We start from the raw sequence: 45,733 nt of genomic DNA, 5'->3' as shown, positions 1-45,733 counted from the left end.
GCTATGTGATGGACTGTCCCGACTGCTGCAGCGAGGAAGGCTAACACAACCCAACTCCCCGCCTACTGCTGGTGCCTGCTGGCACTGGCACAACTTATTTGCTGAAACCTCTGTAACCCCTCCCCCTACAAATCAATCCACCCGGCAACGGCGTGGCGAGGTATTACTATGGCCATTACAAACGTAGATGTGATGCAGGAATTCGAATCACTTTTGAGTCGCGCAAGGTTTTACAGGCGGGGGGCTATCATTCCTCAGAAAGTGCTTCGCGGACCAAAAAGAAAAAAGCAGCACCAACTTACCTTTGGCTCCGACAGCTGGGTGTTGCCGACAAAAACAGGCTACTTGGTAGTTTCTGCTACAGGTGTTAACACCTCGGCAATCAGGCTGCGCGGCGTCTACGCAGGGCCTTATATAGGTTCACCATACCACCCTGGCGGCGAAACGCACTGGATAGGAGATAAAGAGATTTCCCGTGATCAGTGGGCGAAAAACGTTATCGAAACCCTAAAGAAAAAGAATGGCGAGGCATTCCAATGAACCAACAACACACCGCCCTGGTGGGCAACAAAGAAGTCCTCAAGATGCTGGGTATGCAAAGCGTTTCCGGCCTGAACAAGCTGCGGGTTCGTGACAAGACGTTCCCGGCGCCGATCAAGAGCAGTGACGCACGGGGCGCCCGGTGCCGCTTCGATCCTGCCGAGGTCGAACAGTGGATCGAGGACAAGAAAGCCGCTCGAAACCAACAAGCCAACGCCGACGAATAAGTGTCGGCACACCATCGCTACGGGGCTTGGCAATCCGCTACAGCCCCAAGCGTTCTGTATGGACGCTTGTATGGTGAAACGATAAAACCTTCTGCAAGCCATGTAACTCATGGTCGATCACAAGTCCTCTACCCGCTCCACTCAGATTTGCACTTGCGTCGGGGGTTTCTGGCGGAGGCTGCACAAAAAACCGGTCCTTGGTGACCGGTTTTTTTATGCCTAAAATTTAGTCTCCAGCACTCATCTGCTGCTCGGCTATCTGTTGAATCGCATCGTTGAATACCTGTTGAATCATCCACAGGAAAAAGCTGCTCGGGGTTTCTGGCATTCGCAGCGCGAAAAGTATTACAGCAGGAGCGATAGGTACGCCTAAGCAAAGTCTTACAGGAAGACCGGCAACACCTCACGATAATGTAGGCTCATCGGCCCAGAGTTCGGAAACATGGCAATGCTGGACACCAAAAAAGCCACACCCAAAATCATCCTGTGCCAAGTAGCCGGCTGGGTGTTGGTTTTGCCGCTGCTGGTCTCGTTTGTACGGCTGCCCTTCCCCCTCGGATTATTGCTGGAGTCAGGAGTGATTGCCTCCTCAGCGTATGGCGTGAGGTTTGCCTGGCGTCACGCAACCCCACGCGTGGCTGTGTTCGCTTTGTTTGTCACCCTGCTCAACGTCATTTCTATGGTCATGTTAAGTACAGCGTCCGTACTCAAGGCCCTTTACATTATCGCCTGGCTCTACTGGTACCCCTATTATTCCAACTGGGTTTACTGGAATGTCTAGTTTGGCAAGAATTTGACCGCAAGAAACGTAGTTCCCAGCCCCCTTGGTGGAACTACAGTGGCGTCGTCCCCATCAACGCCCTTCAAGGAAACTGCTCATGGACTACCAATACAAGCTCATGCCTTCCCCTGTCGGTGAACTCACTCTGGTGGCGCGGGATGGCAAACTCAACGCCATCCTCTGGGAAGTAGAACGTGCCAATCGCGTGCGCCTGGGTGAATTGATCGAAGCCGACGACAGCCCAGTGCTCTTGGAAACCGAGCGCCAATTGCAGGAATACTTCACCGGAAAGCGTAACCACTTCGAACTGGAACTGGACTTCACCGGCACTGACTTCCAGAAGCAAGTCTGGCAAGCACTGCTGACCATTCCCTTCGGCGAAACCCGCAGCTATAGCCAGATCGCACAGCAGATCGGCAACCCCAAAGCCGTGCGCGCCGTCGGCGCCGCGAATGGGCGCAACCCCATTTCAATCATTGCGCCATGTCACCGGGTGATCGGCGCCTCCGGCGGACTGACCGGGTTCGCGGGCGGGTTGGCAGCCAAGCAGTATTTACTCGCACTTGAAGGCACAGGCCAGACGGAACTAGCGTTATAGGCGGCATTGACCCATACCCCGTCTGAAACCCGGCATGAAAACGGCGGTGGGAGTCCCCTCCAACCGCCGTTTTTCAGATCGGGCAGCGGCCTCAACCGTCGCCTTGATGGCCCTTACCGTACGTCGACGCCAGGGCCCGGGCTTTTTGCAAGCGCTCTTCAAGCTTGGGTAGCGTCTCATCCACCAGTGCCTTTATCTCTGGCACATCCGACGCCGCGCCTTCTTTCTGGAACAGGGCGATGGCGTCTTCGTTTTCCTTGACCTGCTGCGCGGTATAGGCAGCGTCAAAGGAATCGCCGTCCTTGAGTTCAGGCATCAGGGTTTCGGCTTTATCAACGATCTTCTCCCGTGGGGCCACTGGCAAATCAAGCTTCTTGGCGATCGCCGCCAAGTGCTGGTTGGCCAGCGTGCGCTCGTTGATGACCTCAATGGTGTAGTCCTTGATTTCCTGGGACGAGGTCTTGGCGTGGGCCATGCGACTGGTTTCGATATCGGCCATGCCTTTGGCCGAAGCCTGCTCGATGAATTCTGCAGGCGACTGGGCGAAAGCATTGCTGGCGCCGAGGCCCAGCAGCATCGCGAAACTGGCGGTGCGTAACCGGATAGCCATGCGGCTCATGATGGGTTCCTCCAGGGCAAAAATAGGCGCGGGAGCATACAACCCGCCCTGAATTCGAATTTTCAGGACGGTAAAGGTTTAGAAAAAACTTACCTGGGCGACGAACGGTCGTCGTCGCCTCAGGCCGCTTTGCTGCCGAACAGGCCCGGCAATGCGTGCGCCAGGGCATTGAGGGCGAAGCCGATAAACATCACGCCGCAGAGCTTGGTGATCAGGATTTCATGGCGTTGATACAGCGTGCGCACCCGTTGGGCACCCACCACGCCAATCAGGATCGCGTAGGCCAGCAAGCCACCGATAAAGCTCAACAGAATCAAGGTCGGCAGCATCGACCAAGTCAACAACTCGGCCCGGCTGGACAGCAACGCGGTGAACGTCGCCACGGCGACCGGGTAGGCCTTGGGGTTGGTCAAGCCAAACAGAATACCGTGCCAGAACGGATGGCGCGCCGCGCCCTGAGGGGCATCGCTATTGCGGCGTTGGGTGCGGATCGCACGCCAGCCGAGCCAGAATAAATACACCCCGCTGAGTACGCCGAGCACATCAAACGCACTGCTGCCGACTTCCCGCGCACCAACGATGGCAATCAGCGCCGTGCTGCACCACACCACATCGCCGAGCAAATGACCGCACAAGAATCCTGCCCCGGCACGCCGGCCACGGGCCGCACCGATGCCGAATACGGCCAGGACACCGGGGCCTGGGGTAATGCCGTAGATAAAACCCGACGCCAGCACGGCGAACAGCAAGGATGGGGTCATGGTAGACGCTCCGACAGACGCTTGAGGGTGAACGATTCTGCATGTTTCAGCGCGGTGGGTAAAACTTCATTCCAGCATAGGGCTTGGCACGACAGGCTTGCAGCCGCGAGGCCAGATCGCCGACATGGGCCTCCAGCTTATGGCCGTCGGGATCGAGAAAATAAAACGATGCGCCTTCACTGCGGTTGTCTCGCCACTCCTGTACGCCGGCGGCGCGCAGGCGTTCGACCAAGGCAGTGAAATCAGCAGCATCGACAGTGAAGGCATAGTGGGTGTAATCCATCGCCGGAGCAGCCGAGCGCAACGGGTCCAGCGACAGGCACAGCCAAAGCCCAGGCAATGAGAGATAGGCACCGTTATCCCAGGTTGCGTCGAGCTGCAGGCGCAGCAGGTCGTGATAGAAACTGACGCTGCGCGGCACATCGGTGACGGCCAGGGTCAGGTGGTTGAAACCGCTGAGCATCTAGGTGTTCTCGCGTTATCGTGGGTCTGCGGACAATACACCCACCACCCTGCCAATCAACCACTGCAACCCCACATCCCCACCCCGCCGCGTATGCCAGGCCAGCTCAAAGGCAAACGACGGAATATGAAACGGCGGTGGCACGGCCAGCAATTGCCGAGCGTCGATATTCATTAAACCACGGGACGAGACCGTCAAAATCAGGTCCGTGCCCTGGATCAACTGCGGCGCCACGCTCCAGTGCGGCAGGCTGATCACCACGTGGCGGCGTTCACGAATGGCCGTCAGCGCCCGTTCGATTTCCGGCGTGCCGCTGCCGCGCATCTCCAGCAGCACATGGGGGCGTGACAGGTATGTCGGCAGGTCCAGCACTCCGTTGGGCGCAAGGCTGGTGGGGTCGACCAGGCAGGTGTAATGCTCTTCGAACAGCGGCGTAGTCCGCAGTTCGGCGGGCATGTCGGGGAATACGCCCGCAGCCAGATCGAGATCGCCATTGAGCACACCCTCAACCATGCCTTCGCGGCTGGCCTGGATGATCTGCAAGTCGATACCGGGCGCTTCATGGCGTAGGACGCGAACCAGGCCGGGCAGGAATATCGCCGCGCTGTAGTCCGACATCGCCACGCGAAAGCGGCGCTTGGCCGAGGCGGGATCAAAACGATTCGGCGCCAGTAATGCCTGCACTTGGGCCAGAGCTTCGGTCAATGGCCCCGCCAATTCCAGGGCGCGGGCGGTTGGCACCAGTGTGCCGCCCTGACGCATCAGCAGCGGGTCGCCCAGCATATCGCGCAGCCGCGCCAACGCATGGCTGACCGCCGGCTGGCTCAGGTGCAGGCGCTCGGCGGCGCGGGTGACGTGTTGCTCGCTGAGCAAGGCGTCGAGGATCACCAGCAGGTTCAGGTCGATGCGGCGCAGATCATTCATCAGCTGCATGCCTAGCATAAGAATTTGGAATTTAAATTTGCGCGACGAATACCCTAGAGTCCAGCAAAACCTTTGGGAGCGTCGAGATGACTGTGTTGCATTGGGTAGGTTTGTTAGCGCTGGCGGCGTTCGCCGGCGCGGTGGTGCCGTTTCAGAGTGCGATCAACGCCAACCTCGGGCGCGGGCTCGGCCATCCCTTGTGGGCCACCCTGGCATCGTTGCTGGTGAGCATCATCGTGCTGCTGCCGGTGATTGTGGCGCTACGTTTACCTCTGCCGAACATGGCGTTTATCAGCAAGGCACCGTTGTGGATGTGGGCCGGCGGTGCCTTTGGCGTGTGTTTTATTTCATTGGCGCTGATGCTGCTGCCCAAGCTCGGCGCATCGGGCTTCATCGCGCTGGCCATGGCCGGGCAGATTCTCGCGTCGTTGCTGCTGGACCATTTCGGCCTGTTCGGCCTGGTGGAACGTCAGTTGACAACCTCCCGGGCGTTGGGCGCGTTACTGCTGATCAGCGGCGTTGCGCTAATTCAGTTCAGCGGCGCTCAGCCGCAAGGCGATTGATCTGCGCCTGCTCCACCATGGGCTGCGGCGCGCCTTGGCTGGCCGCCTGCAACATCGCACGGCCGACGGTCTCGGTGCTCACCACCCAATCCGGTTTCAGTCGCCGCACAAACGAAAGCACCGGCCCAAGCACGCTGTAGAAGGATTGGTACAACGGCGTCTTCGAACGCACACCGTGCAACGGCTGGATGATCCCGGGGCGGAACAGATACACCCCCTTGAACGGCAAGCGCAGCAAGGCATTTTCGGTCTTGCCCTTGACCCGCGCCCACATCGACTTGCCGGCTTCGGAACTGTCCGTGCCGGCGCCGGACACATAGATAAAGGTCATCTGCGGATTGAGCCGCGCCAGGGTGCTGGCCGCCACGAGGGTCAGGTCATAGGTGAGGTGGGTATAGCGCGCCTCCTTCATGCCCGCCGACGAAACACCCAGGCAGAAGAAACATGCATCAAAACCCTGCAGCAGGTTTTCCAGGGGGTGGAAATCCAGCATGTCGTTGTGCAACACCTGATGCAGCTTGTCGTGCTCTTGGGTCAAGGGCGTGCGGCCGACGGCCACTACTTCCTGCACATCGGCCGCCAGCAGGCACTCGCGCAGCACACCCTGGCCCACCATGCCGGTGGCGCCGAATAACAGAACTCTCATGAAGGGACCTCAGCGGCACGCCGCACGCTTGATGCTTGAATGCATTGAGCGTGTAGCTTACCGCGTGCTGCCAAAGGCTGCCCCTATCAAAAAGCGCTACGAAAGATCTCCTCAATCTGACGCTGGTCCGCCCGCCGTGGGTTGGTCAGCCCGCAGGCATCTTTCAACGCATTGCTGGCCAGCAACGGAATGTCCTGCAACTTAGCGCCAAGCTCACGCAAGCCCGCAGGGATTTCCACGTCCTGGGACAACCGACGAATCGCCGCGATGGCAGCCTGGGCGCCCTCCTCGGCGGTGATGCCCTTGATATCTGCACCAAGGGCCCGGCCCACGTCGCTCAGGCGTTTGGCGCAGACACTGGCATTGAAGCTTTGTACATGGGGCAATAGCACCGCGTTGCACACGCCATGGGGCAGGTCGTACAAGCCGCCCAATTGGTGGGCCATGGCATGCACGAAACCCAGGGACGCATTGTTGAAGGCCATGCCAGCGAGGAATTGCGCGTAGGCCATGTTTTCCCGTGCGGCCTTGTCAGTGCCGTCGCGCACCGCCAGGCGCAGGTTGGCGCTGATCAATTCGATGGCCTTGATCGCGCAGGCGTCGGTGATCGGTGTCGCAGCGGTGGACACGTAGGCTTCGATGGCGTGGGTCAGCGCATCCATGCCCGTGGCGGCGGTGAGGCCCTGGGGCATGCCGACCATCAGGGCCGGGTCGTTGACCGACAGCAACGGCGTGACATTGCGGTCGACGATGGCCATTTTTACGTGGCGGCTTTCGTCGGTGATGATACAAAAACGCGTCATCTCGCTGGCCGTGCCAGCGGTGGTATTGATGGCTACCAGCGGCAGTTGCGGCTTGCTCGATCGGTCCACGCCTTCATAGTCGCCGATACGCCCACCGTTGGTGGCGCACAGGGCAATGCCCTTGGCGCAGTCATGGGGCGAACCGCCGCCCAGGGACACGACGAAATCACAGGCGCTCTGTTGCAGTAACGCCAGGCCTTTTTCGACGTTTTCCACGCTGGGGTTGGGCTTGGCGCCGTCGTAGATCACCGAGTCGATATCCTGCATCGCCAGCTTCTCGGCGATCATGCCGGCCACACCGGCTTTGGCCAGGCCGACGTCGGTGACGATCAACGCTTTGCCGAAGCCGTAGTTGCGGATGGCGGTCATCGCTTCGTCGAGGCAATCGATGCCCATGATGTTGACGGCGGGGATGAAGAACGTGCTGCTCATGATCAATCCTCAAAGGCTTTATGCCGACAGAATCAACCTGTACCGCGTGGCGCATCTTGATCAGGATCAATGCCGGCTCGTGATAAAGTCACCCCCCAGCCGATTTCGAGTAGACCCGCCGCAATGAAGGATTTCCAGGATATTGACGCCCACCTTGAAGACTGGAGCGCCCTGCGCGCTGCCGTCGACTTCAGCGGGATTCTGATCGGCAACGGCGCCAGCCGCACGATCTGGGAAGACTTTGCCTACGACTCGCTGTTCGAAAACGCCCGTACCGTCGAAGAAAAACCCCTGAGCGCCTCCGAGCTCAGCGTGTTCGACGCCTTGCAAACCCGCAGTTTCGAGCAAGCCCTGGGCGCCTTGAAAACCACCAGCCGGGTCAACAAGGCCCTGGCGGTCAGCTCGGCGGCGCCGCGTAACCGTTACTACGCGATCAAGGAAGCACTGATCAACACCATCCATGCCGTGCACATTCCCTGGCGCCTGGTGCAACCGTCGACGCTGGCGACGATCAACGCGGAGCTGGCCACCTACGCCACCGTATTCACCAGTAACTACGATTTGCTCAACTACTGGGCGACCCTGCACGCACCGGGTATCGACGACCTGTTTCGCAGCGCCGACTCAAGCTTCGACCTGCGCAATACGCGCACCGACATCACCCGCATCCTGTACCTGCACGGAGGCCTGCACCTGGTGCGCAACCTCGACGGCACGGCGCGCAAATTGCCGTCCACCGACAGCACCCTGCTCAGCAGTTTTGCCATCAACAACACGATCAAGACCCTCGACGATGTGCCGCTGTTTGTCAGTGAAGGCAAGGTGGAGGAGAAACTCAAAAGTATCCGCAGTTCGGATTATCTGTCGTTCTGTTATGAACAGCTGTTGAGCCATGAAGGCGCGCTGTGCATCTTCGGGCATGACTTGGGGCCGCAGGATAAACACCTGGTAGAAGCTATCGGCCAGGCCCGCATCAGCACCCTGGCGATCTCGGTGTCGGGGCGCAGTGATGGGTTTGTTCGTCAGCAGAAGCGGCGGTATATGGAGCTGTTCGAGGGCTCTAATGTGGAACTGAGGTTCTTTACCGCGCGTACGCACCCACTGGGCAATCCGGCATTGTCCGTCCCTGTAGAACGCTGAGCAAAATGTGGGAGCTGGCTTGCCTGCGATGGCGGTGGGTCAGCGACAGATTGGGCACCGATAAACCGCTATCGCAGGCAAGCCAGCTCCCACATTGAATGCATTTCAAGTCGGGCTCAGTCTCACTCCTCAGCGCTGTGCACCACCACCAGCAACTGCGCCTGCACCTCTCCCACCGAGCGAATCCGGTGGGGTTTCTGCGCGTTGAAATGCAGCGCATCACCGCGCGCCAACAGCACGCGCTCGTTCATGAAATCCACCTCAACCTGGCCTTCATGCACGAATAAAAACTCCTCCCCCAGGTGCTCCTTGAAGGTCTTGTCGGTGAACTCCGCCGGCGGATAAATGATGAACGGCAGCAGGCTGCGCTCGCTGACTTGGTGGGCCAGCACCGCATAACCCGGCGATGTGTCGGGCCGCTCATGGCTACGCACCAGGCTGTAGCTGTCGAGGCTGACGTTGTCTTCGCTGAACAGTTCTTCGACCTTCACGTTCAACGCCTTGGCAAGTTTCAACGCCGCAGCGATGGATGGCGTATTAAGCCCGCGTTCGACTTTCGACAGGTAACTCTTGGTCATCCCGGATTTTTCGGCCAAGGCCTCCAGGGTCACGCCAAGTTTTTTTCTTAATATTTTCAAGCGGATAGACATGTGCTGCGGTTAATCCCTGCAGAAAGCGATGAGACAGGCTTGCCAATGACACAAAGTGTCATATAGCATCTTTAGTGTCATTTGCATTCACCCAACGACCTTGCGAGCAGCGGGCGACCAGCAAATCCGACGTCCATTGAACCACCCAAAGGACACCGATATGGCCAAGACATTAGCACTCCCAAAAGACCAACTGGTCAAGCAAGCACTGAGCCAGATGCAAAACAGCCTGGCAGATAATACGTGGACCGACCGGCAAAAGCTGGCGCTGACCTGCCGAATCCTGTTCGAGTACGGCCACGACTCTGGCCTGGCCGGGCAGATCACCGCACGTGGGCCGACGCCCGGCACCTACTACACCCAGCAACTGGGCCTGGGTTTTGACGAAATCACGGCCAGCAATCTGTTGCTGGTCAACGAAGACCTCGAAGTACTGGAAGGCCATGGCATTCCCAACCCCGCCAACCGTTTTCACACCTGGGTGTACCGCGGCCGCCCGGATGTAAACTGCATCATCCACACACACCCCACGCACATTGCCGCGCTGTCGATGCTGGAAGTGCCGTTGCAGGTGTCGCACATGGACCTATGCCCGCTGTACGAAGACTGCGCGTTCCTGGAGGCCTGGCCCGGCGTGCCGGTGGGCAATGAAGAAGGGGAAATCATCACCGCGGCCCTGGGCGACAAGCGCGCCATTCTGCTCTCGCACCACGGCCAGTTGTCCACCGGGGCCAGCATCGAAGAAGCCTGCGTGATTGCGCAGTTGATCGAACGGGCTGCCAAGTTGCAGTTGCTGGCGATGTCTGCTGGTACCGTCAAACCGATCCTGCCGGAGCTGGGGCGCGAGGCCCACGACTGGATCTCCAAACCCAAACGCCACGGCGCCGCGTTCAACTATTACGCCCGGCAAAACCTGCGCAAGCACGCCGATTGCCTGAACTGATTGCCCCCCTTTTCGACCGGAGTTTCCCCCATGTCCAACCCAACCATTCACGGCATCATCGGCTACACCATCACGCCCTTCAGCGCCGACGGCCAGCGCGTTGACCTCGACGCCCTCGGGCGCTCCATCGACCGCTTGATCAACAGCGGCGTCCACGCCATTGCGCCCTTGGGCAGCACGGGCGAAGGCGCTTACCTGAGCGATGCCGAGTGGGATGAAGTCAGCGCCTACAGCATCAAGAAAGTCGCCAAGCGCGTGCCGACCATTGTCAGCGTGTCCGACCTGACCACCGCCAAGGCCGTGCGCCGCGCCCGCTACGCCGAAGAGCACGGCGCCGATGTGATCATGGTGCTGCCGGCCTCGTACTGGAAACTCAGTGACGCGGAAATCCTCGCTCACTACGCCGCCATCGGCGACAGCATCGGCGTGCCGATCATGCTTTACAACAACCCGGCCACCAGCGGCACCGACATGTCGGTGGAGCTGATCCTGCGTATCTTCAAGCAGGTCGAGAACGTGACCATGGTCAAGGAGAGCACTGGCGACATCCAGCGCATGCACCAGTTGAAACTGCAGAGTGACGTGCCGTTCTACAACGGTTGCAACCCGCTGGCGCTGGAAGCCTTCGCGGCTGGCGCCAAAGGCTGGTGCACCGCGGCGCCGAACCTGATCCCGCAACTGAACCTGAGCTTGTATCAGGCCGTACTGGCCGATGATTTGAACAAGGCGCGGGAGCTGTTCTACCGACAGTTGCCCTTGCTGCAATTCATCCTCAAAGGCGGGCTGCCGGCGACGATCAAGGCCGGGTTGCGCTTGACCGGGTTGGAGGTGGGTAATCCGCGCTTGCCGGTGTTCCCGTTGGGTGAGGCAGGGATCGGACAGCTCAAAGCGTTGCTGTCATCGGTATAAAAACGCCCGGCTCTCGCGAGCCGGGTGCAGGTCTTCTTGCACAACTGTCAGGTCTTGTCCTTGATAGTGACACTGGGACCATTGGTCTTGACGCTGGCAATGCCATTGTCTCGTGCGGCTGTAGAGGTGTACTGCTCACTGCTGCCGATCACTTGATGATTGGCCGCCTTGAGGTTGAAGAACGGTTGGCCGTTGCTGGCCACTTTTTTCTCATAACGTTCATCATGTGGGCTGTTTGTCTGCACTGAAGCAATGCCGGCTTCAGTAGCACCGCGGGTGGTGTAAAGCTCGCTGGTCAATATGGTTTCTGCGTTCGCCGCCTTAAGCACGAAACGAAACTGCCCGTTACTGCTTTTACTCAACTCATACCATCCAGCCATGACTTTCTCCTTTGAGTGGGATATCGCTCCCAAACTTGTAGGATTAAAGGCCATGCCCCAATTTTTTCCAGCCAAACACGGGAGATCTATTTAGCTGGAGACAAATGACAATAATTCTCGATATCATTCGCGACTTTTCCACGTCGTACTTCGTCAAGAAGGGTATCCATGTCTCGTCCCCAGCCCGACCCGTCGGCGGCCGATGCCTGTCGCGGGTTTTATGCAGACATTCTGTATTTCCTGCGTAAACGCACGGACAACGCCAGCGACGCGGCGGACATGGCCCAGGATGTATTTACCCAATGGCTGGGCTACCGCGACCGTGCCAAGGTCGAGCAGCCACGAGCGTTTCTGTTCCAGATGGCGCGCAACCTGCTGCGCGATCACTGGCGCAAACAGAAGGTACGGCAAACCGTCCACCCTGATCACGCCGAAATGGATGCCGAGCCGGTCACCGACGAGCACAACGACCCCATGGCCGCCGCCCTTCGCCTGCAACGCCTGGAACAGTTGAAAGAAGTCCTTGCCGAACTCTCGCCGCGCCGACGAGAAGCCCTTATGCTGCACCGCTTCGAAGGCTTGAGCCAGGCGCAGATAGCAACGCGCATGGGCATCTCCACCAGCATGGTGGAAAAGCACATCGCCTTTGCCCTGCTGCACTGCAAGCGCCGCCTTCAACCCGCCCCCGGCACGGAGCAGCCAGAATGAACCGCCCGAGCGACACAGACGCGCTGGACAGCCAAGCGAGCGATTGCATCGACGCCCAAGCCGCCAGTTGGTTTGCACGCAACCGCAACGAAGCAAGCCGCGCCGACCGTAAAGCCTTTGCCGACTGGCAGGCGGTGCCCGCGCATGCGCGCGCCTATGCCGAATTCGAACAGCTGTGGGCCGACCTCGCCCAGTTGCAACAACTGAACAAACCGTTGGCACTGCCCAAGCGCAAGCCCAGCCTTTGGCGCCCTGCCCTGGCGATGGCCGCCGCCCTGCTCTGCGCCGTGCTGGCGACCTCTATCGGCGCACCGCGCGAGCTGTATCACAACCAGGTTGCCACCCATGCCAAGGGCGTGCGCACTTTGAATCTGCCAGATGGCAGTACCTTGTATGTGAATGCCAACACCCATATCCGCGTGGACTTCAGCGCCCATCAACGGGTGCTGCATCTGGACAAAGGCCAGCTGTACATCGAAGTGGCCGCCGACAAGGAACGCCCCCTCTACGTGCAGGCCGGCGAGTCGAGCGTACGGGTGGTGGGCACGGCTTTCGATGTGCGCCGTGGGCAGCAGCAATTGGTGGTCAGCGTTGCCCATGGCCAGGTCGCTTTCGCGCCAAATGGCGAAAGCCCCGTCACCCTGCTCGACGCCCAGCAACGGGCCTCATACAACTACGCCAAAGGCACCGTGCAATCGCAAAGCCTCAGCGCCGAAGAGATCGCCGATTGGCGCAGCGGGCATTTGTCGTTTCGCAATCGAGAGCTGGCCAGCCTGATCGACGAACTTAGCCTCTACCGTCCACAAACGCCGTTGCAGGTCAGCAAGGCCGTCGCGCAGCTCAAGGTGTCGGGCAACCTTGATGTGAGCGACCCGGACGCCCTGCTCAACGCCTTGCCCGCGCTGTTGCCAGTGAAAACCGTGCTCTCGGCGGATGGCATCATGAGAATCGAGCCGAGCAAATAAACGGCAGAAACCACACATGAGAATATTTTGCATTCGCATGTGTGGTTTTTTTGCCTGCCCCGTCTTCCTCCTGTCTGTGTTTGATACGCACACCTTTTTGGCTATTTAGCCGCTCCGGGGGATTTCATGTTTCGCGCGCCTTGCCACGCTTCGCACCTGTTTCTTCGACCGACACTCATGGCTACGTGCCTGGCCTTGAGCCTCAGCGCCGAAGCCGAGTCGCTCAAGCTGCACCTGCCGGCCCAGTCGCTGGCCACGTCCCTGAGCCAGGTGGCCCAGCAAGCGAAAATCCAGCTGCTGTTCGATGAAACCCTGCTCAAGAACGTGCAGGCCCCAGCGCTTGACGGTAACTACACCCCGGAAGTGGCCATCCGTTCCCTGCTCAAAAACGGTGAGCTCAACCTGATCAAGGTCGGCAGTACCTATGTGGTGCGCCCCGACGAGGGCAAAACCACCACCGGTGGCGCGATCCAGTTGGACACCCTGAGCGTGATCGGTACTGGCAATGAGGTAAACGCCAGCACCGTCAACCGCTCCACCCTGACCCAGGCCGACATCGACCGTTACCAGTCCAATAACATTCCCAGCCTGTTGCAGACCTTGCCCGGTGTCAGCCAGGGCGGCTCGCTGAAGCCCGGCGGCCAGACCATCAACATCCGTGGTTTCGGCGATGCCGAAGACGTGCCGCTGACCGTTGACGGTGCCACCAAGACAGGCTTTGAGCGTTACCAGCAAGGCACGGTGTTTATCGAGCCCGAGCTGATCAAGCGCATTGAAGTGGAAAAAGGCCCCAACTCGCCGTTCACCGGTAATGGCGGCTTCGGCGGCACGGTCAACATGGTCACCAAGGACGCTCCGGACCTGCTCAAGGACGGCCGCAACAGCGGTGCGATGCTCAAATATGGCTACTCCAGCAACGACCATGAACAGGTCTACAGCAGTGCCGTCTATGGCCGTACCGACGACGGCCGTTTCGATGCGCTGGCCTACCTGACCCAACGCGACGGCGGCGATATGAAGGTGGCCGCCAAATTGCCCAACGACAACAATGAGTACCCGATCAACCCCCAGCGCCTGCCCAACAGCGCCCAGGATGTGGACGGCAAGCTGTTCAAGGTCAACGCGCACTTTACCGATGAGCACAGTGTCGGGCTGTCGTACTCGCGCTCCCACAGCAACCGCTGGACCCCGTTTTCCGCCGCCAGCTACCCCACGCCGCCAACCCAGTTCAACATCGACCGCTACGGCTACGAAGGCGCGTTGAAGCGCTTCCTCGCCCACCGTGACACGGTCGACACCACCTGGTCGGGCAAGTATGAATACCAGCCGCTGGACAACCCGCTGGTGGACTTGACCATCAAGTATTCCCAGTCCAACACCGAACAGACCGATGAGCGTGACGCCACGGCGTTTTTCCAGTTGGCCACCGGCGGGCGCAAGATGGACACCGCCTACACCGACAAGCTCCTGGATATCCGTAACGTCAGCCTGTTTGACACCGGCCCCTTGCAGCATGCTGTGACGGTCGGCGGGCAAATCCGCAAGCACACCCGCGAAACCGAGATGTGGATGCCCGGCGCCACCTACAACACGCCGCGCTACAACTACGGGCACTTCCAGCCGGGCTTCATGCCCCACGGCAAAGTCGATACCAACAGCTTCTTTATCCAGGACGCGGTGACGTTGGGCGACGTGACGATCACGCCGTCGCTGCGCTACGACCATGTGCGCAACCGCGGCGAAGGCAACGATGCGCCCTACTACAACAACCCCAACCCGGCAGTGGGTCACGACTACAGCGACCGCACCTACACCGGCTGGTCGCCACGCCTGGCGCTATTCTGGACCGTGACGCCGAATGTGGGGCTGTTCGCCAACTGGAGCCAGACCTGGCGCGCCCCGGTGATCGACGAACAATACGAAGTGCAGGGCGTGGGCAGTCGCACCGCCACCAGCGTCGACCTGGACCCGGAGCGCATCACCTCGATCACCCTGGGCAACATCACCAGCTTCGATAACCTGCTCGCCCAGGACGACAACTTGCAACTGCGCACCACCCTGTTTCACAACAAAGTCGAAGACGAGATCTTCAAGGCCACCGGCGTGGGTTGCCAGAACCAGGCTGTCAATGGCGGCAGCATCGCTTCAGCTTGCCCGCCTGGGCCGATGTCCAACTACCGCAATATCGGCAGCCTGACCATCAAGGGCGTTGAGCTCGAATCGATCTACAACTCCACCTACCTGTTTGGCTCGGTGTCGTTCGCCTATGCCAAGGGCCAGCACCAAGGCGCCTACACCAATCCCTGGGGCCCGGACGTGGCCGCGCGGGATATTCCGCCGACCAAATGGGTGCTGGTACTGGGCACTCACATCCCGGCCTGGGATGCCCAGGTGGGCTGGATGGGCCAATTCATCGGCGCCACCGACCGCCTGCCCAGCGACAAATACTCTGGCGGCCCGGGCTCCAGCATCGGCGATGTGTTCTACGACCAGTACGGCAACAAGCGCTACAACACCCAGGGCCTGTTCGCCAAATGGACACCGCAGCAGGCATATCTCAAAGGCACCGAGGTGAACTTCACGGTGGACAACCTGTTCAACAAAAACTTCCGCCCGGCCTTGAGCGGCGACCGGGCGTACACCAAGGGGCGTGATGCGAAGATCAGCGTGACGCGGTTCTTCTAAGCACACACGCATTCCAAATGTGTGTGTGGCTTGCCTGCGATAGCCATAGGTATCTACACAACTGTGCAGTTCGCCGCAGCCACCGGTAACCACGATGCGAAGCGAGCCGCTCTTGATCTTGATCTGCTTGTGATCTTGATCTCAGGCGCCCCGTTAAACCACGCTGGCCGGAATTCGCCAGGGATTTGGGGGGTAAACCGGCAGGGATGCCGGTTTAGCCGCCCCGCGCCATGGATGGCGCGTGGCGGCGGCCCCCAAAATCACTGGCGGATTACGGGCACACCGAGCCTAGGCGAGGTGCCGAGTGGTGGGGCAAGAGCGTTTTGCTTACTTTGCCGCTTTTGCAAAGTGAGCCGCCGTCAGGGCGGAACCCTAAGTGGCCGTTACCTAAATAACGGATATGTACTCAGTCTGATCCCACATCCCGGTCGGCTGTCAGGCCGTCTTCGCAGGCAAGCCAGCTCCCACATTTGGATCGCGGGGCGTCAGGTAGATATGCGCTGGCCGCCGGGGCCGTCACGGGAGCAAGCTCCCACAGGGAACCGCGCCCATTTCAGGCCAGGTAGCCATCCCCGCGCAACAGGGTTTCCAGGCAGTGTTCGGTGATGTGATAAAACGCCTTGAGCTCCTGGATTTTTGCCAATAGCTGCGCGTTGTCCACAGGCTCGGCACGTTTGACCGCCAGGATCATCTTGTTCTTGTTGGTGTGTTCCAGCGAGATGAACTCGAACACCTTGGTCTCATAGCCACAGGCTTCAAGGAACAATGCGCGCAGGCTGTCGGTGACCATTTCCGCCTGCTGGCCCAGGTGCAGGCCGTATTGCAGCATCGGCTTGAGCAACGCCGGGCTCTGGATCTGCAGGCGGATCTGTTTGTGGCAGCACGGCGAGCACATGATGATCGACGCACCGGAACGGATGCCGGTGTGGATCGCGTAGTCGGTGGCGATGTCGCAGGCATGCAAGGCAATCATCACGTCCAGCTCACTGGGCGCCACGCTGCGTACATCGCCACATTTGAACACCAGCCCCGGGTGCTCCAGGCGTGCGGCGGCGCTGTTGCAGAGGGTGACCATGTCTTCACGCAACTCGACACCGGTGACCTCGCCCTCGGCCTTGAGGGTATTGCGCAGGTAATCGTGAATGGCGAAGGTCAGGTAACCCTTGCCCGAGCCGAAATCGGCGACACGCACCGGGCGATCGAGCTGCAACGGCGACGACGTCAGTGCATGGCTGAACACTTCGATGAATTTGTTGATCTGCTTCCACTTGCGCGACATCGAGGGGATCAGCGCCTGCTTGGCGTCGGTCACGCCCAGGTCGGAGAGAAACGGCCGGCTCAGGTCGAGGAAGCGATTTTTTTCACGGTTATGCTCGGCTGAAGGCGCTTCGCGCAGTTGCTGCGGTTTGCTTTTGAACAGCGAGCTTTTGTTCTTCTTGCTGTATTCCAACTGGGCTTCGTCGGTCAGCGCCAGCAAGTGCGCGTTCTTGAACGAGCTGGGCAACAGCTCGGCGATCGCCGCCACGCCGTCGGCCAAGGGGAAGTTCTTGGTGATGTCGCGGGTCTTGTAGCGATAGACGAACGACAGGCAAGGCTGCTCCTTGACCACCACCGGCTTGATGATCAGCCGCTGCAACTCGGCTTCCTCACCGACGTACTTGGCCAGCACCAGCTTGATAAAAGCGTTCTGGGCCAAGCTTGCGCTCAACAGTTCGATGAACTGGGCATGATGATCCGGCGCAGGGCGGGCAGGTTGAGCGGTGACGGACATGAACAAAAACGCCTCGGGTAAAGAATGCCGGGCATTTTAGGCGGGATGGGGGTTCAGGGCACGGGGTTATTTGATCAACGGTCAATCAACCCGAATAAGGATGCTGCCTTGTGTAGGAGCGAGCTTGCTCGCGAAAAACGTCAACGATAACGCGGGTGTCCTGAATGAACGCGGCGTCGATGAGTTTTTCGCGAGCAAGCTCGCTCCTACAAAAAAGCAGTTATTCGAGTACAACCAGGCGATTGGGCAGTTCGTTGCGGGTTTGGGTAACGGGCACATGCACCTTGAGCAACTCGCCACAGGCTTCAACGCAGGCGATGAACCCGGCCAGCGTCTGCCCCTGTTTAACTTGCTGGGTAAACGCCTGGACAATGGCGTCCCAATTGCTGTCATCCAGGCGCTTGGAAATCCCCTCATCCACCAGGATCTCCACATAACGCTCAGCCTCACTGACAAAAATCAGCACCCCGGTGCTGCCCACCGTGTGGTGCAGGTTCTGCTCCAGAAACTGCCGCCGCGCCAGGTTGGACGCACGCCAGTGGCGTACCGAACGCGGGATCAGCCGAGTAGTGACCTTGGGCAAGCGGAACACCAGGCACAGCACAATGAACGTCGCCCACTGCGCCACCAGCAAGGTGTACATGGTCAGGTAACCCGACAGGTAATGCACCACGCCCGGCACCACCAACGCGATCAAGCTCGCCCACAGTAACGGAATGTAGGCGTAGTCGTCGGCGCGCGCCGCCAGCACGGTGACCAACTCCGCGTCGGTGGTTTTCTCGACCCGGGCGATCGCTTCGGCGACTTGGCGCTGCTCGTGTTCAGTCAGTAATGCCATGGTTGTAGATGCTCTATTCTCGTTATTGTCATTACCAACTGCCCGAAGCCCCGCCACCGCCAAAACCACCGCCGCCGCGCCCGCTGCTGTTGAGAATCGCCAGCAGGATAGCGCCCACCGGCAAGCCCATGCGATTGCACAGCCACAGCACGCCGATCAGCAGAATAAACAGGCCGATGGAAAAACCGGGATTATCCATGGCGAAGTTCGCATCCGCCACATGGGCCGGCACCGCCAAGGGCTCACCGCCCACCACCTGGATCATCGCGGCCACACCGTCGCTGATGCCCTGGCTGAAATTGCCGGCCTTGAACTTGGGCAGGATCACCTGGTTGATGATCACCCAGGATTGCGCATCCGTCAGCACGCCTTCCAGGCCATACCCGACTTCGATGCGCAATTGGCGGTCATCACGGGAGACGATCAACAGCGCGCCGTTGTCCTTGCCCTTTTGGCCAATGCCCCACTGGCGGCCCAATTGATAACCGTAGTCCTCAATAGGCACGCCTTGCAGGTCGGGCACGGTGACCACCACCAACTGGTCGCCCGAGGTCTGCTCCAGCGCCTGCAGTTGCTGGGTCAGTTGCTCGCGCACCGCCGGGTCGATCATCTGCGCGCTGTCCACCACCCGCCCGGTCAGCGCCGGGAAGGTGAGCGCCGCCTGGGCCACGCCCACGCAGGCCAACAGCCACAGCGCCAGGCCTATCCGTAATAAACGCATCGACACCTCAGTGCAGCCTTATTTGAACTTCACTTGCGGCGCTTTATCGGCATCGGCGCTGGTGGCTTCAAACGTGGCGCGGATCGGCAAGTCGCTGTACATCACGCTGTGCCACAGGCGGCCCGGGAAGGTGCGGATCTCAGTGTTGTAAGCCTGTACGGCCTGTATAAAGTCACGGCGAGACACAGCGATACGGTTCTCGGTGCCTTCAAGTTGCGATTGCAAGGCCAGGAAGTTCTGGTTGGCCTTCAGGTCCGGGTAACGCTCGGACACCACCATCAAACGGCTGAGTGCGCCGCTCAGGCCATCCTGGGCTTGCTGGAACTGCTTGAGTTTTTCGGGGTTGTCCAGGGTGCTGGCATCCACCTGGATCGAGGTGGCCTTGGCCCGCGCTTCAATCACCGCGGTAAGGGTTTCCTGTTCGTGGGCGGCATACGCCTTCACCGTTTCCACCAGGTTGGGGATCAGGTCAGCACGGCGCTGGTACTGGTTCTGCACCTGGCCCCAGGCGGCCTTGGCCAGTTCGTCCAGGGTCGGGATGTTGTTGATGCCGCAACCGCTCAGCACGCTGCTGATCAGTAACAGCGCCGCAGCCTTGAAGCCCCAGCGATAAGTGTGTGCTGCTTGCATAGTGTTTCTCCTGCCCGATCTGATGGAATGTGACGACTAACCCTATAAACCACGCGCTTGGGGCATAATCCGCCACCACTGGAATGCTTCGAGCCAATCAGCTACAAAGATGCCCAGCGCGAAAAAGAGTTCAGAGTGTGCTGCATTTATCTGAACAACACCCGAACAACAATAGACGTTCCCCACATTTTGGCCGACAGCATCTCTCTGAATGCTGCGCAGTCGCCGAAAAAGGATATTCATGAAAAAGCTGTGTTTGCTCGGCCTTGTTGCCACTCTGGCCAGCCACCCCGTATGGGCAGAAACAAAGCCTGCTGCGCTTAACGACAAGGACGCCTTCGTCAGCGACCTGCTCAAGCAAATGACCCTGGATGAGAAGATCGGCCAATTGCGCCTGATCAGCATCGGCCCGGAAATGCCCCGTGAGCTGATCCGCAAGGAAATCGCCGCCGGCCGCATCGGTGGCACGTTCAACTCCATCACCCGCCCGGAAAACCGTCCGATGCAGGACGCGGCCATGCGCAGCCGCTTGAAGATCCCCATGTTCTTCGCCTACGACGTGATCCACGGCCACCGCACCATTTTCCCGATCAGCCTGGCCCTGGCCTCCAGCTGGGACATGGACGCCATTGGCCGCTCCGGGCGCATCGCCGCCCAGGAAGCCGCCGCCGACAGCCTCGATATCACGTTTGCACCAATGGTCGATATCTCCCGCGACCCGCGCTGGGGCCGCACTTCCGAAGGTTTCGGTGAAGACACCTACCTGGTGTCACGCATTGCCGAAGTGATGGTCAAGGCGTTCCAGGGCACCAGCCCCGCGAATGCCGACAGCCTCATGGCCAGCGTCAAGCACTTCGCCCTCTACGGCGCGGTGGAAGGCGGGCGCGACTACAACGTGGTCGACATGAGCCCGGTCAAGATGTACCAGGACTACCTGCCGCCCTACCACGCGGCGATCAAGGCCGGCTCCGGCGGCGTGATGGTCGCGCTCAACTCGATCAACGGCGTGCCTGCCACCGCCAACACCTGGCTGATGAACGACCTGCTGCGCAAAGACTGGGGCTTCAAGGGCCTGACCGTCAGCGACCACGGTGCGATCGTCGAGCTGATCAAGCACGGCGTGGCCAAGGACGGACGTGAAGCCGCCAAGCTGGCGATCAAGGCTGGCATCGACATGAGCATGAATGACTCGCTGTACGGCAAGGAATTGCCGGGGCTGCTCAAGTCCGGCGAGATCCAGCAGAGCGACATCGACAACGCCGTGCGCGAAGTGCTCGGTGCCAAGTACGACATGGGCCTGTTCAAGGACCCGTACCTGCGCATCGGCAAGGCCGAGGATGACCCGGCCGACACCTACGCCGACAGCCGCCTGCACCGTGCCGAGGCCCGCGACATTGCGCGCCGCAGCCTGGTGTTGCTGAAAAACCACAACGACACCCTGCCGCTGAAAAAATCCGCGACCATTGCCCTTGTCGGCCCGCTGGCCAAGGCACCCATCGACATGATGGGCAGTTGGGCTGCTGCTGGCCGGCCTGCGCAATCGGTGACCCTGCTCGACGGCATGAACGCCGTGATCGGTGAAAAAGGCAAAGTCATCTATGCCCGTGGCGCCAACATCACCGGCGACAAAGCGGTGCTCGACTACCTCAACTTCCTCAACTTCGATGCCCCGGAAGTGGTGGATGACCCGCGCCCTGCCCAGGTGCTGATTGATGAAGCGGTGAAGGCGGCGAACAACGCCGACGTTATCGTCGCGGCGGTGGGCGAGTCCCGTGGCATGTCCCACGAATCGTCGAGCCGTACCGATCTGAACATCCCGCAAAGCCAGCGCGACTTGATCAAGGCCCTCAAAGCCACCGGCAAACCGCTGGTGCTGGTGTTGATGAACGGCCGTCCGCTGTCGATTCTCGAAGAGAACCAACAGGCCGACGCGATCCTGGAAACCTGGTTCGCAGGTACCGAAGGCGGCAACGCCATCGCCGACGTGCTGTTCGGTGACTACAACCCATCGGGCAAGCTGCCGATCACCTTCCCTCGTTCGGTGGGGCAGATTCCGACCTACTACAACCACCTGACCATCGGCCGGCCATTCACCCCAGGCAAGCCGGGCAACTACACCTCGCAGTACTTCGATGACACCACCGGCCCCCTGTTTCCGTTTGGCTATGGCCTGAGCTACACCACGTTCAGCCTGTCGGACATGGCACTGTCGTCCACCACGCTGAACAAGACCGGCAAGCTCGATGCCAGCGTCACCGTGAAGAACACTGGCAAGGTCGATGGCGAAACGGTTGTGCAGTTGTATATCCAGGACGTGGCCGGTTCGATGATCCGCCCGATCAAGGAGCTGAAGAACTTCCAGAAGGTCATGCTCAAGGCTGGCGAAGCGCGCACGCTGCACTTCACCATCACCGAGGACGACTTGAAGTTCTACAACGCCCAACTCAAGTTCGCGGCGGAACCGGGTGAGTTCAATGTGCAGATCGGCTTGGATTCCCAGGATGTGCAGCAGCAAACCTTCGAACTGCTCTGATCTGAAGCTGTAAACACGGTCGCTGTGGGAGCTGGCTTTTGTGGGAGCTGGCTTGCCTGCGATACAGGCACCTCGGTTTGTCAGGTGTACCGAGGTGATGCTATCGCAGGCAAGCCAGCTCCCACAGTTGATTGAGGTGGCCCGACTAACCGCGCCGATCCAGCAGGTTCACCACCAACCGATCAATCCAGCCCCACACCCGCTGCTTCACCCGCCGCCACAATGGCCGCGCCTTCCATGCCTCCAGGCTCACCGCCTGGCTTTGGGCAAAGTCCGCTTCGAAACTGCCCACCACCGCTGCCGTCAACTGCGGGTCCAGCGCTTCCAGGTTGGCTTCCAGGTTGAAGCGCAGATTCCAGTGGTCGAAATTGCACGAGCCAATGCTCACCCAATCATCCACCAGTACCATCTTCAGGTGCAGGAAACACGGCTGGTATTCGAAGATCTGCACGCCTGAGCGCAGCAGGCGCGGGTAATAACGGTGCCCGGCGTAACGCACCGACGGGTGATCGGTGCGCGGGCCGGTGAGCAGCAAACGTACGTCCACACCGCGCCCTGCCGCCCGGCGCAAGGCTCGGCGCACGCTCCAGGTTGGCAGGAAGTACGGGGTCGCCAGCCAGATACGCCCCTTGCTGCTGTTCAAAGCACGAATCAACGATTGCAGGATGTCACGGTGCTGACGCGCATCGGCATACGCCACGCGGCCCAGCCCCGGCCCGGTGGCGGGCACCTTGGGCAAGCGAGGCAAACCAAAGTGGGTAGCCGGTTTCCACTCACGGCGCGCGGCGTTAGCGTGCCATTGCCGGTCGAACAGGGCCTGCCAGTCCAGCACCAGCGGGCCGCTGATCTGCACCATCACTTCATGCCAGTCGGCGGTGTCTTGCCCCGGCGTCCAGAACTCGTCGGTGACACCGGTGCCGCCGACCACCGCAATGCGCTGGTCGATCAGCAGTAGCTTTCGATGGTCGCGGTACAGGTTGCGCATCCAGCGCCGCCAATTCAGGCGGTTGTAAAAGCGCAGCGCCACGCCGGCATCGGTCAAGCGCTTGCGCAGCCCCAGGGTAAACGCCAGGCTGCCGTAATCGTCGAACAGGCAACGCACCTGCACGCCGCGTTCGGCGGCCAGTACCAGCGCCTGCACCATGGCCTCGGCGCAGGCCCCGGCTTCGACCAGGTACAACTCAAGGTCAACCTGCTGCTCGGCCCGGGCGATACCTACCAGCATCTGCGGGAAGAAATTCGGCCCGTCGATCAGCAATTCGAACTGATTGGCGCTGCGCCACGGGAACACCGCGCCGCTCATGTCAGCGCGCCGTGAAGATCAGCACCGCACCCACCGGCACCGACAAACTGATCGATTTGAGCCCTGCCGCCTTACGCAAGGTAGCCACACCGGGCGCCAGGTCGAAATCCTCGGCATGCAGCACCACGGGCTCAAGGGTTACCACCTGGAAACGCCGCTCATCCAGGCGCGTGGCCAGCAGTTCGGCGCTGTAGGTCTGGGTCTTGCCGTGCAGCGTGACGCTCAAGGGCAGGCGCAATTCCAACTGCGCGCCGGACGCCAGGTCATTGATGGGCTGCAGATTGATCTGTGCGCTGATCTGCGCTTCGGGGAAGGTCTTGATCTCGAACAGCTCTTTACGCATGCGCTCGTCGCGCAACGGAATACCGCTGTTGATTGAGTCCAGCTCCACTTCCAGCCGAGCCGCGCCTTTGGCGTCGACTTTGCCGTGCAGCACCAGGAAGCGCTGGACTTCGGCAATCTCGGTGTTTTTGGTGGTGACGAAAGACAGGCGCGAGGATTCGTTATCCAGGTACCAATCGGCGTGGGCAGGCACAGCAGCAAAGGCCAGCAGCGCGAAGACCAGAGGTTTGACATTGAACATATAGACTCATGGGGCAAAAAACCTGGGCGAACCTTAAGCGCAATCTCACAACCGGCGCAAATTCAATGTGGGAGCTGGCTTGCTGTGGCGAGGGAGCTTGCTCCCGTTCGACAGCGCAGCTGGAGCCGGCTTTTTGGGGGCGCTACGCACCCCAGCGGGAGCAAGCTCCCTCGCCACAAAAGCCAGCTGCCGCAGGATTTTTGCTGTGTTTTCAAACCAGCGTTCGCTGCACTTCGCAGATCGTTTCTTCAAGGCTGCCCATGTGCAAATTCAACACCCGCTCCACCGGCGCCTGATGCATCGGCCAATGCAGCGCCATGCTCCCCACCAATCGGCCATTGGCGCGCACCGGCAAGGCCACCGCCCGGATCAGGAACGGCAAACGCACCGGGTATTCCCAATAGCCCTCGGTACGCTGTCCGAAGCCCTGGTGCTGGGTTTGCTCGCATGCGCGATAGTGCTCGTCTGCCGCCACATGATTGCGGCCTGCCAGGCGCTGTACTTCGTCAGCCGGCAATTGCGTCAGGCAAGCCTTGCCCATCGCCGAGTGGAACAGGCTGGCGTACTGGCCGACGATCTGGCAGTTGTTCGGGTACAGCTTGCGCAACACGCTGGGGATCGCGCTTTCCATGACCTCCAGGCGCTCGCCATCGAAGCACGACAAGTCCACCACCAGCCCAGTGCGCTCGCTGAGCTCCAGCAACCAAGGGGCGGCGCTCTCCACCACCTGGCGCTTGAAGCGTTGCTGGGTATCGCCAAACAAGCGCCGGGCACGCAGGCGGTAACGCCGATCGCTCAGGCCGCGGTAGACCCACCCCTGTTCCTGCAAGGTCAGCAACATGCGCGACACCGTGGCCTTGGGCAGCTGCGTGAGGTAGTGCAGTTCTTCCAGCCCCAGGGCCTGGTGCTCGCCCAGCAACTCGACGATTGCCAGAGCGCGCTCAACCGAGCGTACGGTGCCTGTCTCCATATTCGATCTCCCTGTTGCTGGTGGATGATCTTTTTTCACAGCAAGATACAGGCCCGGTCAGCGCTCAACGGGTCGTTGCAAGGCACGCCGGTGGCCGGCGTTGTACCCATTGGGTCAGTTGTTCATGGGCATAGGCCAATTGCAGCACGGCCCTGTCGGCCTGGGCCGGGCCAATGATTTGCAGGCCCATGGGCAAGCCCTGAGGGTTGAAGCCCGCCGGGATGCTCATGCTCGGCAAACCGGCGAGGGTCGGGCCGATCACCACTTCCATCCAGCGGTGATAAGTGTCCATTTCACGCCCGCCCACGAGGCGCGGCCAAGGCTGTTGTGCATCGAAAGGGAACACCTGGGCGGTGGGCAACAGCAGGAAATCGTAACGTTCGAACAGCTTGCCCAAAGCGCGGTACCACTGACTGCGGTCCACCGACGCCTGGTAAACCTGCTGGGCACTCAAGCCCTGGCCGCCCTCCACTTCCCATTGCGCTTCGGGCTTGAGCAACGCGCGCTTTTGCGGGTTGGCGTAGGCCGCGCCGAGGTTGCCGTGCACCAGCCAATGGCGGTGTACCAACCAGCAGCGCCACAGGCGCGCCATGGAAAAGTCCGGTTGGCAGCTGTGCACTTCACAGCCCAACCTGGCGAAATCATCCAGCGCCGCTTCGCACAGGCTCATCACGCCATCATCCATCGGCAGATAACCGTTGTAGTCCCCCAGCCAACCGAGGCGTGCGCCGTTGAAGTCGCGTTGCAACGGCTGGCCCAGCACAGCGGGATCGTCCCTGGATGACAACGGCGCCCGGGGATCGTAACCGGACTGAATGCTCAGCAACCGCGCCACATCCGTTACGCTGCGCCCCATCGGGCCTTCGGTGCCCAATTGCTGCACGAACAGTTCCGGCATCGGCCCGTGAGGCACCCGCCCCTGGGAGGGGCGCAAGCCGAACACGTTGTTGAACGCCGCCGGGTTGCGCAGCGAGCCCATCATGTCGCTGCCGTCGGCCACCGGCAGCATGCGCAGCGCCAGGGCCACCGCCGCTCCGCCACTGCTGCCACCCGCCGCCAGGCGTGGGTCATAGGCATTGCCGGTGGTGCCAAACAGCGTGTTGTAGGTGTGGGAGCCCAGGCCGAACTCCGGCACGTTGGTCTTGCCGATGATGATCGCGCCACTGGCCCGCACCCGCGCCACGCTGATGGCGTCTTCGTTCGGTACATGCTCGGCGAACAGCGGTGAGCCCAGGGTGGTGCGCAAACCCTGGGTGGCCGCCAGGTCCTTGATGGCCTGGGGCATGCCATGCATCCAGCCACGGGAATGGCCCCGGTCCAACTCACGATCACAGGCTCTCGCCTCGGCCAGCACGGCCTCGCTTTCGCGCAACGACACCAGCGCATTCACGCCAGGGTTAAAGCGCTGGATCTGCGCCAGGTACGCCTGCATCACCTCTTCGCACGATACCTGCCGCCCATGGATGGCCCGCGACAGCTCAGTGGCATCCCAATCAACAATACTCAAGGCTTCACCTCTCTGGAAAACGGCAGCGGCTTGCTCGCCCGGGGTGCCTCGCGCATGCAGTAAGTGCCCAGCAGCGTCAGCACGCACGCAAACAATACATAAAACGACGGCGCCACCGGCGTGCCCAGCACCTTGCTCAGCCAGGTCACGATCAACGGCGCGAAACCACCGAACACCATCACCGCCACGTTATAGGCCACCGACACACCGGTGGAACGCACCTCAATGGGAAACTGCTCGGCCAATGCCGTCGGCGCTGGCCCGAAGAACCCGCCAATCGCCGTGCACAACATCACCTGCATCACCAGCAGGCGCTCGATGGACGGCGCGGCGGCCACCCACACATACAACGGGTAGACCATCACGAAGAACGCCAGGGTGAAGGCCATCAACACCGGTCGCCGTCCCAATCGATCCGAGAGCAGGCCGGACAAGGGGATCACCACGGTCATCAGCGCCACCGCAAACATCTGCACCATCAGCACCTGGTCCAGCGGCAGGCCGAGGTTCTTGTGGGCGAAGGTCGGCATGTTCACCAGCACCACGTAGAACGACACCGTCGCCCCGCAGGCCAGGCCCATGGACACCAGGATGCTGCGCCGATGGTCACGCAGCACTTGCATGAGGCTCGGCGCCGGGCCGGTGGCGTTTTTACGCGCCTGGATGAACTCTTCCGGGTCTTCCATGTGCCGACGAATCCACAACCCCACCGGGCCGATCAACAAGCCCAGCACAAACGGCAGGCGCCAGCCCCACAGGTCGAGGGTTTCGGGCGAAAAGAAATGCGTGACCAACGCCACCATCGCCGCCCCGCCGAACACCGCCAGGCATTGCCCTACCAATTGCCAGGAGCCATACAAGCCCTTGCGATGGGCAGGTGCGCTCTCCACCAGAAATGCCGTGGCGCTGGCATATTCACCGCCGGTGGCAAACCCCTGAAGCATCCGCGCCACCACAATCAGCAACGGCGCACCCATGCCAATGGCGGCGTAGCTCGGCGCGAAGGCGATCAGCGCAATGGACACGGTCATTAGCCGGATAATCAACTGCATCGCGGCTTTGCGGCCTTTGCGGTCGGCATAGATACCCAACAGGATGCCGCCCACCGGACGCATGAAAAAGCCCACGCCAAAGGTGGCCAGGGCCATCAGCAGCGACGCGTATTCGTCTTCCGAGGGGAAGAACTGCCGGGCGATGATACTGGCGAGAAAGCCGTAGACGATAAAGTCATACCATTCCAGCGCGTTGCCGATCACGGCCGCCACCACTTGGCGGGTGCGGGAAACGCCAGGCTTTGAAGTCTGCATGAGGAACACTCCATTCAACCGATATAGGGAAAGGGTCCAGCGGCAGAAAAAGATGAGGTCGTCAGGCAGGCTTGAGCCAGCTCTCGGCCAGCGCGCCCCAGTAGGCTGCGCCGGTCAGCAGGATGTCGTCGTTGAAGTCATAGGCGGGGTTGTGCACCATCGGTCGCGACACGCCGTTGCCGATAAACAGGTAACTGCCGGGGCAGCGTTGCAGCATCCAGGCGAAGTCTTCGCTGCCCATCAGCGTGCGGGTGTTCCCATCCACAGCGTCGGCACCGAGCAAGGCCACACCGACCTGGCGGGCGAATTCGGTTTCTTCGGCGTGGTTGACCAGTACCGGGTAGGCCGGGCGGTGTTCGACGTGCACGGTGCAGCCGAAGCTGGCGGCCTGGGTGTGGATGATCGCGTTGACCCGTTCCAGCATCTGTTCGCGCACCGTGGGGTTGAGTGCGCGCAAGCTCAGGCGCAGCAGCGCTTGCTGGGGAATCACGTTGGCGGCCTGGCCGGCTTGCAGCGCACCGACCGTAACCACGGCGGCTTCCTGGGTATCGATATTGCGCGCTACTACCGTCTGCAAGGCCATGACCATACTCGCTGCAGCCACCAGTGGATCGACCGTGAGGTGCGGCATGGAACCATGGCCGCCGACGCCTTCAAGGGTGACAGTGAGCAAGTCCTGGGACGCCATCATCGGGCCAACTCTTAATCCCAAATGCCCCGCCGGCAAGCCCGGCATATTGTGCATGCCGAACAGGCCGTCACACGGGAAGCGCTCCAGCAAACCATCCGCCAACATCGCCTCGGCACCGCCCTGGCCTTCTTCGGCGGGTTGGAAAATCAGGTTCAAAGTGCCGTCGAATTGCCGCGTCGCCGCCAAGTAACGCGCGGCACCGAGCAACATGGTGGTGTGGCCGTCATGGCCGCAGGCGTGCATGCAGCCGGCATGTTGGCTGGTGTAGGCCGCGCCGGTGTTTTCGATGATGGGCAAGGCGTCCATGTCGGCGCGAATCCCCAACGTGCGCGAGCTGTTGCCATTGCGCAACACACCGACCACACCGGTCCTGCCGATGCCGGTGTGCACCTCGTAACCCCACTCCTTGAGTGACTGTGCGACCAGCGCTGAGGTGCGGTTCTCTTCAAAGCCGAGTTCGGGGTGGGCGTGGATATCGTGACGCACAGCGTGCAAGTCGCTGGCAACGTCGCTGAGCCAATCCAGGATGTGCTGGTGCGGGCGCATGGTGATTCTCCTCACAGGCGGGTGGTCCCGTTCTTGTTGGCGACACATCGACAGCTAAGCGCGATGTGCGCGTGAGGACAATCAAAGGTGGTTCCACCCTGTGGAACCTGAGGCCAACCATTTTCTTAAAATCTCTGGAGATCAAAATGTGGGAGGGGGCTTGCCCCCGATGACGGACTGTCAGCCAAAACATTTCCAACTGACCCACCGCTGCCGGGATCAACAGCGAAATGCCACCGGTTGCGAGGCCACGTACATAGCGTTAATCTCCCCACCGTCGCTGCTCATCAACGACCGGGCGTGGAATCCCGAGAAAGAAGCTCATTTTGGTTGTACCAAAGGAGCAAGCTTATGCCGTACGAAATACCCTCAGCCGAAACCATCGGCGCCGCCACCTTCGCAGACTGCGGAGAAAACAAAAGCCACCTGAAACTGTTCCGCGTCAACGCCGGGGTTCCGCTTGTGGAAGCCCTCGAACACGCCTCCCACGTGCTCTACTACGCCAAAATGCTCTCCCTTGAAGCTGCCATGGACCGCAGGGCCGAGAGGTTTGCGTTCGCCTCGCATTACTTGGGCGAAATGGGCAAAGCCATCATCGACGACCTGCTGCTGGCGATGCAGCCCGGCACTCCACCTGTGCAATAAGTAATACGCGCCCGGTGCACGGCATCGGGCGCCGCAATCCCATCAGATTAATACGACGAAACTCACGGAATCGTCTGACTTTACCCTAAGTAAATCCCTCTCCAAAGTCTGGCTTGCCACTGACTCTCCCTTGCTCGTTTACCTCGATTGAAATGCGTCACGCGTTAGTTTTCTTGTCGAGACGAGGAGGAAAGTACGGCCAAAAAACTTAATGGATAAAGGGAAAAACAATGAGCGTAGGTTATTTCATTGGCCTGGGTGACAAGACCACCTGCGGCGGGGAAGTGCTGGACGGAGATAAAAGAGTCAACATCCATGGCCTTCTTCATGCCTGCGAAGGTGATCGAGTTACCTGTGGCAAGGATGGGCAAACATATAAGATCGTCGGTGGCATTTCTTACATGAACAGTCATGGCCGGCTTATGGCCGGTACGTTGGATAGTTACAGCGACTGTCCCTGTAAAGCCGAGCTGATTCCTTCAGTGTTTTCAGCTCAATATGGTAAAGATAGCGGCGCTACGAACTCCGCCAGACGAGCAGCCGAACCGGTCCGAGCCACTACCAGTTGGGCGGCGCCTTCTCAAAGCGCTTACAAACCGCCAAGCCATTCAGTCCCGTCTGCATTTAACGGCCTATCGGGCCAGGAACCAGGTTTTTATATCGTGCCCAAAAGCACTACGCGCGAGGCTTTGGAGGCCACGCTTTTTCCAGTTCTTGACCCGGCTGTAATGCGCAAGTTTCAAACGCTGAATCCCAATACAGGTCACTTCAAAGCCGGCTCAATGGTCGTGCTCAGCGATCCGAACAACACCTCCTGCACTTATCAGGAAGCGCAGTTGATGCAGGCCGCTCAACAAGTCGATGCCTCCCTGGATTCCCTTACGCCGGACGAGGCCGACTTTCTGTATCGACACGGTGCCGAAATCGCCAGCTTCATAGGCCATACCTCAACCTGGCTCGGCGTGAGTGCGGTGGTGATGGAAACGCACCTGAATAACTTGCGCAACACCCTCCAGGCCATCGAGCGTCTACACCAACAAACTTATCGTCAGCACGGCCACCTTAAGTCGTCGCAGTTCTTCACGGATCGCCAGCGTCTTATGAGCCAGCTGGATGCTCATCTGTTGAATTCCACTCGGCTGCGTGGCCACACCACCCTGGGCGATCACCCCAAGTTGAAAACAGCCCTCGGCATTTCCAGTCGTAGCTTGGTGCACCATTGGGACAAGGCCGGTGCGCCGGGGCAGATTCCGGGATATGCCGCTCACGTGGAAGCAACGAGTCGTGCTACCCAATACATGAAGGCGGGCGGTTACATCGGGATTGGGATTGGCGGAGTGTCTTCGCTGATGGCTATTGAGCAGGTATGTAACGGCGAATCTGGGCCAGCTTGTGAGAAGGTCAAGTTTACTGAAGGCGGAAAATTTGGGCTTTCTACTGCCCTCGGCGTTGCAGGTGGCGCGATGGCTAGTTCTGCCAGTGGTCCGATCTGCCTGGCGATTGGCGTAGCCACTGGAGGTATCGGAGGCGTTGTATGCATCGCAGCTATAGTAGGGACAGGCGCATGGATGGGGACGACTGTTGGTAATATGACTGGCGAAGCTATCGGAGAAAAAATTTACGAAATGACTCAACCATGACCGGTATCGACACTTGGCCTCCCTGGGCTGCAATCTTTGTTTTGGGGGCCCCAGGTCTGCTCGCAGTTGCCGGGATTGCTCATAGTTTGCACCTGAGCCACCGTCATCTGGACGCATTAAAGGAGGCTTTGAAAAACAGTCGGTATATCTACCTATGGGGAGATAGCCTAGGAAAACGGGGCTTGATTTGGTCACTCTTGGAAATATCAAAAATCGCGGGGATGGTCGTGTGGCCGAGGGCTTATGTTCTTACAGGTGATGTAAATCCTGCTGATATCGAAACATTTCCAGCTCGTCTGAAACGGCGTCTGATCGTCAATATGACGCTGATGTTCACGTCATTCACATGGGGGGTAGTTGCCGCCATGCTTGTGAAGTTCAGGTAGCTCAAACGGGCCTCAGCCGAGGTCCGACATCAGCAAAAAACCAGCGCCGTTGCGTCCGCCAGCGCATATCCCCTGTGGGAGCGGGCTTGCTCGCGAATGCGCAATACCAGCCAATACATGTGTTGACTGACCCACCGCATTCGCGAGCAAGCCCGCTCCCACAGGAGGTGATGGGGTGTGTCAGGGAGTCAGGCGGCAGCCTTGGCGGTTGCCTATCCATCGCGCTGTATGCGTACGCCCCAAACCACTCGCCGTTACTTCACTGCGCTCAGGCGTGTCGATAAACGCACTGATGGGCACGTACTGCTTCACATACCCCAGGCAATACTGCGCCGGGTTGTTGGCCACGTACCGGCACGAGCAGTACTCCTTGGCGGTGTACGCCGCGATGATGTCGGGGAAGGCTTGCAGGTTGACGCGCTCGTGCCAAACCCAGCCGAACAATGCGAAAAGCAACACCAGTAAAACGCTGATGAACGGATGACGACGGATCATGAGCGCACCGCCGCCAGCACGCGTTTGAGCAGTTCGTTATGCCGGTAACTGCCATCCCGATCATCGCCGTAACGCACGATCACCAGGTGTTCGTCGGGCAGCACAAACAGCGCCTGGCCCCAGTGCCCCAGCGCGGCGAAGGTAGTGGCCGGTGCGTCGGGCCAGGGTTGGGGGGCGCCGGTATTGAGCCACCAATGGCCGCCCGGCACAGCTTCATCCTGGCCGGCTTTGTAGCGGTCGAAGGGCCGGCGGTTGAAGGCGACCCAGTCCTTGGGCAGCAGTTGCCGCACGCCCCAGCGCCCATCCCGGGCCATAAGTAACCCTACTCGTGCCAGATCCCGGGCCGTGAGGTAGGCATAGGACGACGCGACAAACGTCTCATCGGCATCGGTTTCCCAGGTTGCGTCGCGAATGCCCAGGGGCTGGAACAGCGCGTCCCACGGGTAGGTCATGTAGGCCTTGTGGCCGAGCATGCCCTTGAGCGCAGCGGACAGGATAGTGCTGTCGCCACTGGAATAACGGAAAGCCTGGCCAGGGGCGGCGGCGGCCTCGGTATCCGCCGCGAATTGCGCCATGTCGGTGTGGCCACGGGTGTAGAGCATCGCCACCACCGAAGATTTCAACGGGGCGTACTCGTAGTCTTCCTGCCAATCCAACCCTGAGGCCCAGTGCAGCAGGTCAGCCATGCTCACCTTGGGGTGCTGCTTCATCGGCGGGAAGAAACGTGCGGCGGGGTCGTTGAGTTTGAAGCGGCCTTGCCCATAGGCCACGCCCAGCACGGTAGCCATCAGGCTTTTGCTGACAGACCAGGTCAGGTGCGGCGTGCTGGCAGTGGTGGGCGCGGCGTAGCGTTCATAAATGATTTCGCCGTCACGAATGACCAGCAACGCGTCGGTGCGAATACCGTTGCGGGTGGCATCGTCGCGGGGTGGGAAAGCGTAGGCGTCCAGGGCATCGACAGCGGGGCCGGCGAGAGATGTGCCCACGGCCCACTCCTTATCAGGCCAGATTTCAGCGCGGGCATTCACGGTGACAAACAGCAGGGCAACGCACAACAGGCCTCGGACCATGGACGCAAACTCAAGGGGGCATTCAAGCCCGCGAGCCTAGCTCACGCCAGTGACAGATTTGCGACAAGGGGGCTGTCATCCAACCGTCACCGTAACTTCATGGAGCTGACACCGAGGCTACATAGCCTGACTTTGGACAACAAAGTCGACTGGCCGCAACCTGGCCGGCACCCGGAGACTCGCTATGACTCAGATCGCCCGCATCAGCGACAAAGGCAATGAACGCCGTCTGCAAGCCGAACGCCTGGTAGGCGCACAGGCATTGCAGGAAGCCCAGGCCCTGCGGTTCAACGTGTTCAGCGGCGAGTTCAACGCCAAGCTGAAAGGCGCGGAACTGGGTCTGGACATGGATGACTATGATGTTCACTGCAGCCATATCGGCGTGCGGGATTTGAACAGCGGTCGACTCGTCGCGACTACCCGTCTGCTCGACCACCAGGCCGCCAGCACCCTGGGCCGGTTCTACAGTGAAGAAGAATTCAGCCTGCATGGCCTGCTGCGCTTGCAGGGCCCGATCCTGGAGATTGGCCGCACCTGCGTCGACCCGGCCTATCGCAATGGCGGCACCATCGCGGTGTTGTGGGGCGAGTTGGCCGAAGTGCTCAACCAGGGCGGCTACAGCTACCTGATGGGCTGCGCGAGCATCCCGATGCACGATGGCGGCATCCAGGCCCACGCGATCATGCAGCGCTTGCGCGAGCGCTACCTGTGCAACGAACACCTGCGCGCCGAACCGAAAAAACCGCTGCCGGCCCTGGACCTGCCGTCCAACGTCATCGCCGAAATGCCGCCGCTGCTCAAGGCCTACATGCGCCTGGGCGCGAAGATCTGCGGCGAGCCGTGCTGGGATGAAGACTTCCAGGTAGCAGACGTGTTTATCCTGCTCAAGCGCGACGAGTTGTGCCCGCGCTACGCGCGCCACTTCAAGGCGGCCATGTGATGAACCGCCTGCGCATCTACGGGCGCATCGCCCGCGTGTTGTTGGTGGTGGGGCTGGGGCTGAGCATGGCCAGTGTGTTTGGCTTGTTCGAGCGCCTGGGCGTGGCTAACTCAATGGTGCGGCGCCAGCGTTGGTCGCGCTTCTTTATGGCGCGACTGACCAACGCCCTGCCCTTTCGCGTAACGGTGCATGGCGAGTTGCCGCAAACGCCGATGCTGTGGGTGAGCAATCACGTGTCCTGGACGGATATCCCGTTGCTGGGCATGGTGGCGCCGATGTCGTTTTTGTCCAAGGCCGAGGTGCGCACCTGGCCGGTGGCCGGCTGGCTAGCGGCCAAGGCTGGCAGCCTGTTTATTCGCCGCGGATCAGGTGACAGCCAACTGATCCGCAAGCAAATGACCCGTCATCTGGAGCAACAGCACCCCTTGCTGATGTTCCCCGAGGGCACCACCACCGACGGGCGCGGCCTGCGCACGTTCCACGGGCGCTTGCTGGCCAGCGCGATCGATGCGGATGTATCACTGCAGCCGGTAGCGATTCGGTATCTGCGCGACGGCCAAGTCGACCCGCTGGCACCCTTTATTGGCGATGATGATTTGCTCTCGCACCTGATGCGCTTGTTTTCCAATGACCGCGGCGATGTGGAGATTCATGTGCTCAAGCCGATTGCCTGCGCCGGGCAGGAACGTGCGGCATTGGCGTATCAGGCGCAGCAGGCGGTGCAGAAGGCATTGTTCGGCCCGGTGCCGGAAACCGAGCAAGTGGCCGCTCGGCCTGCATTCGCAGCCTGAAGCAATGTGAACTCAATCCAAATGTGGGAGCTGGCTTGCCTGCGATGGCGGTGGGTCAGCCATAACATTCTCAACCGGTAGGCCGCTATCGCCGGCAAGCCAGCTCCCACATTCAGATCTCAATAGTCAGTTGAGATTGCGCAAATTTCTGCAACTCTGGGTAGAACAGTCGAAAGTCGCCACTCAGGGGTTCATACAAAACCCGCAACTCCTGCATCGCATACCCCAGTTCCTCAGGCTGTGTCAGCCGCCGCGAAATCCCGCGCAATACCTGCTCCATCACCGCAAACTCGCGGTAAGAGCCCAACCAATCATCCGCAGCCATATACGGCGCAATCTGCGCCAGCCGCCCCGGTAGTGCGGGTTCGGCGGCCAGTGCCCGATATACCCGAGAGGTGAATAGCTCCAGAGGCTGGTCGGCATACAGCGCCCAATCCCGCGCCAGGCAATGGTCGAAAAACACATCGAGGACGATCCCGGCATAGCGCCTGCGGGTCAGACTGAAGCGCGACAACGCCTCGCCCACCAGCGGATGGCTATCGGTAAAGCGGTCGATGGAGCGATGCAACTGGATCGCCGCTTCGATTTGCGGGCTGAACTGGCCCTGCAGGCGGCCTTTGACGAAGTCGCCATAGAGACTGCCCAGCAATTGCGCAGGAAGTTGGCCGCCCAGGTGCAGATGTGCGAGATAATTCATGCTACGTAGTCTACCACTGCCACTCGCATATCGTTATAACCCGATATACCGATTTGGCCTGGCCTCAGATCAAAATCATATTGGTATATCGGAATATTACGATTTAAAGTTCGCCTCATCGCGATATAACGCTTTACGACACCGAGCACCCTGCCATGTCCATCGACCTCGACGAAATAATAAAAGCCCTGGCGCACCCAGTACGACGAGACATCCTCACCTGGCTCAAAGACCCGAAAGTGCAGTTCCCCGAGCAATTGCACAACCACGAATACGGCATCTGCGCCGGGCAGATCGACCAACGCTGCGGCTTGTCCCAGTCGACCGTGTCGGCGCACCTGGCCACCTTGCAACGGGCGGGTTTGATCAGCAGCCAGAAAGCCGGGCAGTGGCACTTTTTCAAGCGCAACGAGGAAGTGATCCAAGCCTTTCTCGCTGCGCTCATTACCGAACTCAGCGCACCGTAATCATCAAGGACACGTCCATGCCCCTCTCGCTACTCATACTGGCCCTGAGCGCCTTCGCCATCGGCACCACCGAGTTCGTCATCATGGGCTTGCTGCCCGATGTGGCGGCGGACCTGGGTGTGTCGATTCCCGGAGCCGGCTGGCTGGTCACCGGCTACGCCCTGGGCGTGGCCATCGGCGCACCGTTCATGGCACTGGCCACCGCCAGGCTGCCACGCAAGGCGGCGCTGGTAGCGTTGATGGGTATTTTCATTATCGGCAATCTGCTCTGTGCCCTGGCAAGCGACTACAACGTGCTGATGTTTGCCCGTGTGGTCACAGCGTTGTGCCACGGTGCCTTCTTCGGGATTGGCTCGGTGGTGGCGGCCAACCTGGTACCGGCCAACAAACGTGCGTCGGCCGTGGCGCTGATGTTCACCGGGTTGACCCTGGCGAACGTGCTGGGCGTGCCCCTGGGTACGGCGCTGGGCCAGGAAGCCGGCTGGCGCTCGACCTTCTGGGCCGTGACCGTGATTGGCGTAATCGCCTTGATCGGCCTTATTCGCTTCCTGCCCGCCAAGCGTGACGAAGAAAAACTCGACATGCGCGCCGAACTGGCCGCCCTCAAGGGTGCCGGTATCTGGCTGTCGCTGAGCATGACCGCGCTGTTTGCCGCGTCTATGTTCACCCTCTTTACCTACGTCGCGCCGCTGCTGGGCGATGTCACCGGCGTGTCGCCCAAGGGCGTGACCTGGACCCTGCTGCTGATCGGCCTGGGGCTCACCGTGGGCAACATCATCGGCGGCAAACTGGCGGACAAGCGCCTGGCGGCCACCTTGATCGGCGTGTTCATCAGCATGGCGATGGTTTCCACGGTGTTGAGCTGGACCAGCGTTGCGGTGATACCGACTGAAATCACCCTGTTCCTGTGGGCCACCGCCTCGTTCGCCGCCGTGCCGGCGCTGCAAATCAACGTGGTGACCTTCGGCAAGGCCGCGCCGAACCTGGTATCCACCCTGAACATCGGTGCCTTCAACATTGGCAACGCCCTCGGCGCCTGGGTCGGCGGCAGCGTGATTGCCCACGGCTTCGGCCTGACCAGCGTGCCCCTGGCCGCTGCAGCACTGGCGATTCTCGCGCTGCTGGTGACCCTGATCACTTTCCGTCAGGGCGGCAATGCCGACCTGGCCCCCGCGACCCACTGATCAACTTAAAGAGAAGGTGTTTTTTCCATGACGACTATTTTCGATCCGATCACACTGGGCGACGTGCAACTGTCGAACCGCATCATCATGGCGCCGCTGACCCGCTGCCGCGCGGATGCCGGGCGCGTGCCCAATGCGCTGATGGCCGAGTACTACGTGCAACGCGCCTCCGCCGGGCTGATCCTCAGCGAAGCCACTTCCGTGACACCGATGGGCGTGGGCTACCCGGACACCCCCGGCATCTGGTCCAACGACCAGGTGCGCGGCTGGGCCAACATCACCAAGGCCGTGCATGGCGCGGGCGGCAAGATCTTCCTGCAGTTGTGGCACGTTGGCCGCATCTCCCACGAGTCCTACCTGAACGGGGAAACCCCGGTGGCTCCGAGTGCGGTCCAGGCTAAAGGCCACGTCAGCCTAGTTCGCCCATTGGCCGGCTACCCAACCCCGCGCGCCCTGGAAACCGCTGAAATCGCCGACATCGTCGACGCTTATCGCACCGGCGCCGAGAACGCCAAGGCCGCCGGTTTCGACGGCGTGGAAATCCACGGCGCCAACGGCTACCTGCTTGACCAGTTCCTGCAGAGCAGCACCAACCAGCGCACCGACCAGTACGGTGGTTCCCTGGAAAACCGTGCGCGCCTGTTGCTGGAAGTCACCGACGCCGCCATCGAAGTCTGGGGCGCCGGCCGCGTGGGCGTGCACCTGGCACCGCGTGCTGACGCGCATGACATGGGCGACGACAACCTCGCCGAGACCTTCACCTACGTCGCCAGCGAACTGGGCAAGCGCGGCATCGCCTTCATCTGCTCCCGCGAAAAAGAAGGTGCGGATAGCCTCGGCCCACAGCTGAAAAAAGCCTTCGGCGGCGTACACATCGCCAACGAACGTTTCACCAAAGACAGCGCCAACGCCTGGCTGGCGGCGGGCAAGGCGGATGCAGTGGCCTTTGGTATTCCTTTTATCGCCAACCCGGACCTGCCGGCGCGACTGAAGGCCGATGCGCCGTTGAACGAGCCGCACCCTGAAACTTTCTATGGCAAAGGCCCGGTGGGTTACATCGACTACCCGACGCTGCCGATCTAACCTAACCCGCAAACCCAATGCTGTAGGAGCGAGCTTGCTCGCGAGAAACTAAGAGGCGCCGCGTTCACTCAGGAAGCACGCGTTATCGTTGAAGTTTTTCGCGAGCAAGCTCGCTCCTACAGTGTCAGGAGCAAGTCCCCTCTCACATTTGTGCCTGTCTGTAGCCCCCATGGAAACATCGCTTCACAGAACGGCAACAATATCGCTACAAAATACTTAGCCGGCTACCTATCAACCGCCCGCCAGGCCGTATATAAAGTCACCCCACAAATCAGCCAGAAGGACGATTGACCGTCCTTAGGCTTTACTGTTGACACAACGGGTTGCAATTACGCATTTTGTTTCAATTGCGCAGGCTGGGGCTCAGGCGCAGCATGTCCAGCCCTATATCAGCCCAGCGCTCGGCGTCCTGGTGCAGTTCAAAGCTATCGGGGACCAGCAGCCACTGGCCGATCAAACCGTGGATGAAGGCATGTATGCAGACAGCCCCACGGGTGGTGTCGAGATTTTCAGGCAGTTGCCCGCGATGAACCGCGTTACGCAACGTCAGGCTGATACGCAGGTTGCATTCCAGGCTGTGGGTCTGGCGTTGGCGGCGCATGTCACACATTTCATCGGTGAACTCGCACTTATGAAACAGAATCTCGTTGATGCGCCGGGTTTTCGGGTCCAGGGCCACTTCATGGTAGAGATGAATCAGCAGCTTGCGCATACAGCCCAGCGGGTCGACTTCATCCTCGCTTTCACTCGCCCGGGCCAATTCGTCCAGGGGTTCGTGCAGCGTATCGAGCAAGGCCTGGAGCAAATCGGACTTATTGCTGAAATGCCAATAGATAGCCCCACGCGTCACGCCCGCCAACGCGGCGATGTCCGCCAGGGTGGTACGCGCTACGCCACGCTCATAAAAGGCTTGCTCGGCGGCTTGGAGAATCTGGCTGCGCGTTTCCTGAGCTTCCTCTTTGGTGCGACGAACCATGGCAGTAAAACCTCAATCGGGACACTGTGGACGGTACTTGACCGTCATCTGAATAATTGTGGGACGACGCCGTCATGGGCGCCGAACGTACTAGAATCGAGGCTTGCGGCGGTGCTTTGTCAACATTGCGCGAAGCCTGTCAAGAGTTTACAAACAACCATGAACGTAAGTATATTGCGTAGCAAGCTACTTATCCACTCACGGCTTGTTTTTTACCCTTCCACACTTCTTGTGCGCACTCTGCGCGCCTGACCCGAGGATCTTCATGCAACTTAAGCCAGCTGTTACCGCTCTGGTCACTGCCGTCGCCCTGGCATCGCTGCTCAGCGGATGTAAAAAGGAAGAAGCGGCACCGCCCGCTCAAACCCCTCAGGTCGGCGTGGTCACCATTCAACCGCAAGCCTATACCCTGACCACCGAGCTGCCAGGCCGCACCACCGCCTTTCGCATTGCGGAAGTCCGGCCGCAAGTCAACGGCATCATTCTCAAGCGCCTGTTCAAGGAAGGCGCCGACGTGAAGGAAGGGCAACAGCTCTACCAGATCGACCCGTCGGTGTATGAAGCCACGCTCAAAAGCGCACAAGCGAGCCTGACCCAGACCAAATCCATCACCGATCGCTACAAGCAATTGGTCGATGAACAAGCCGTCAGCCGTCAGGAATACGACACCGCCGTTGCCAACCGCATGACTGCCGAGGCAAACGTTCAAACCGCCCAGATCAACGTGCGCTATACCAAGGTGTACGCGCCGATCTCCGGGCGTATTGGCCGTTCTTCGGTCACCGAAGGCGCACTGGTCAGCAATGGCCAGGCCGACGCCATGGCGGTGATCCAGCAACTGGACCCGATCTACGTCGACGTCACGCAATCTTCGGCTGAAATGCTCAAGCTGCGTCGCGATCTGGCGAGTGGCCAACTGGAAAAAGCCGGCGAAAACGCTGCCAAGGTCAAGCTGACCCTGGAAGACGGCACGGCCTACGCCCAGGACGGCAAGCTGGAGTTCTCCGAAGTGTCGGTCGACCAGACCACCGGTTCCGTGACCCTGCGCGCCGTGTTCCCCAACCCTGACCACGTGCTGCTGCCGGGCATGTTCGTACACGCCCAGTTGCTGGCCGGTGTGAACAGCAAGGCCATCCTGGCTCCGCAACAAGGCGTGACCCGTGACCTGCGTGGCATTCCGACAGCGCTGATCGTGAACAAGGACAACAAGGTCGAGCAACGCGAACTGGTTGCCAACCGTACCGCCGGTGCCTACTGGCTGGTGGAAAAAGGCCTCAATGCCGGTGATCGCGTCATCACCGAAGGCTTGCAGTACGTCAAGCCAGGCGCCGAGGTGAAGGTCACGGAAGCCTCCAACGCTAAACCCGCCGGTACTGCCGCAGCGCCTGCTGCCGCTGCTGGTCAAGGGGAGTAATCCATGTCGAAATTTTTTATCGACCGTCCCATTTTCGCCTGGGTAATTGCCCTGGTGATCATGCTGGTCGGGGCACTCTCGATCCTGAAGTTGCCCATCAACCAATACCCGGCCATTGCGCCAACGGCCATTGATATCCAGGTGACCTACCCAGGCGCGTCCGCACAAACCGTGCAGGACACCGTGGTGCAGGTCATCGAGCAACAGCTCAACGGTATCGACAACCTGCGTTATGTCTCCTCGGACAGTAACTCCGACGGCAGCATGACCATCACCGTGACGTTCAACCAGGGTACCAACCCGGATATCGCTCAGGTCCAGGTACAGAACAAGCTCAACCTGGCCACCCCACTGCTGCCGCAAGAAGTGCAGCAACAGGGTATCCGCGTGACCAAGTCGGTGAAGAACTTCCTGATGGTGATCGGTCTGGTGTCGGAAGACGGCAGCATGACCAAGGACGACCTCTCCAACTACATCGTGTCCAACATCCAGGACCCGATCTCCCGTACCGCGGGGGTGGGTGACTTCCAGGTGTTCGGTTCGCAGTACGCCATGCGTATCTGGCTCGACCCGGCCAAACTGAACAATTACCAGCTCACGCCAGTGGACGTCAGCAATGCCATCAAGGCCCAGAACGTGCAGGTGGCCACCGGCCAACTGGGCGGCCTGCCTGCCCTGCCCGGTACCCAACTGAACGCTACGATCATCGGCAAGACGCGCCTGCAAAGCACCGAGGAATTCGCCAAGATCCTGATGAAGGTGAACACCGACGGCTCCCAGGTTCGCCTGGGTGACGTCGCGCGCATCGAACTGGGCGGCCAGAACTACAGCATCAGTGCACAGTTCAACGGCAAGCCGGCTTCGGGTATGGCGATCAAGCTGGCGGCCGGTGCCAACGCACTGGACACTGGCAAGGCCATCCGCGAAACGGTCAAGTCCCTGGAGCCGTTCTTCCCGCCTGGCATGAAGGCGGTGGTGCCGTATGACACCACCCCGGTCGTGACCGAATCGATCTCCGGTGTGGTTCACACCCTGGTCGAAGCGATCGTGCTGGTGTTCCTGGTGATGTTCCTGTTCCTGCAGAACTTCCGTGCCACCATCATCACTACCATGACCGTACCGGTGGTATTGCTGGGTACCTTCGGGATCCTGGCGGCGTGCGGCTTCACCATCAACACCTTGACCATGTTCGGCATGATCCTGGCCATCGGCTTGCTGGTGGACGATGCCATCGTCGTGGTGGAAAACGTCGAACGGGTAATGGCCGAGGAGCACCTGTCGCCCAAGGAAGCAACGATCAAGTCCATGGGCCAGATCCAGGGTGCCCTGGTGGGTATTGCCCTGGTACTGTCGGCGGTACTGCTGCCGATGGCGTTCTTCGGTGGTTCCACCGGTGTGATCTACCGGCAGTTCTCCATCACCATCGTTTCGGCGATGGCGTTGTCGGTGCTGGTTGCCCTGATCTTCACCCCGGCTTTGTGCGCCACCATGCTCAAGCCGATTGATCCGGAAAAACACGGCCAGCCCAAGCGCGGCTTCTTCGGCTGGTTCAACCGCACCTTCGACCGTGGCGTACTCAAGTACGAGCGCGGCGTGGGCGGCATGATCAAGCACAAGATCCCGGCATTCCTGGTGTATGCGCTGATCCTGGCCGGCATGATCTGGATGTTCACCCGTATTCCAAGCGCGTTCCTGCCTGAGGAAGACCAGGGTGTGATCTTCGCCCAGGTGCAGACACCGGTCGGTGCTTCGGCTGAGCGCACGCAGAAAGTCGTCGACGACATGCGCGCCTTCCTGCTGAACGACAAGGAAGGCGAGCCAGGCGAAGGCAAGGCGGTGAAGTCGGTGTTTACCGTGAACGGCTTCAACTTCGCCGGTCGTGGCCAGAGCTCCGGGCTTGCGTTCGTGATGCTCAAGCCGTGGGATGAGCGTGATTCGAGCCAGTCGGTGTTCGAAGTGGCCAAGCGTGCCCAGGGTTACTTCTTCGGGGCCTTCAAGGACGCCATGGTTTTCGCCATCGTGCCGCCTTCGGTGCTGGAGTTGGGTAACGCCACGGGTTTCGACGTGTTCCTGCAAGACCAGGGTGGCGTCGGCCACGACAAGCTGATGGCTGCACGTAACCAGTTCCTGGGTGCGGCGGCACAAAGCAAGGTGCTGGCCGGCGTGCGTCCTAACGGCGTGAACGACGAGCCGCAGTACGAGCTGACCGTTGACGACGAGAAAGCCAGTGCCCAAGGCATCAGCCTGGCGGATATCCAGCAGACCCTGGCCATTGCCTTGGGTGGTAGCTACATCAACGACTTCATCGACCGTGGTCGCGTGAAGAAGGTGTATGTACAAGGCGACGCCGCCAGCCGGATGTCGCCCGAAGACCTGGACAAATGGTACGTGCGCAGCAACGACGGGAAAATGGTGCCGCTGTCGGCCATCTCGTCGGGCAAGTGGATCTACGGTTCGCCCAAGCTTTCGCGATACAACGGTGTAGCGGCGATGGAAATCCTCGGTACCCCGGCACCGGGCTACAGTACCGGTGATGCGATGGCCGAAGTCGAACGCATCGCCAAAGAACTGCCGGCCGGTGTCGGTTACGCCTGGACAGGCCTGTCGTACGAAGAACGCCTTTCCGGTTCCCAGGCGCCAGCACTGTACGCACTGTCGCTGCTGGTCGTGTTCTTGTGCCTGGCGGCACTGTACGAAAGCTGGTCGATCCCGATCGCGGTGATTCTGGTTGTACCTCTGGGTGTGATCGGTGCACTGATCGCCACCAGCATGCGCGGCTTGTCCAACGACGTGTTCTTCCAGGTGGGCCTGTTGGTGACGGTGGGCCTGGCGGCGAAAAACGCCATCCTCATCGTGGAATTCGCCAAGGAACTGCATGAGCAAGGCAAAGGCATCGTCGAGGCGGCTATCGAAGCATCCCGCATGCGTCTGCGCCCGATCATCATGACCTCGTTGGCGTTCATGCTCGGCGTATTGCCGCTGGCAATCTCCACCGGCGCCGGTTCAGGCAGCCAGCACGCAATCGGTACCGGCGTTATCGGCGGTATGATCACGGCCACTGTGCTGGCGATCTTCTGGGTGCCACTGTTCTACGCAACCGTGTCCGCCGCTGGCGAACGCAAAAAGAAAGACACTACTGAAACTCCTAAAGAGGCTGGCCAATGAGCAAGTCGCTACTTTCCCTAGCCGTCACCGCATTCGTGCTCAGTGGCTGCTCGCTGATACCTGACTATCAGCGTCCCGAAGCGCCGGTGGCCGCGCAGTTCCCGCAGGGGCCGGCGTATTCGTCGGCCCAGGCGCCGAGCCAGGCCGCTGCCGAGCAAGGCTGGAAGCAGTTTTTCCATGACCCTGCCCTGCAGCAATTGATCCAGACCGCGTTGGTGAACAACCGTGACCTACGTGTCGCGGCGCTGAACATCGACGCCTATGCAGCGCAATACCAGATCCAGCGTGCCGACCTGTTCCCGGCGGTATCGGCCACCGGTAACGGCAGCCGTTCGCGCACCCCGGCCAAGCTGTCGCAGACCGGCGAATCGACCATCGCCAGCCAGTACTCGGCGGGCCTTGGCATCAGTTCGTATGAGCTGGACCTGTTCGGCCGCGTGCGCAGCCTCAGTGAAGAAGCGCTGCAAAAGTACTTCGCCACTGAAGAAGCGCGCCGCAGCACCCAAATCAGCCTGGTGGCCAGCGTGGCCAATGCCTACCTGACCTGGCAGGCCGACAAGGAGCTGCTCAAGCTGACCCAGGACACCCTGGCCGCGTTCGAGCAAAGCTACAAGCTCACCTCGCGCAGCAATGAAGTCGGCGTGGCCTCGGCCCTCGACCTCAGCCAGGCACGCACCTCGGTGGAAAACGCCCGTGTGCAACTGGCGCGTTACACCCGCCAGGTGGCCCAGGACGAAAACAGCCTGACCCTGCTGCTGGGCACCGGCCTGCCGGCGAATATCGCCAGCAAGCCGCTGTCCGATGACCTGCTCAGCGAAGTGCCTGCCGGGTTGCCCTCGGACCTGCTGCAACGTCGCCCAGACATCGTGCAAGCCGAGTACAACCTCAAGGCCGCCAACGCCAACATCGGCGCGGCCCGTGCGGCGTTCTTCCCGAGCATCAGCCTGACCGCCAGCGCCGGTACTGCCAGCCCTACCCTGGGTGGCCTGTTCAAAGGCGGTTCGGGGACCTGGGCGTTTGCCCCGCAGATCAACATCCCGATCTTCAACGCCGGTAGCCTGCGCGCAAGCCTGGACTACTCGAAGATCCAGAAAGAGATCAACGTGGCCAACTACGAGAAGGCCATCCAGACCGGCTTCCAGGAAGTCTCCGACGGCCTGGCCGCGCGTGCGACCTACAAGCAGCAACTGGATGCCCAGCGCGGCTTCGTCGAGGCTAACCAGGATTACTACCGCCTGGCCGAGCGTCGCTACCGCATTGGTGTCGACAGCAACCTGACCTTCCTCGACGCCCAGCGCCAACTGTTCAGTGCCCAGCAATCGCTGATCACCGACCGCCTGGCGCAGCTCACCAGCGAGGTCAACCTGTACAAGGCCCTCGGCGGTGGCTGGAACGAGCAGACTGCGAAGAACGAGCCGTTGAAAGAACAAGCACCGCCGTTGAAGTTGTTCTGATAGCGCGGGTGTGAAAAACCGCTTCCCTCACCGGAAGCGGTTTTTTTATGCCTGCATTGTTGCCCGTACAACTTACGTTCGATCATCGCCCACAACCCGCCTTCCCCTACTTTCATCGCCCCCGCACCGCCGCGCACCATGGCCGCCACCTGCATAAACCCAATAACAACAGGTTCACACCATGAGCAC

46 protein-coding genes (1 of these 46 cut by a window edge) are annotated in these 45,733 nt (G+C 60.5%); 24 read left to right on the top strand and 22 right to left on the bottom strand.

Annotated elements, in window-relative coordinates:
* The first annotated feature begins 168 nt into the window (after window positions 1–168).
* The 4 genes from JFT58_RS08520 (at window position 169) to JFT58_RS08505 (ending at window position 2,146) form a co-directional block, all read left to right on the top strand.
* On the top strand, window positions 169–540 hold the full coding sequence (locus tag JFT58_RS08520) for a hypothetical protein (protein WP_198834366.1): 372 nt from the start codon (window positions 169–171) through the stop codon (window positions 538–540).
* Entirely contained in the window at window positions 537–767 is a 231-nt protein-coding gene (locus JFT58_RS08515; protein WP_198834365.1) for a helix-turn-helix transcriptional regulator, read from the top strand. Before JFT58_RS08520 ends, JFT58_RS08515 begins: the two co-directional genes overlap by 4 nt.
* 448 nt (window positions 768–1,215) lie before the next feature.
* Window positions 1,216–1,548 carry a hypothetical protein gene (locus tag JFT58_RS08510; RefSeq protein WP_054898755.1) on the top strand — a complete coding sequence of 111 codons (333 nt, stop codon included), beginning with the start codon at window positions 1,216–1,218 and terminating at the stop codon, window positions 1,546–1,548.
* A 97-nt stretch (window positions 1,549–1,645) separates the two neighbouring features.
* On the top strand, window positions 1,646–2,146 hold the full coding sequence (locus JFT58_RS08505) for a methylated-DNA--[protein]-cysteine S-methyltransferase (protein WP_034126552.1): 501 nt from the start codon (window positions 1,646–1,648) through the stop codon (window positions 2,144–2,146).
* 91 nt (window positions 2,147–2,237) lie between these two features.
* Here the strand turns inward: JFT58_RS08505 and JFT58_RS08500 are convergent, their stop codons facing one another.
* From JFT58_RS08500 to JFT58_RS08485, 4 genes are all read right to left on the bottom strand, one after another.
* On the bottom strand, window positions 2,238–2,765 hold the full coding sequence (locus JFT58_RS08500; RefSeq protein ID WP_003189402.1) for a DUF4142 domain-containing protein: 528 nt from the start codon (window positions 2,763–2,765) through the stop codon (window positions 2,238–2,240).
* A gap of 119 nt (window positions 2,766–2,884) precedes the next feature.
* Window positions 2,885–3,526, bottom strand: coding sequence for a LysE family translocator (locus tag JFT58_RS08495; protein WP_034126551.1), 642 nt, complete (start codon window positions 3,524–3,526; stop codon window positions 2,885–2,887).
* Between the two features lie 46 nt (window positions 3,527–3,572).
* The gene (gene fos, locus JFT58_RS08490; protein ID WP_054898736.1) at window positions 3,573–3,989 is read right to left on the bottom strand and encodes a fosfomycin resistance glutathione transferase; all 417 of its coding nucleotides are present in this window, start codon (window positions 3,987–3,989) and stop codon (window positions 3,573–3,575) included.
* A 15-nt stretch (window positions 3,990–4,004) separates the two neighbouring features.
* Window positions 4,005–4,922: a LysR family transcriptional regulator gene (locus JFT58_RS08485; protein ID WP_374935832.1), complete on the bottom strand. Its 918-nt coding sequence runs from the start codon at window positions 4,920–4,922 to the stop codon at window positions 4,005–4,007.
* A gap of 77 nt (window positions 4,923–4,999) precedes the next feature.
* Between JFT58_RS08485 and JFT58_RS08480 the strand changes: the two genes are divergently transcribed.
* Window positions 5,000–5,476 carry a DMT family transporter gene (locus JFT58_RS08480; protein ID WP_054898734.1) on the top strand — a complete coding sequence of 159 codons (477 nt, stop codon included), beginning with the start codon at window positions 5,000–5,002 and terminating at the stop codon, window positions 5,474–5,476.
* Here JFT58_RS08480 and JFT58_RS08475 read toward each other — a convergent pair.
* Window positions 5,448–6,122, bottom strand: a complete 675-nt coding sequence (locus JFT58_RS08475; protein ID WP_054898733.1) for an NAD(P)H-binding protein — start codon at window positions 6,120–6,122, stop codon at window positions 5,448–5,450. The genes JFT58_RS08480 and JFT58_RS08475 overlap by 29 nt on opposite strands.
* 86 nt (window positions 6,123–6,208) lie before the next feature.
* Window positions 6,209–7,357 carry an L-threonine dehydrogenase gene (yiaY, locus tag JFT58_RS08470; RefSeq protein ID WP_034126546.1) on the bottom strand — a complete coding sequence of 383 codons (1,149 nt, stop codon included), beginning with the start codon at window positions 7,355–7,357 and terminating at the stop codon, window positions 6,209–6,211.
* 123 nt (window positions 7,358–7,480) lie between these two features.
* Here yiaY and JFT58_RS08465 point away from each other — a divergent pair, with 123 nt between their 5' ends.
* On the top strand, window positions 7,481–8,497 hold the full coding sequence (locus JFT58_RS08465; protein WP_054898732.1) for a DUF4917 family protein: 1,017 nt from the start codon (window positions 7,481–7,483) through the stop codon (window positions 8,495–8,497).
* Window positions 8,498–8,619: 122 nt separating this feature from the next.
* Here the strand turns inward: JFT58_RS08465 and JFT58_RS08460 are convergent, their stop codons facing one another.
* Window positions 8,620–9,147, bottom strand: coding sequence for a helix-turn-helix domain-containing protein (locus JFT58_RS08460; protein WP_054898731.1), 528 nt, complete (start codon window positions 9,145–9,147; stop codon window positions 8,620–8,622).
* A 160-nt stretch (window positions 9,148–9,307) separates the two neighbouring features.
* On the opposite strand from JFT58_RS08460, the gene JFT58_RS08455 reads away from it, so the two are divergent.
* Together JFT58_RS08455 and JFT58_RS08450 are read left to right on the top strand one after the other, a co-directional pair.
* Window positions 9,308–10,090 carry an aldolase gene (locus tag JFT58_RS08455; protein ID WP_034126544.1) on the top strand — a complete coding sequence of 261 codons (783 nt, stop codon included), beginning with the start codon at window positions 9,308–9,310 and terminating at the stop codon, window positions 10,088–10,090.
* 30 nt (window positions 10,091–10,120) lie between these two features.
* Window positions 10,121–10,999 carry a dihydrodipicolinate synthase family protein gene (locus tag JFT58_RS08450; protein WP_054898730.1) on the top strand — a complete coding sequence of 293 codons (879 nt, stop codon included), beginning with the start codon at window positions 10,121–10,123 and terminating at the stop codon, window positions 10,997–10,999.
* A 47-nt stretch (window positions 11,000–11,046) separates the two neighbouring features.
* On the opposite strand, the gene JFT58_RS08445 is transcribed toward JFT58_RS08450, so the two are convergent.
* Window positions 11,047–11,379: a YegP family protein gene (locus tag JFT58_RS08445; protein ID WP_034126542.1), complete on the bottom strand. Its 333-nt coding sequence runs from the start codon at window positions 11,377–11,379 to the stop codon at window positions 11,047–11,049.
* 168 nt (window positions 11,380–11,547) lie between these two features.
* Between JFT58_RS08445 and JFT58_RS08440 the strand changes: the two genes are divergently transcribed.
* From JFT58_RS08440 to JFT58_RS08430, 3 genes are all read left to right on the top strand, one after another.
* A complete protein-coding gene (locus tag JFT58_RS08440) occupies window positions 11,548–12,087 on the top strand; it encodes an RNA polymerase sigma factor (protein ID WP_034126541.1) in 540 nt (179 codons plus the stop codon).
* Entirely contained in the window at window positions 12,084–13,052 is a 969-nt protein-coding gene (locus JFT58_RS08435) for a FecR family protein (RefSeq protein ID WP_054898729.1), read from the top strand. The genes JFT58_RS08440 and JFT58_RS08435 overlap by 4 nt, the downstream gene beginning before the upstream one ends.
* A gap of 126 nt (window positions 13,053–13,178) precedes the next feature.
* Window positions 13,179–15,737: a TonB-dependent receptor gene (locus JFT58_RS08430; RefSeq protein ID WP_054898728.1), complete on the top strand. Its 2,559-nt coding sequence runs from the start codon at window positions 13,179–13,181 to the stop codon at window positions 15,735–15,737.
* Window positions 15,738–16,290: 553 nt separating this feature from the next.
* Here JFT58_RS08430 and JFT58_RS08425 read toward each other — a convergent pair.
* The 4 genes from JFT58_RS08425 to JFT58_RS08410 all read right to left on the bottom strand — a co-directional run bounded on the left by JFT58_RS08425 (window position 16,291) and on the right by JFT58_RS08410 (window position 19,697).
* Window positions 16,291–17,508 (bottom strand): class I SAM-dependent methyltransferase, encoded by a 1,218-nt coding sequence (locus tag JFT58_RS08425; protein ID WP_034126538.1) that lies wholly within the window; start codon window positions 17,506–17,508, stop codon window positions 16,291–16,293.
* A gap of 220 nt (window positions 17,509–17,728) precedes the next feature.
* Entirely contained in the window at window positions 17,729–18,346 is a 618-nt protein-coding gene (locus tag JFT58_RS08420) for a TPM domain-containing protein (protein WP_044272726.1), read from the bottom strand.
* 31 nt (window positions 18,347–18,377) lie between these two features.
* On the bottom strand, window positions 18,378–19,067 hold the full coding sequence (locus JFT58_RS08415) for a TPM domain-containing protein (RefSeq protein WP_106120678.1): 690 nt from the start codon (window positions 19,065–19,067) through the stop codon (window positions 18,378–18,380).
* Between the two features lie 18 nt (window positions 19,068–19,085).
* On the bottom strand, window positions 19,086–19,697 hold the full coding sequence (locus JFT58_RS08410) for a LemA family protein (RefSeq protein WP_198834364.1): 612 nt from the start codon (window positions 19,695–19,697) through the stop codon (window positions 19,086–19,088).
* A gap of 241 nt (window positions 19,698–19,938) precedes the next feature.
* On the opposite strand from JFT58_RS08410, the gene bglX reads away from it, so the two are divergent.
* The gene (gene bglX / locus JFT58_RS08405) at window positions 19,939–22,230 is read left to right on the top strand and encodes a beta-glucosidase BglX (RefSeq protein WP_054898726.1); all 2,292 of its coding nucleotides are present in this window, start codon (window positions 19,939–19,941) and stop codon (window positions 22,228–22,230) included.
* Between the two features lie 145 nt (window positions 22,231–22,375).
* Here the strand turns inward: bglX and JFT58_RS08400 are convergent, their stop codons facing one another.
* The 6 genes from JFT58_RS08400 to JFT58_RS08375 all read right to left on the bottom strand — a co-directional run bounded on the left by JFT58_RS08400 (window position 22,376) and on the right by JFT58_RS08375 (window position 29,137).
* Window positions 22,376–23,533: a phospholipase D-like domain-containing protein gene (locus tag JFT58_RS08400; protein ID WP_034126534.1), complete on the bottom strand. Its 1,158-nt coding sequence runs from the start codon at window positions 23,531–23,533 to the stop codon at window positions 22,376–22,378.
* A gap of 1 nt (window position 23,534) precedes the next feature.
* Entirely contained in the window at window positions 23,535–24,116 is a 582-nt protein-coding gene (locus JFT58_RS08395) for a YceI family protein (protein ID WP_054898725.1), read from the bottom strand.
* Between the two features lie 211 nt (window positions 24,117–24,327).
* A complete protein-coding gene (locus JFT58_RS08390) occupies window positions 24,328–25,086 on the bottom strand; it encodes a helix-turn-helix domain-containing protein (RefSeq protein ID WP_054899019.1) in 759 nt (252 codons plus the stop codon).
* A gap of 64 nt (window positions 25,087–25,150) precedes the next feature.
* Window positions 25,151–26,593, bottom strand: a complete 1,443-nt coding sequence (locus JFT58_RS08385; RefSeq protein ID WP_054899018.1) for an amidase — start codon at window positions 26,591–26,593, stop codon at window positions 25,151–25,153.
* A complete protein-coding gene (locus tag JFT58_RS08380) occupies window positions 26,590–27,900 on the bottom strand; it encodes a citrate-proton symporter (RefSeq protein WP_054899017.1) in 1,311 nt (436 codons plus the stop codon). The genes JFT58_RS08385 and JFT58_RS08380 overlap by 4 nt, the downstream gene beginning before the upstream one ends.
* Window positions 27,901–27,961: 61 nt before the next feature.
* On the bottom strand, window positions 27,962–29,137 hold the full coding sequence (locus tag JFT58_RS08375) for a M20 aminoacylase family protein (protein WP_054899016.1): 1,176 nt from the start codon (window positions 29,135–29,137) through the stop codon (window positions 27,962–27,964).
* 351 nt (window positions 29,138–29,488) lie between these two features.
* Between JFT58_RS08375 and JFT58_RS08370 the strand changes: the two genes are divergently transcribed.
* The 3 genes from JFT58_RS08370 to JFT58_RS08360 all read left to right on the top strand — a co-directional run bounded on the left by JFT58_RS08370 (window position 29,489) and on the right by JFT58_RS08360 (window position 31,808).
* Window positions 29,489–29,782: a DUF3077 domain-containing protein gene (locus JFT58_RS08370; RefSeq protein WP_054899015.1), complete on the top strand. Its 294-nt coding sequence runs from the start codon at window positions 29,489–29,491 to the stop codon at window positions 29,780–29,782.
* Between the two features lie 230 nt (window positions 29,783–30,012).
* Window positions 30,013–31,422, top strand: coding sequence for a PAAR domain-containing protein (locus JFT58_RS08365; RefSeq protein ID WP_054899014.1), 1,410 nt, complete (start codon window positions 30,013–30,015; stop codon window positions 31,420–31,422).
* A complete protein-coding gene (locus JFT58_RS08360) occupies window positions 31,419–31,808 on the top strand; it encodes a hypothetical protein (RefSeq protein ID WP_034125982.1) in 390 nt (129 codons plus the stop codon). Before JFT58_RS08365 ends, JFT58_RS08360 begins: the two co-directional genes overlap by 4 nt.
* 180 nt (window positions 31,809–31,988) lie before the next feature.
* Here the strand turns inward: JFT58_RS08360 and JFT58_RS08355 are convergent, their stop codons facing one another.
* Window positions 31,989–32,303, bottom strand: coding sequence for a hypothetical protein (locus JFT58_RS08355; protein ID WP_054899013.1), 315 nt, complete (start codon window positions 32,301–32,303; stop codon window positions 31,989–31,991).
* The gene (locus JFT58_RS08350; RefSeq protein WP_054899012.1) at window positions 32,300–33,373 is read right to left on the bottom strand and encodes a serine hydrolase domain-containing protein; all 1,074 of its coding nucleotides are present in this window, start codon (window positions 33,371–33,373) and stop codon (window positions 32,300–32,302) included. The genes JFT58_RS08355 and JFT58_RS08350 overlap by 4 nt, the downstream gene beginning before the upstream one ends.
* Window positions 33,374–33,557: 184 nt before the next feature.
* Between JFT58_RS08350 and olsB the strand changes: the two genes are divergently transcribed.
* Window positions 33,558–34,313: an L-ornithine N(alpha)-acyltransferase gene (gene olsB / locus JFT58_RS08345; protein WP_054899011.1), complete on the top strand. Its 756-nt coding sequence runs from the start codon at window positions 33,558–33,560 to the stop codon at window positions 34,311–34,313.
* Complete coding sequence (locus JFT58_RS08340) at window positions 34,313–35,104, top strand: lysophospholipid acyltransferase family protein (RefSeq protein ID WP_032893104.1); 792 nt, start codon at window positions 34,313–34,315, stop codon at window positions 35,102–35,104. The genes olsB and JFT58_RS08340 overlap by 1 nt, the downstream gene beginning before the upstream one ends.
* Before the next feature lie 112 nt (window positions 35,105–35,216).
* Here JFT58_RS08340 and JFT58_RS08335 read toward each other — a convergent pair whose 3' ends face one another.
* Window positions 35,217–35,801: an acyl carrier protein phosphodiesterase gene (locus JFT58_RS08335; RefSeq protein WP_054899010.1), complete on the bottom strand. Its 585-nt coding sequence runs from the start codon at window positions 35,799–35,801 to the stop codon at window positions 35,217–35,219.
* Window positions 35,802–35,956: 155 nt separating this feature from the next.
* Between JFT58_RS08335 and JFT58_RS08330 the strand changes: the two genes are divergently transcribed.
* The 3 genes from JFT58_RS08330 to JFT58_RS08320 are packed head-to-tail and all read left to right on the top strand — an operon-like array spanning window position 35,957 to window position 38,535.
* Window positions 35,957–36,268 (top strand): ArsR/SmtB family transcription factor, encoded by a 312-nt coding sequence (locus tag JFT58_RS08330; RefSeq protein ID WP_054899009.1) that lies wholly within the window; start codon window positions 35,957–35,959, stop codon window positions 36,266–36,268.
* A gap of 17 nt (window positions 36,269–36,285) precedes the next feature.
* Window positions 36,286–37,452, top strand: coding sequence for an MFS transporter (locus JFT58_RS08325; protein ID WP_054899008.1), 1,167 nt, complete (start codon window positions 36,286–36,288; stop codon window positions 37,450–37,452).
* A gap of 27 nt (window positions 37,453–37,479) precedes the next feature.
* On the top strand, window positions 37,480–38,535 hold the full coding sequence (locus JFT58_RS08320) for an alkene reductase (protein WP_198834363.1): 1,056 nt from the start codon (window positions 37,480–37,482) through the stop codon (window positions 38,533–38,535).
* Between the two features lie 343 nt (window positions 38,536–38,878).
* Here the strand turns inward: JFT58_RS08320 and JFT58_RS08315 are convergent, their stop codons facing one another.
* Entirely contained in the window at window positions 38,879–39,511 is a 633-nt protein-coding gene (locus tag JFT58_RS08315; protein WP_034125975.1) for a TetR family transcriptional regulator, read from the bottom strand.
* 265 nt (window positions 39,512–39,776) lie between these two features.
* Between JFT58_RS08315 and JFT58_RS08310 the strand changes: the two genes are divergently transcribed.
* The 4 genes from JFT58_RS08310 to JFT58_RS08295 all read left to right on the top strand — a co-directional run.
* Window positions 39,777–40,925: an efflux RND transporter periplasmic adaptor subunit gene (locus JFT58_RS08310; RefSeq protein WP_054898422.1), complete on the top strand. Its 1,149-nt coding sequence runs from the start codon at window positions 39,777–39,779 to the stop codon at window positions 40,923–40,925.
* Window positions 40,926–40,928: 3 nt separating this feature from the next.
* Window positions 40,929–44,090, top strand: coding sequence for an efflux RND transporter permease subunit (locus tag JFT58_RS08305; protein WP_034125973.1), 3,162 nt, complete (start codon window positions 40,929–40,931; stop codon window positions 44,088–44,090).
* Entirely contained in the window at window positions 44,087–45,544 is a 1,458-nt protein-coding gene (adeC, locus tag JFT58_RS08300; protein ID WP_003189337.1) for an AdeC/AdeK/OprM family multidrug efflux complex outer membrane factor, read from the top strand. Before JFT58_RS08305 ends, adeC begins: the two co-directional genes overlap by 4 nt.
* A 181-nt stretch (window positions 45,545–45,725) precedes the next feature.
* Window positions 45,726–45,733, top strand: partial view of an OprD family porin gene (locus tag JFT58_RS08295; RefSeq protein ID WP_054898421.1) — the start only. It continues 1,243 nt past the right edge of the window; 8 of the gene's 1,251 nt are visible here — the first part of the coding sequence; its start codon is at window positions 45,726–45,728; its stop codon lies beyond the right edge, outside the window.

Source organism: Pseudomonas sp. MF6767 (assembly GCF_016405475.1).
Lineage (GTDB): Bacteria > Pseudomonadota > Gammaproteobacteria > Pseudomonadales > Pseudomonadaceae > Aquipseudomonas > Aquipseudomonas paracarnis.
This window is presented reverse-complemented; position numbering and strand designations above follow the sequence as displayed.

Coding starts and splice junctions, on each gene's coding strand:
- JFT58_RS08520 (WP_198834366.1), top strand. CDS start 169: ATGGCCATTACAAACGTAGATGTGATGCAGGAATTCGAATCACTTTTG.
- JFT58_RS08515 (WP_198834365.1), top strand. CDS start 537: ATGAACCAACAACACACCGCCCTGGTGGGCAACAAAGAAGTCCTCAAG.
- JFT58_RS08510 (WP_054898755.1), top strand. CDS start 1,216: ATGCTGGACACCAAAAAAGCCACACCCAAAATCATCCTGTGCCAAGTA.
- JFT58_RS08505 (WP_034126552.1), top strand. CDS start 1,646: ATGGACTACCAATACAAGCTCATGCCTTCCCCTGTCGGTGAACTCACT.
- JFT58_RS08500 (WP_003189402.1), bottom strand. CDS start 2,765: ATGAGCCGCATGGCTATCCGGTTACGCACCGCCAGTTTCGCGATGCTG.
- JFT58_RS08495 (WP_034126551.1), bottom strand. CDS start 3,526: ATGACCCCATCCTTGCTGTTCGCCGTGCTGGCGTCGGGTTTTATCTAC.
- fos (WP_054898736.1), bottom strand. CDS start 3,989: ATGCTCAGCGGTTTCAACCACCTGACCCTGGCCGTCACCGATGTGCCG.
- JFT58_RS08485 (WP_374935832.1), bottom strand. CDS start 4,922: ATGCAGCTGATGAATGATCTGCGCCGCATCGACCTGAACCTGCTGGTG.
- JFT58_RS08480 (WP_054898734.1), top strand. CDS start 5,000: ATGACTGTGTTGCATTGGGTAGGTTTGTTAGCGCTGGCGGCGTTCGCC.
- JFT58_RS08475 (WP_054898733.1), bottom strand. CDS start 6,122: ATGAGAGTTCTGTTATTCGGCGCCACCGGCATGGTGGGCCAGGGTGTG.
- yiaY (WP_034126546.1), bottom strand. CDS start 7,357: ATGAGCAGCACGTTCTTCATCCCCGCCGTCAACATCATGGGCATCGAT.
- JFT58_RS08465 (WP_054898732.1), top strand. CDS start 7,481: ATGAAGGATTTCCAGGATATTGACGCCCACCTTGAAGACTGGAGCGCC.
- JFT58_RS08460 (WP_054898731.1), bottom strand. CDS start 9,147: ATGTCTATCCGCTTGAAAATATTAAGAAAAAAACTTGGCGTGACCCTG.
- JFT58_RS08455 (WP_034126544.1), top strand. CDS start 9,308: ATGGCCAAGACATTAGCACTCCCAAAAGACCAACTGGTCAAGCAAGCA.
- JFT58_RS08450 (WP_054898730.1), top strand. CDS start 10,121: ATGTCCAACCCAACCATTCACGGCATCATCGGCTACACCATCACGCCC.
- JFT58_RS08445 (WP_034126542.1), bottom strand. CDS start 11,379: ATGGCTGGATGGTATGAGTTGAGTAAAAGCAGTAACGGGCAGTTTCGT.
- JFT58_RS08440 (WP_034126541.1), top strand. CDS start 11,548: ATGTCTCGTCCCCAGCCCGACCCGTCGGCGGCCGATGCCTGTCGCGGG.
- JFT58_RS08435 (WP_054898729.1), top strand. CDS start 12,084: ATGAACCGCCCGAGCGACACAGACGCGCTGGACAGCCAAGCGAGCGAT.
- JFT58_RS08430 (WP_054898728.1), top strand. CDS start 13,179: ATGTTTCGCGCGCCTTGCCACGCTTCGCACCTGTTTCTTCGACCGACA.
- JFT58_RS08425 (WP_034126538.1), bottom strand. CDS start 17,508: ATGTCCGTCACCGCTCAACCTGCCCGCCCTGCGCCGGATCATCATGCC.
- JFT58_RS08420 (WP_044272726.1), bottom strand. CDS start 18,346: ATGGCATTACTGACTGAACACGAGCAGCGCCAAGTCGCCGAAGCGATC.
- JFT58_RS08415 (WP_106120678.1), bottom strand. CDS start 19,067: ATGCGTTTATTACGGATAGGCCTGGCGCTGTGGCTGTTGGCCTGCGTG.
- JFT58_RS08410 (WP_198834364.1), bottom strand. CDS start 19,697: ATGCAAGCAGCACACACTTATCGCTGGGGCTTCAAGGCTGCGGCGCTG.
- bglX (WP_054898726.1), top strand. CDS start 19,939: ATGAAAAAGCTGTGTTTGCTCGGCCTTGTTGCCACTCTGGCCAGCCAC.
- JFT58_RS08400 (WP_034126534.1), bottom strand. CDS start 23,533: ATGAGCGGCGCGGTGTTCCCGTGGCGCAGCGCCAATCAGTTCGAATTG.
- JFT58_RS08395 (WP_054898725.1), bottom strand. CDS start 24,116: ATGTTCAATGTCAAACCTCTGGTCTTCGCGCTGCTGGCCTTTGCTGCT.
- JFT58_RS08390 (WP_054899019.1), bottom strand. CDS start 25,086: ATGGAGACAGGCACCGTACGCTCGGTTGAGCGCGCTCTGGCAATCGTC.
- JFT58_RS08380 (WP_054899017.1), bottom strand. CDS start 27,900: ATGCAGACTTCAAAGCCTGGCGTTTCCCGCACCCGCCAAGTGGTGGCG.
- JFT58_RS08375 (WP_054899016.1), bottom strand. CDS start 29,137: ATGCGCCCGCACCAGCACATCCTGGATTGGCTCAGCGACGTTGCCAGC.
- JFT58_RS08370 (WP_054899015.1), top strand. CDS start 29,489: ATGCCGTACGAAATACCCTCAGCCGAAACCATCGGCGCCGCCACCTTC.
- JFT58_RS08365 (WP_054899014.1), top strand. CDS start 30,013: ATGAGCGTAGGTTATTTCATTGGCCTGGGTGACAAGACCACCTGCGGC.
- JFT58_RS08360 (WP_034125982.1), top strand. CDS start 31,419: ATGACCGGTATCGACACTTGGCCTCCCTGGGCTGCAATCTTTGTTTTG.
- JFT58_RS08355 (WP_054899013.1), bottom strand. CDS start 32,303: ATGATCCGTCGTCATCCGTTCATCAGCGTTTTACTGGTGTTGCTTTTC.
- JFT58_RS08350 (WP_054899012.1), bottom strand. CDS start 33,373: ATGGTCCGAGGCCTGTTGTGCGTTGCCCTGCTGTTTGTCACCGTGAAT.
- olsB (WP_054899011.1), top strand. CDS start 33,558: ATGACTCAGATCGCCCGCATCAGCGACAAAGGCAATGAACGCCGTCTG.
- JFT58_RS08340 (WP_032893104.1), top strand. CDS start 34,313: ATGAACCGCCTGCGCATCTACGGGCGCATCGCCCGCGTGTTGTTGGTG.
- JFT58_RS08335 (WP_054899010.1), bottom strand. CDS start 35,801: ATGAATTATCTCGCACATCTGCACCTGGGCGGCCAACTTCCTGCGCAA.
- JFT58_RS08330 (WP_054899009.1), top strand. CDS start 35,957: ATGTCCATCGACCTCGACGAAATAATAAAAGCCCTGGCGCACCCAGTA.
- JFT58_RS08325 (WP_054899008.1), top strand. CDS start 36,286: ATGCCCCTCTCGCTACTCATACTGGCCCTGAGCGCCTTCGCCATCGGC.
- JFT58_RS08320 (WP_198834363.1), top strand. CDS start 37,480: ATGACGACTATTTTCGATCCGATCACACTGGGCGACGTGCAACTGTCG.
- JFT58_RS08315 (WP_034125975.1), bottom strand. CDS start 39,511: ATGGTTCGTCGCACCAAAGAGGAAGCTCAGGAAACGCGCAGCCAGATT.
- JFT58_RS08310 (WP_054898422.1), top strand. CDS start 39,777: ATGCAACTTAAGCCAGCTGTTACCGCTCTGGTCACTGCCGTCGCCCTG.
- JFT58_RS08305 (WP_034125973.1), top strand. CDS start 40,929: ATGTCGAAATTTTTTATCGACCGTCCCATTTTCGCCTGGGTAATTGCC.
- adeC (WP_003189337.1), top strand. CDS start 44,087: ATGAGCAAGTCGCTACTTTCCCTAGCCGTCACCGCATTCGTGCTCAGT.